The sequence below is a fragment of the Bradyrhizobium sp. genome (genome assembly GCF_035309285.1).
GTDB lineage: Bacteria > Pseudomonadota > Alphaproteobacteria > Rhizobiales > Xanthobacteraceae > Bradyrhizobium.
On sequence record NZ_DATGFH010000098.1, the window covers coordinates 1 to 55,119 of the forward strand.

The following is a 55,119-nucleotide window of genomic DNA, read 5'->3' on the forward strand; positions in this document are numbered from 1 at the left end:
CGCTTCGGTATAGGCCGCGTAAAGCCGTTGCAGCGCGTGCGTGACGCCGGGACAGAGTTCGGCGAGATCGCGCAATTCCTGTTTCGGCAGGTCGATCTGGCGGAACAGCGGATCGGAAAAGATCTCGTTCAGTTCGGCGAAGAAGCGATCTTCGTCGGCGGTGGCAAGGTCGCGCAAATCGAGGTCGTAGGTCTCGGCCAGCCGCAACAGGATCTGCGCGGTCACCGGGCGCTGGTTGCGCTCGATCAGGTTGATGTAGCTCGGCGAGATGCCAAGCCCCTCGGCGATCTGGGTCTGCGACAGCCCGAGCTGCTGGCGAATGCGCCGGAAGCGCGGGCCGACGAAGAGCTTTTTTCCGGAATCGGCGGGCATGAGTTGTTCCCCTATGACCGCGGGCCTTCTTCACCTCTCCCAACAAGAGAAGGGGCGAATGGAGCCCTTTTCGGATCGCTAATCACGGCAGTCATGCTGACCCATTTGTGACAAAATTTACAAAACGACATCTATTACAAGTTCATATGTTACATGACATCACCAATCAATTGCAAGCAATCTGTACTCGTTCGGAAGATTCGCGTTTAGCTCTGAGCACGCATCTCGCAATGCACTGTCAAAACTGTTGAGAGACAAAGAGTGGCGAACCCAAGCGCTGCAGATTTGTCGTCACCGAAAGGATCACGCAAATGAACTACCAGCCACGTGGCATCAGTGACCGGGCTATCCAGGGACCGGCTTCCTACCTGAGCGAGATTGGAGCTGCCGAGGCGCTCCTCAAGACCAAGCCGACCTGGAACGGCGTCACCGCCGAAGCCGTGGCGCGCATGCGTCTGCAGAACCGCTTCAAGACCGGGCTGGACGTTGCTCGCTACACCGCAGCGCTGATGCGGAGCGATATGGCCGCCTATGACGCCGATCCCACCAAGTACACCCAGTCGCTCGGTTGCTGGCATGGCTTCATCGCGCAGCAGAAGCTGATTTCGGTCAAGAAGCATTTCGGCCGGACCGATCGCCGCTACCTGTATCTATCCGGCTGGATGATCGCCGCGCTTCGCTCCGAGTTCGGACCGCTTCCTGATCAGTCGATGCACGAGAAGACCTCGGTGCCGGCGCTGATCGAAGAGCTCTACACCTTCCTCCGTCAGGCGGACTCCCGTGAGCTCAACGATATCTTCCGCGCCCTCGACGCCGCTCGCAAGGCAGGCGACCAGGCAAAGGAAAAGGCGTTGATCGAAAAGATCGACAATTTCCAGACGCATGTCGTGCCCGTCATCGCCGACATCGACGCCGGTTTTGGTAATGCGGAGGCGACCTATCTGCTCGCAAAGAAGATGATCGAAGCAGGTGCGTGCGCTCTGCAGATCGAAAATCAGGTCTCCGACGAAAAGCAGTGCGGCCACCAGGACGGCAAGGTGACTGTGCCGCACGAGGTGTTCCTGGCGAAGATCCGGGCGTGTCGCCATGCCTTCCTCGAACTGGGCGTCGAAGACGGCATCGTCGTGACCCGCACCGACTCGCTGGGTGCCGGCCTGACGCAGCAAATCGCTGTGAGCCACAAGCCCGGCGACATCGGCGATCAGTACAACAGCTTCCTGGATTGCGAGGAAGTGACAGCCGCCAACGCCAGGAATGGCGATGTCATCATCAACCGCAACGGAAAGATGATGCGTCCGAAGCGGCTGGCTAGCAACCTCTACCAGTTCCGTGCCGGCACGGGCGAAGATCGCTGCGTGCTCGACTGCATCACCTCGCTGCAGAACGGCGCCGATCTGCTGTGGATCGAGACCGAGAAGCCGCATATCGAGCAGATCGCCAAGATGGTTGACCGCATTCGCGAGGTGGTTCCGAACGCCAAGCTGGCCTACAACAACTCGCCATCGTTCAACTGGACGCTCAACTTCCGTTGGCAGGTTTACGACGCGATGAAGGAAGCCGGCAAGGACGTCAGCAAGTACAATCGAGCCGACCTGATGAAGCCGGAATACGACGATACGCCGCTGGCCATTGAAGCCGACGAGCGCATCCGCACCTTCCAGGCCGATTCAGCAAAGCGTGCTGGCATCTTTCACCATCTGATCACGTTGCCGACCTATCACACGGCAGCTCTGTCGACTGATAATCTCGCGAGGGAGTATTTCGGTGAGCAGGGCATGCTGGGCTATGTGAAGAATGTTCAGCGTCAGGAAATCCGTCAGGGTATCGCCTGCGTCAAGCATCAGAACATGGCCGGCTCCGATATCGGCGACGAGCACAAGGAATATTTCGCCGGTCAAGCCGCTCTGAAGGCGGGCGGCGCCCACAACACCATGAATCAGTTTGGCTAACGGTACAGCAGGAGATTGCCATGACCAAAGGCAGTAATTTCTGGGTGATTGGCGGCGAGTTCGGCTCGATGAACTTCCACAAGCTCGTGGAAGGCTCGGCTCAGGTCAAAGGTCCCTTCAAGACGCGCAAGGAAGCGGAAGATTGCTGGCGCGAGGTATCGGAGGAGAATCGCCACAAGGCCGGCGTTCGTTTCTCCATCGTCGAAGAGCCCAACCGCACCGCGGCCTGAAGACGAGCTGTTGTCGGGTATCCGGGCCATGATCCCGAAGAGGATCAGGCCCGCGAGACAAGTGCCCAAGGACGGAGGCCCCATCCGGTTTTGCCGGGTGGGGTTTCTGTCTTCTGGCTAAGGTATTGGAAATAAAGAGCCTTTGCGCCGGCTTTGGTTGCTGATAGGTTAAACGGGCCGGAATTTGAGGGGTAAGGCCGTTCCGATGTCTGAGGCGCCAGCAACTGGCAGCAATCCCGCGAGCGAGCCGCGTCCGCTTCGCCTGCGCGACGCGCTTCGCAAGGCGCGGATCGAGGCGGCCGATCGCACCGGCGTTGTCGTTGATCTCCGCGATGCGGAGGTCGCCCGCCTGGAAATCCTGAACGACGCACTCGACCCTTTGTTCGCGCAGGTGCCCGAGCAGATCGACTTGTTCGATCGCGGCATCAGCCAGGGCGAGACGCCGCGACTGTGGATCGACGTGGTGGCACATGTGGTGATGGGACGCGACAAGCGCATCTATCGCTTCGTGCAGGACACCCGCTATGGCCGCATCGTGCTTGCGGAATCGCATGATGTGCCCGTGATCGTCGATGCGGTGACCGACTATGTCGCCCGCCGCATGGTTGAGCGCGAGCACGCGCTGGCGCCGATCAAGCCGCCGGAGCCGCAGGTCGCGGAGAAGCCGCGACGGCGCGGCCGCTTGCTGAGCTTTGTGCTCGGCTTCGTGCTCGGTGTGCTGGCGCTGTTCGCGCTTGCGATGATCGCGAGCTTGCAGAACCTGTGATCCCTTCGTCATTGCGAGGAGCCAACGGGTCCGGCCTTTTTGGCCGGCCCGATGATAAACTCCGCGACGAAGCAATCCAGACTATTTCCGCGGAGACATTTCTGGATTGCTTCGCTTCGCTCGCAATGACGACGATCAAATCAGCCGCGTGCGGCCGATCTCCGTGATGTGCAGCTCGTTGTCGATGCCGCGTATGGTCTGCTCGCACCGCCACGCATTGCCGTCGCGCTCGATGGCATAAACATTGTACGCTGCCGCCGGATGTCGACCGCGGGCAAGCGCGGACGCCGCCGGTACGCCGATGGAGGGGATCTTGCCATCCGGCCCGTCGAACCATTTGGTGGATTGGACGTGGTCATGACCGTGCAGGATCAGGTCGACCCCGTGCTTCTTGATGAGCGCAAGCAGCCGGCCGGAATCCGTGAGCCGCTTCGGCCGCGAGTCCGAATGCAGGGGATGATGAACCAGCAAGACGCGGAATGCCTCGTCGGTGGAGAGTGAGATCAGGATTTTCTCGATCCTCTCGAGCTGGAGGCGGCCGAGCGTGCCGGTCGCCATGAAGGGCGCGGTCGGCACCGCCGACGAAAGTCCGATCAGCGCCAATGGTCCGCGGCGGCGGACAAAGGGGAAGCCGCCGTCGCGTGACGCCTCGTCGCCCGCGACATAATCGGCAATGGCCTGCGCGAAGCGATGGCGCGTAGAGCGCACATAGGCGTCGTGATTGCCGGGGATTGCGGTCACGCGCTCTGGCGTGCCGACACTCGCGAGCCATTCCCGCGCCGGCTGAAACTCCGCCTCGAGGGCAAGGTTGACGAGATCGCCGGTGACGGCGATGTGGTCGGGCGCCTGCGCCTGCATGTCCTTGACCACCGCGTCCAGCACCTCGCGACGATAATACCGGCGGCGGTTTCGGGTCCAGTTCAGGTAGCCCAGCGCACGCTTGCCAAAAAGCTCGGCCAGGCGCGCTTTCGGGAGCGGCGGCAGATGCGGGTCCGACAGATGCGCGAGCTTGAAAGCGGCCATAGCGCCATCTATTGGCAAGCGGACCTTCTCGGCGCAAGATCAAACACGATGTCTGACGGTTTGGCGACACTGCGAAGGAGACTTGAGCCGCTGCTGCGGCGTATCTTCCATCTTTATTGGTGGCTTGTCCGTGGCATGACGCTCGGCGTCCGCGGTGTGGTGCTTGACGAGAGCAACCGGGTGTTTCTGGTCAAGCACGGATACGTGACCGGCTGGCACCTGCCGGGAGGCGGCGTGGAGATCGGCGAGAGTTTTGTCGAGGCACTTCGGCGCGAGCTTCTGGAGGAGGGCCGCATCGAGGTTGCAGGGGAGCCTGTGCTGCATGGCCTGTTCTTCAACAGCCATGTGTCCCGCCGCGATCATGTCGCCGTCTATATCGTGAGGCAGTTCCGTCAGGACCGGCTGCCTGCGCCCAACCACGAGATTGTCGCCTGCGGCTTCTTTGAGCTTGCCGCGCTGCCGGAGGGCACGACGCCGGGGACGCGGCTCCGGATCTCGGAAGTCGTCGAAGCCAGGGCGCCCATTGAGACGTGGCGTTAGGTCGAGCCTGTGCTAGTGGTGGCATGTAGAACGCGCGCGGCTCGCGACACGGACCCCATGAAACCACTTAAAATCCTCTGCGGCCTGATCTGCCTCATCCTGCTCGCGAGCCAGGTCTGGTCGATGTCGCACTGGAACGAGCAGCGCGGCGTCTATGACGACGTCTGCTATTTGCGGCAGGCGCATCTGTTCCAGCGCTTCGGACTCAGGGGATTCGACACCGATATCTTGCACGACGATGATGGCTATCTTGCCGCGAAGCTGAAGGAGATCGGGTTTTCCTCCGCCGCGCCGCCGCCGTGCCACACGCCGATGCAGGCCTCAGGCAAGCTCGTAATCCAGTATCCGCCCGGCACCGGGCTTCTGCTTGCGCTGTTCCCGCAAGGCCATCAGGTGATCCCGCTCTTCGTCGGCGCAACCGTCATAATCTTCAGCTTCGCGCTGCTTGGGATTGTGCTGGCGAGCTCAACGCCGGCGATTCTTTCGGCCGCCGTGCTGGGTTTGCTCGCCATCTACCTCATGATCAATCCGGCGAAAGCGAGCTATTCGATGGCGCCGACCATGGCCGCGTGCGCGCTGGCGGGCTTCCTCACCGCGCGGCTGTTTGCGAGCGAGCCGCAGCGCGAACGCATGTGGCTGACGCTCGCGCTCGGCCTCGTCCTCGGGCTGTCGGTCAATTTCAGGCTGCCGAACCTGTTTCTCTCCTCTGGCTATTTCCTGTTCTTCCTGCTCGCGTTCCTGTCGAGCCGGAAGCTCGAAATCGCCTCGCGCGGCTTTGGTTTCGGTGTGGCGTTCGTGATCGGCATGGCGCCGACGTTGATTGCCAACGCCATCAACGCCGGCAGCCCATTTGCGACGACCTATGGCAGCGCGGATGCCGTGCCGCCTCAGTTCTCGTTTACCATCATCAAGCAGTATGTCACCGACATGCAATTCGTGCTGCTTTTGCTCGCCGGCATTTCGATCGCCTATGTCTTCGCGGCGCGGAGCGAGGGTGGCGTCAGGCGCGTGGCGCTGGTGACTGTCGCAAATCTCGCCGTGAATCTTGCATTCTTCCTGAGCCATCCGCTGTTCACGCCGTATTACATGGTTCCGATCGCCATGCTTTCACTGTGGAGTGTCTCGTTTGCGCTGTTGACTGGACCTGCCGAGGCGATGGGCGGAAAGCTGATTGCGCAGGCGGCCGATACACGATCATGATATGCCGCGTGCCGGCCTATCTTTCCGGGCCGCCGATCATTAAAACCTGAGCCATGAACGATCTCTCTTTGACGATTCTGCCGGAAACGGCCGGGGATGCGCAGGCGATCGAACGGCTGCACGAGCGCACGTTCGGGCCCGGCCGCTTCGTGCTGAGCGCCTATCGGCTGCGCGAGCATGTCGACCATCTGCTTGATCTTTCGTTCACCGCGCGCATCGGCACGCTGCTGGTCGGATCGGTGCGGCAGCTGCCGGTCTGCGTCGGCGACACACCGGCCTTGATGCTCGGGCCGCTGACGGTAGAGCCGCCGTTTCGAAGCCGCGGTGTGGGCAGAGCGCTGCTCGACCGCGCGCTGGGCGACGCCAGGGCGAAGGGCCACGCGCTCGTGCTGCTGGTCGGCGACGAAGACTATTACAGCCGCGTCGGCTTCAAGCGCGTGCCGAAGGGCCGGGCAACCATGCCCGGCCCGGTCAATTGCGATCGCCTGCTGGTCGCCGAACTCGCAGTCGGCGCCTTCGAAGGTGTCTCGGGCGCGATCCGGCCCGACTGGAATTTCGCGCGTGGAGCAGAAGCGCGGTGACATCGCTTATCGTGGGTCGAGGCGGTGAGCTCGAATCCCGCGATCGCTTTTGGCTTCGGCAGTCGATGGATCAGGAGGCGGGAGGGGCGCGCGGCTGGAAAGCGACGCCGGCCGATTTCAGGTGAACGAATTCGGCATCGGTGGAGCGGTAGAGAAGCTCGACGGCTTCCGGCAGCAAGAGGATCGGCGGCGAGGCGAAGACCACCGTCCCCGCCATCGCCATGACGGCACAGATCGCGCAGCCATCGGGGCCTCGCCGCTCGTGCTTGCCGGGGGCTTGTTGGGCGCGCTTGCCGATGGCGAGCTTGCCGGCGTCAGCTTGACTGCTGCTCGGCAGGGCGGATTTGATAACCTTGGCAGGCGATGTCGCAGCGAGTGCATGGAAGTGTCCGCACGACAGCGCGAACTGCACGAGCAGCGCAAACAGCGTCAGCCGCACACCGCTTTTGATGTTCGAGCTTTTGATGTTCGAACGGAACCACTTCATGGCGAAACAGGCCTCGCATCGCAGCGGGCGGCTACGCCCTGAGGCGATGTTACATTATGCATCGGAAGGCTCCGACGGAGTCAATCGCAGCCGGTCGCGGCAGATGCTAGATAGAAAGTCGCTGTGATATTCATACCACGCAAGCGATGCGTGCCGTCAGCGGCCCTCGCGCAACCAGGTCGCTGCAAAGGCACCGAGCAGCAGTAAAAGTCCGATCAGGCCGGCGAAGATCGGCAGCACGCCGACGCCCTTGACGACGCTGGCATCGCGCATCTTCACGCCCATCCAGCCGTCGCCATGAAATACGCTGGAGGTGCGCACCGGCACGATGCGCGGCAGCTCGATGGAGGAGCCATCGACCACGCGCCTGGCGTCGCCGCCGGTCGCGTGCGCCAACGGCTGCAGCATGCGGGTCGTCGAGGTCACCTCCGAGAATTCCTTCGGATTGGTCGGGCCGACATTGGTCAGCGCCTTCAGTGTGCCGTCGGTCGCCTGCCACAGGCCCAATTCGTTGGCGGGGATGGTCGCGCGCCATTCTCCGGGGTCGCCGGCTGTGAGCGTCAATGTCTTGGTCGCGCCGGAAGGCGAGGTGACCGTCACGGGCGAGACGCTGTCGGCCATGGTCTGGCGGATCACCTGCAAATTCTTGCCCTGCACCTGCAGCCGCAGCGCCTCCTCGTCGAGGTCGGGCTCCTTCATCAGCCAGTGCGACATTCTCCGCAACAGGTCGAGATGCGGGCCGCCGCCTTCATAGCCGCGCGCCCACAGCCAGATGTGGTCGGTCAGGAGCAGTGCGACGCGCCCCTCGCCGAACCGCGACAGCAGCAGAAGCGGCTCTCCATCGGCGCCGGTCATGACCGGCGCGGTGACGGCGTTGCGCGTGTCGACGGTGCGGAAAAATCGGCTCCAGTGCGGCGGATCGCTCGCCGAACCCTCCAGCCCGCGCGTCACGGGATGACGCTTGCCGGCATCAGAAAGACGTGCGTAGAACGGTTTCTCGGTCACCCCGACCGGCTCGGCAGGCAGCACTGAATCCAGCGGTGTGCGCCAGATTGAGGTGTTGGAGGCGTAGTCCGGGCCGGCCGCCACCAAAACCGCGCCGCCCGTCCGCACGTAGCGCGCGATATTGTCGAAATAAGCGACCGGCAGCACGCCCTGGCGGGCGTAGCGATCGAAAATGATCAACTGGAATTCGTTGATCTTCTGCTGGAACAATTCGCGGGTCGGAAATGCGATCAGCGACAATTCGTTGATCGGCGTCCCGTCCTGCTTCTCCGGCGGCCGCAGGATGGTGAAGTGGACGAGATCGACGCTGGCGTCGGACTTGAGCAGGTTGCGCCAGGTGCGCTCGCCGGAATGCGGCTCGCCCGAGACGAGCAGCACGCGCAGCTTGTCGCGCACGCCGTCGATGGCGACCACCGCACGGTTGTTGACCAGCGTCAGCTCGTTGTCGAGCGGGGACGCCTCGATCTCGACGATGTTCGGACCTTCATGCTTGATATCGACGTCGACGCTGGAGGTCTGGCCGCTTTGCAGAGTCCGCTCGCCGATCTCCTCGCCGTCGCGGCGGATCACGACCTTGGCGCTCTGGCCGGTGACGCCCTGGTCGTCCAGCCGGTAGGTGATGGTCTGGGTCTGGCCGACGATGCCGAACCGGGGCGCGGCGGTGATCGCGATGCGGCGGTCGCGTTCGCCCTTGCGGCCGGTGATCAGCGCGTGCACCGGCGCCTGGAAGCCAAGCGCCGCCGTATTGGCGGGAATGTCGTGCACGCGGCCGTCGGTGATCAGGAAGGCGCCGGCGACGCGGTCGACCGGCACGTCCGACAGCGCCGATGACAGCGCGCCGAACAGATGTGTGCCGTCGGTCTCGCCGTCGGCCTGGCCGGCATCGACGACGCGGACTTCCAGTCCCTTGATTTTCTTCAGTCTGTCGACGAGCTCTTCCTGCGCTTTCGCCGTCTCCTGCGTGCGGGTGCCGAAGCTCTGGCTCGGGCTCTTGTCGACGACGACGACGGCGACCGACGATAGCGGCTCGCGGTCCTCGCGGGTGAAGGAGGGATTGGAGAGCGCGAGCACGATGAGCGCCAGTGCCGCCACGCGCACCGCCGCGCCGCGCGAGCGGGTGAGCGCCAACAGGGCCGCAATAACCACGATCGCCGCGATCGCAGTCCATAGCACGAACGAGGGAACCAGCGGCGTGAACGCGATACCGTAATTCATACGACGATCCTCTCGGCCTCGTCATGGCCGGGCTCGTCCCGGCCATTCACGTCTTGCCGCGCCAAAAGAAAGACGGGGATGCCCGGCACAAGGCCGGGCATGACGACGTGGATCTGGCAAGCCCTTGAGTTCATGACTCTCAATCTCTACTGGCCGAGCCGCTCGATCAGCGCAGGCGCATGCACCTGGTCGGCCTTGTAATTGCCGGTCAGCGTGTACATCACGATGTTGACGCCGGCGCGGAAAGCGTACTCGCGCTGCTTGGGTTCGCCCGGCGTGAGCGGCAGCATCGGCTGGCCGTCGGGGCGGATCGCCCAAGCGCCGGCCAGATCGTTCGAGGTGATGATGATCGGCGACACACCGTCGCCGCCGCGCGCCGGGCGCTTGTCGTTCTCTTCCTCGTCGCGCGGCAGGGCTTCGACCCAGGTCTGGCCGGTGGTGTAGCGACCGGGAAAATCGCGCAACAGATAGAATGTCTTGGTCAGCACGTGCTCGCGCGGCACCGGCTCGAGCTCGGGCACGTCGAGTGACGAGAGCAGGTCGCGCAGCGTCTGCATGCCCGGCGTTTGTGCAGCGCCGTTGTCGCCCGGGCCGGCCTCGATGGCATCGCGGGTGTCGAACACCACGGTGCCGCCCTGCTTCATATAGGCGTCGATCTTGTTGAGCGCGTCCTGCGGCGGCTTGGGCGTGCCCGGAACGATCGGCCAGTAGATCAGCGGGAAGAAGGCAAGCTCATCATGCGAGAGATCGACGCCGATGGGATCGCCGGCCTCGAGCGCCGTGCGTTGCGCAAGGAACAGCGTCAGTCCGGCGAGACCGGCCTTGACGATGGAGTCTACGTCCGAATTGCCGGTCACGACATAAGCGAGATGGGTTTGCGACGTGGCCCGCATCGCGAACTCGTCGCTGGCTTCATCGGCGCGTGCGAGCGAGGGCATGAATGCAACGCCGCCCGCAAGAATGGCGAAGGCGATCACGGCCGGCGCCGCGCGCCGGCGCAACAGGCTCGCGATGCCGCCGCCGAGGAAAGCGACCACGATCGCATCGATCAGGAACAGCGCGAGCGAGGCCGAGAGCAGGATGCCGCGCAGGTCGCGCGGCTCGGTATTGGTATAGCTCGCGCGTTGTGCTTTCAGCGGCGAGGTGTCGAGCGCAGCGATGCGATCGGCGGGCGCGAGCGTGTTGACCGCGAGCGGTCCGTCGGCCGGACCATAGAGGCCCGGCGGATGATCGAGCGTGGCGTGATCGCGGTAGTCCGCCGACAGCGGCTTCGCTGTAGACGGCGGCGAGGTGAACGCGCCAAAGCCGTCGAGCGTGTGCAGCGGTGCCAGCGTCTCCTTGCCGGCATTGGCCGCGACCCCGGGGCCGGGGGTGGAGGTGTAACCGGAAATATCGACAATCCTTCTCAGCATCTCGACAAAGGTGCCCGACATCGGCAGGTCGGACCAGCGCATATCGGCGCTGACATGAAACAGGCTTACGAGCCCCTTGCCGCGTCGCTCGCCGGTGACGAGCGGCGTGCCGTCCTTGAGCGAAGCCCAGGTCCTGGTGGCCAACGTCGCATCCGGCTCGGCGAGCACCTGCCGGCTGACGGTAACATCTTTCGGAACGACGAGGCCGTTGAACGGTCCATCCGCGCTGAAGGAGGCGAGATGCTGTGGCTTCTCCCAGGTCAGGCTGCCGCCGAGCGTGCGGCCGCCGCGGCGTAGCTTGACCGGCACAAGATCGTCGTCGCCTTGCGCCAGGCGCGGTCCGGCAAAGCGCACCAGCACGCCGCCCTGGTCGATCCACGCGTTGAGGCGGTCGCGGATTTCCGGCGACAGCGTGCCGATATCGGCCATGATGATCATCGGCAGCTTCTGATCGAGGAATTGCGTGATCACCTGCTGCGGCGCGCCCTTGTCGCCGCGCCGCACGTCGGCAAAGGGCGCGAGCGCGCGGCTGAGATAGAAAGTCGGCGCGAGCAGCGGCTGTGCGGTGTCGCTGGTCGATCCGGAGACAATGCCGACCGCGCGCCGGCGCCAGCGCTTGTCGAGGAGCTGCACCGCGCCGGCCGACCGCTCACCCGCAATTTCCAGCCGCGCGATGTCGTTGCGCAGCTCGACCGGAAGATCGAACGCGGCTTCGGTCTCATGCTCCTGCGGTCCGAAGCCGAAGCGCGCCTCGCCGATCGGCGAGCCCTTGGCGTCGAGCGCGCGCACCACACCGGTCGCAACGCCGCTATCGGCGCGCAGCACCTTCACCGTCATTTTCGCGGCGGCGTTTTCCGCCGCGGCGAGCGCCATCGCCGACGGCGTGCCGCCTTCGAAGATCGTCAGCGCTCGATCGCCGATGGTCTTGCCGAGGCCCTGGACGAACTTCGCGCCGCGACCGGTGTCGACGCCGTCGGAGAGCCAGGCGATGTCGGCGTCGCCGGTTGCCTTCAGGAACCGGTCGAGCGCAGTCAGCGTCTCGGCTCGATCGATCGAATAAGGCTTTGGCGCGAGCTGCCGCAGCGCGACGCGCGCCGCACCTGCCGTCAGGACGGTGATGTCGCGCGCCGGCTCCGACAGCGGCACCAGCGCGACGCCGCGGCGGTCGGTATCGGCATTGGCGATCAGCTCGTCGGCTGCGCGGATGCGCGTCTCCCAGTTCGATGCCGCGCTCCAGCCGTCGTCGAGCAGGATCACCAGCGGTGAGGAACGGCTGGCGACGCCGGTGTGCGGATTCCAGATCGGGCCCGCAGCCGCGAGGATCACGAGGGCCGCGGCGGCGAGCCGCAAGGCCGTGAGCCACCACGGCGTGCGCGACGGCGTCTGTTCCCTCGGCGCGATGTCGAACAGCAAGCGTGTCGGCGGGAACTCGATGCGCCGCGGCCGCGGCGGCATCACCCTGAGCAGCCACCATAGCAGCGGCAGGCTCAACAGACCGATGAGCAGCAGAGGTTCGGCGAAAGAGAGCGGGAGACCTGCGATCATGTGGCACGCCCCGCTTTGACATTCACGCGCGTGCCGTTCTTGCTCACCATCATGCCGCCATGCAGGAACAACAGCAGCTCCGCCGCCGAGCGGCTGGTGGTGTGAGTGGTGAACAACCAGTCGAGCTTGCCGGTCTCGCTCCGTATCTGGTCGCGGTGGAGCGCCACGCGCGCGACATAGTCGGTCATCCAGCTCTCGGCGCGGCCCGCGGTGATCATGCCAAAGCCTTCCGGCTCGACGAATTCGATGCGGCCCGAATAGGGGAAGGTCTCTTCCGCGGGATCGACGATCTGGACCAGCGCGCCGTGCGCGCCGGACGCCGACAATCCCGCCAGCATGCCTCTGATCTCGGTGATCGGCGACCAAAAGTCCGACAGCACCACGATTTCGGCGAGCGCCGACGGCACGAAGGACGGCGGCAGGCTCGGCCGCACCGCATCGTCATGCAGGATCGCCTGCGCCATCTTGTCGATCACGCTGCGGCTTGCGGTCGGATTCATCAGCCCAGGAATACCGACCCGCTCGCCACCGGTGACCAGGAGCTCGGCGAGCGCAAAGGTCACGATCAGCGTGCGCTCCAGCTTGCTGTCGCGCGCGCCGCGCGAGGCGAACGCCATCGACGGCGAGCGGTCGGGCCACAGCCACACGGTGTGCGCCGCCTCCCATTCCTGCTCGCGGACATAGAGATGATCGTCGCGCGCCGAGCGGCGCCAGTCGACGCGCTGGGCCGGCTCGCCCGAGACGAAGCGGCGATATTGCCAGAAGCTTTCGCCGGAGCCGGCACGGCGCCGCCCATGCAGGCCGTGGATCACGTTGGCGGCAATGCGGCGGGCTTCAAGCACGAGGCGCGGCAGCGAGGCGGCGAGCGATCGGCTTTCGCCATCGGCACGTCGGACTGCTGCGATCTCCTTCTCGTGCTTGACCGGCTCAGCCATCAACCGATCCGCGTCTTCAATTGCCGGATCACGTCCGGAATGGTGTGTCCCTCGGCGCGAGCGGAGAAGGTCAGCGCCATGCGGTGCTTGAGGATCGGCTCGGCGAGATCGAGCACGTCGTCGATCGAGGGCGCGAGCCGCCCGTCGAGCAGGGCGCGGGCGCGAACCGCGAGCATCAGCGATTGGCTGGCGCGCGGGCCCGGCCCCCAGGCGATCAGCTTGCCGGCCTCGCCGCCCTCGGGGCCGGGACGGGCGGCGCGGACCAGGGACAGGATCGCCTCGACGACGGAATCGCCGACCGGCAGGCGCCGCACCAGCCGCTGCGCCGTGATAAGCGCATCGGCCTGCATCGCGCCCTTGGCCAAAGTCTCTTCCGCGCCGGTGGTCTCGAACAGGATGCGGCGTTCGGCGTCGCGATCGGGATAGTCGACGTCGATCTCCATCAGGAAGCGGTCGAGTTGCGCTTCGGGCAGCGGATAGGTGCCTTCCTGCTCCAGCGGGTTCTGGGTTGCGAGCACGTGAAACGGCTTAGGCAGGTCGTGGCGCGCGCCCGCAACCGTGATGTGCTGCTCCTGCATGGCTTGCAGCAGCGCCGACTGCGTGCGCGGGCTGGCGCGGTTGATTTCATCCGCCATCAGGAGTTGCGCGAAGACGGGACCGGCGATGAAGCGGAACGAACGCTTTCCCGTGTTGCTCTCGTCGAGGACCTCGGCGCCGAGAATGTCCGACGGCATCAGGTCCGGCGTGAACTGGATCCGCTTGGCGTCGAGGCCGAGCGTGATGCCCAAGGTTTCCACCAGCTTGGTCTTGGCGAGGCCGGGCACGCCGATCAGGAGCGCGTGGCCGCCGGAGAGGATGGTGACAAGCGTGTTCTCAACCACCTTCTCCTGGCCGAAGATGACGGTCGAGACCGCTTCCCTTGCCGCGCGGATCTGCCCCGAGACCTGTTCCGCCGAGCGGACGATCACGTCCTCGAGCTTTTCCACACTATCAGCCATTCCAGTCTCCCTGACCTTCAAGAGGTAACCGAAGCAGTCGCCATAAACCCATGCTAAAACAGCGCAAAGGCCATGTATTCGCTGAATTTATCTATCCCCACTTTATCGGCATTTCGGGGTATTGACGGCATCACGATGTGGCGACCTGATCCCGGTATTTTCCCGGGGAACTTGCGCCATTATCTAACGTATGTCCTGCACCAATCGTGCCAATCGAGATGATTAAAACGTTAAGGCAAACCATGGCGAAGCAAGGGCAGAGCACAACCAACCTTGAAGGCCTGACGGTGGCGGCACGGGAGGCGACCAACGCCGCCCCGGGCGGAAAAGGCCTGCCACCGGTGCACCTGTGGAATCCGCCGTTTTGCGGCGATCTCGACATGCGAATCGCTTCCGATGGTACTTGGTTCTACATGGGGACGCCAATCGGCAGGGCCGCGCTGGTGCGGTTATTCTCAACCATCCTCAAACGCGAGGGCGACAAGCATTTTCTTGTAACGCCGGTGGAGAAGGTCGGCATCCGCGTCGACGATGCGCCGTTCCTTGCGGTGGAGATGCAGAAGAAGTGCGACAGCCGCGGCTCCCTGTTGCGCTTCCGTACCAATGTCGACGACTGGGTCGATTGCGACGCAGCCCACCGGCTGCGCTTTGAGGCCGCCGCCGACGGCGGGCTCACGCCCTATCTCCACGTTCGCGCCGAGCTGTGGGCCAAGGTCACGCGCGCGCTCTACTACGATCTGGTTGACATGGGCGAGGAGCGGATGGTCGATGGGCAGGAGAAGTTCGGGGTTGAGTCTGCCGGCGAGTTCTTCCCGATGGCGGATGCCGAGCAGGTGAGGGCTGCGCTTTGAACGAGCCGATGGTGAGAGCTGCGCCCGCCGAGATAACCGCGGCGGATTTCTATGACCGCGCCCGCGCGCGGCTGCTTTTCGACGTGCCGCCCGGTCTCGTCGATCCCAATATCATTCCGGAAACCGGGGATCCCGGCACCAGTCGCATGCTCGAGATCATCGCGCGCGAGCAGCCGGTGCGGCCCGCTGCAGTGCTGATCGGGGTGGTCGCTCACAAGGAGCCGACGGTGCTGCTCACGCAGCGCTCGGCGCATCTCAACGAACATGCCGGCCAGATTGCCTTTCCCGGCGGCAAGATCGACGCGACAGACGGCTCGCCGCTCGAGGCCGCGCTCCGCGAAGCGCAGGAGGAGATCGGGCTTGACCGATCCTTCATTGATCCGATCGGTTATCTCGATGTCTACGGCACGGGCTTCGGCTTCCGCATCCTGCCGACGGTGGCGCGGATCAAGCCCGGCTTCAAGCTCGCCATCAACCATTCCGAGGTCGACGACGCCTTCGAGGTGCCGCTCACGTTCCTGATGAATCCGGCGAACCACCAGGTTCACAGCAAGGATTTTCGCGGCATGGAGCGTTCCTACTACGCCATGCCGTTTGCGGAGCGCTACATCTGGGGGGCGACAGCCGGAATCCTGCGGGTACTATACGAGCGGATCTATCTGACATGATCCGTCCGGCACTCACCGAGATCGGAATTTTCCTGATTCCCTTTGGGGTGTATGTGCTGTTCCTTCTTGCGACCCGTTCCGGCATTCTCGCGCCGGCGTCCTGGCCGATCCAGATGGTGGCAAGGCTTGCGCTCGGCTCGCTGCTTCTCGTGATGCTGAGCCTGGTCCTGCTCGCGCAATTTTCGGGCAGTGCGCCGAATTCGACCTATATTCCCGCCCATATCGAGAACGGCAAGCTCGTTCCCGGAGTTGAGAAATGAACGATCATTGGGCGCTTTCGAATGCGCCCTGGCTCGATTCCGGCCCGACCTCCCGCGTGCTGACGCTGTTGAGCGGCGGCGGCGAGGAAGCGCGCGTGGTCGGCGGCGCGGTACGCAATGCGCTTTTGAACCTTCCGATCGGCGATATCGATATCGCGACCACGGCGCTGCCGGAGGAAGTGGTCAGGCGCGCGAAGGAAGCCGGTATCAAGAGCGTGCCGACCGGCATCGAGCACGGCACCGTGACGCTGGTGGTCGAAGGCAAGCCGTTCGAGGTGACGACGCTGCGCGAGGACACCGAGACCTTCGGCCGCAAGGCAAAGGTCTCGTTCGGCCGCGACTGGGTGGGCGATGCGCACCGCCGCGACTTCACCATCAACGCGTTGTCGGTGGGCGCCGATGGCGTCGTGCACGACTATGTCGGCGGGTTATCGGATATCGCGGCGCGACGGGTGCGTTTCATCGGCGTGCCGAAGGAGCGCATCGAAGAGGATTTTCTGCGCATCCTCCGCTTCTTCCGCATCCACGCCGCCTTTGGCGCGGGCGAGGTCGATCGCGACGGCTATCTCGCCTGCATCGCCGCGCGCTCGGGGCTGGCGACGCTCTCGGCCGAGCGCGTGCGCATGGAGATGCTGAAATTGCTCGTTGCCGACGGTGCCGCCGCCGCCTGCGTCGCGATGGCCGATAGCGGCCTGCAGCAGACGATCGTCGGGGGCGTCGTCTACACCGGAACGCTCGCCGCCATGATCGCGGCCGAGCGCGCGCTTGATCTCGAGCCCGACGCGATGCGGCGGCTTGCGGCGCTTGCCGTTGCCGTCACCGAGGACGCGAGGCGGATTGCGGCTCGACTGCGGTTGTCGAACAGCGAGGCAAGGGCGCTCGATTCCATGGGCCATCGCTGGTGGCGGCTGGAAGGCATGGACGAGGCGCGCGCAAGGCGCCGGCTCTACCGGCTCGGCGAAGGTCCGTACCGCGACAGGCTGATGCTCGCCTGGGCGCGCGCAGGGACCGGTGCCGATGCCGCGCACTGGATCGAGCTGGCCCGACTGCCGCAGCGCTGGACAGCGCCGAAATTTCCGCTTCGCGCCGCCGATTTCATCGCGCGCGGGGTCGCTGAGGGGCCCCAGTTGGGCCACGTGCTGACGCTTGCGGAAGACGCCTGGCTCGCTGCGGATTTTCCGTTAGAGCCGGGCCTGCTGGCTTCCCTCGCTGATCAGGCCGTGACCCGCCTTACCCGCGATCCAAAACCCTGAACCTTGCTTTCCGCCTTCGCCAAGGCCTGCGAGCCGCGAGCCTTGTCGACGGCGGCTCGCCCCAGGCGACATCCGATCATCCGACCTGACCGCCTTCGTTGCGCCGAATGATCTTCAACACCAGCAGGATTGCTCCGGCGATCACGAACAAGACGCCGATGGCGATCGTTACCGGTGACGCTACGTTGGCGCCAATCGCAGCGATCAAGCCGCCCAGAATCATGGCGAAGACACCGCCGAGTTTTTTCGCGAAAAGGATAGATCCGTCGACTGCACGTGTAGCCATGGCGACCTCTCTTTCGGTTCGATTTCCTAATCGGAGGCCGGCAAGAAACCGGGTGCCGGACGGCATTCAACCATCTGGAACGCCTGAAGTTCCCTTCAATCCTTGGCAGTTGCGAAATCGAGCCACAACCGGGCGCCGGAGAGGCTCTCTCGCTAGCATTGCTCTTGCGGTGCCGAGGCAGGTCACGCTTGATATACGATGGTGGTGGAGGCGCCCGGCGCGGCGCGTCACTCGGTTTGAATAAACTTGAACCTGTCGCGCGGGAAAGCCGATGGAGTCCAGAGAAGGCATAGGCTTCGGACGCAGTGTCGCAACGCTGGTCGTCGCCGCGGTGCTGGTATGCGCGGCTGCGTCACTGGCGCGCAGCGTATTCGAGCCGCTGGCCGCGGCTCTGTTCATCATGGGCATCGTCTGGCCGGCCCAGAAATGGCTGCAGTCGCGACTGCCAAAGCTCGCCGCACTCGCGATCACCATTCTCTTCACGACATTGATCTGTCTCGCTTTCGCCTCTGTCGCGGCCTGGGCCTTTGGCCGTGTCGGACATTTCCTCGTTGCCGACGCTGCGCGCTACCAGGCCTTCTATGAACGCGCCGTGATGTGGCTCGACGGCCATGGCGTCGAGATTGCCGGTCTCTGGGCCGAGCATTTCAACGTGAGCTGGCTGTTGGGCGCCATGCAATATGTGACGGGACGCGCCAACTCGTTGCTGAGCTTCTGGTTGATCGCGATCGTCTATGTCGTGCTGGGCCTGATCGAGATCGATGACTTCCGGCGACGGATCGACAGGCTCGAGAACCGCACGGCCGCGCGCGTGCTGCTGGAGGGCAGTGCGGCGACCGCAGCCAAGTTCCGGAAGTATTTGCTGGTGCGGACTCAAATGAGCATCGTCACCGGCGTGCTGGTTGGCCTGTTTGCGGGCATCACCGGCCTGCCATTCGCATTCGAGTGGGGCGTGATCGCATTCGTGCTCAACTATATCCCGTTCATCGGCCCGTTCATTGCAACCCTGTTTCCCACACTGCTCGCCATGACGCAGTTCGAGAGCTGGCCGGCCGTGTTCGGCATTTTTGCCTGTCTCAATATCATTCAGTTTGTGGTCGGCAGCTATATCGAGCCCCGTGTGGCCGGCGCCAGCGTCTCGATCTCGCCCCTGGTCGTGCTGTTTGCGATCTTTCTCTGGACCTTTTTGTGGGGCCTGTTCGGCACCTTCATCGGCGTGCCGATCATGCTTGCGATCCTGACCTTTTGCGGAGAGCACCCGTCGACGCGATGGATCGCAGAGCTCCTGGGCGGACCGGTCGAGGCCAAGTCGGCGCAGCCCTAGCTGCCGGCAATCTCGACCCGTTCAGGTCGCGCCAGGCAAAGACCTCCATTTGGGCCACGCATGAGCCTGTGAATATAGAAATGGCTGCCGGCATTTTCGCCGATACTCATCACCGGCGAGGGGGCCGACACAATCTTCAGGGCGCCGCATGCTCCGATCCAGTCGACATGGCGGTGACCGTGCATCACGATCGCATGGTCCGCAAGGTTCTGAATCCTGCGCACGAACCAGCTGCCGTTGACCAATGCCGTTCCCACGCGTTCGGAGAATGTCTTGACCGGCATCGGATATTCCACGAGGTGGTGGTGCAGCGCGATGATCCAGGCAGCTCCTGGAAAATGGCCGATGGCCGCCTCGAGCCGGCGCGCCTGCTCGAACGAGATAAGCCCGAGCGCATTGGTGAAGGAGAAGTGAGTCGCGGCATTGGAATCGAGGACGGCTATGCCGAGACCGTCCTCGCGGTCGGGTGGCAGAATCATCGGGAATTGGGCAGCGAAAATTCGCCGCAGCTCCGCCGCGCGGCGCACGCCACCGTGCTCGGCAAATGCGGCGATTTGCGCCTGATGCGGTGCCAGCGCCTGGTGCAGGGTGGCAGCGATGGTCCCTGAAGCATCGACGGGGCGCGCGCGTCCGCCCTGCACGGCGGCGATCGCCGACAAGGTGCGCATCTGCCGCATCCGCTTGCCGGGACTGAGAGGCAGGTCGAGCCGGGCAGGATTGGCGCGGTCGACGATGTTCACGTCGTGATTGCCCGGCAGCATGATCGTGCGGGCAACAAGCTCGGGATGCTCAAACAGCGCATCGAGAAATTCCGCCCATTCGCTGGCCCGCCCCGCGTCGGTCATGTCGCCGGTGATCAGCACGTGATCGAACGGTTCGGCGGCATGCATGGCGGCGAGCTGCGCGAACACGCTGCGAAGACGTTCGTTGCCGCGCGGGCCGGCGCGTCCGCTTTCGATCCGGAATCCATATCGCTCGCCGACGGCGTGGAGATCGGACAAGTGAGCAACACGCCAGATGCGAGAGCCGGATGCAGGAGCATCGAACGCGGCAAGGTTGACCGGCTGGTTCATCCTCGCATCGGCAAGACCCCACGCCAACGAGGCGACGGCCAGGTAGCAACACACCACGAAGGCTGAATTGGCAAGCGTTGCCTTCACGAGAAGATGCATCAAGGCGAGCTCGTGCAAGGCCGCAGTCCATTGCGTGAAAGGCCATACAAGGATCGCGACCGATACCGCAACTACGGCAAGCAGGATGCCCGCGCCCAGCGAAGACGCGCGACGCAGCCTCGTCCGCAAGGCGGGGGTAACGTCTTTTCGCCATGCTCGCTCTGCCAGGTGCTGCAGCGCCTCGCGGCCGAACGCGTAGCTCGGCTGGACCGCGAGCGCGTTGAGCGACCAGAAATTGATCTCCACGAGCTGCAGCAATGGTCGCCATCCGATCCATCCCAACGCGGCAATCGCGATCAGCGTCAGCGCTGCGCCTATCTCAGTCAGCGTGAGAAGATGCTCGGACAGAATGGAGAACCACGTGGAGACCACCAGGGGGGCGAGGCCGAGCGATACCGCCGGCAGGAGCAGCAAGACCGTCCAGGCGAACAGGAGCTTCAGCAGGCTGATCTCGACGAGCAAGCTGCCGGCGATGGCGAGCACCGAACGTTGCTTGGGACTGGCGGCATCGTCCTCGATATCGCCGCGGCGAGGATCGAGCCATATGCGCTCTTGCGCCTTTCCAGCATCGTCCGCTGATGTCGACCGCGTCATGGCCGGAAGTCCGCTGCATCATGCCTGATCCGACGCAGGATAGTGCAGCGGACGGCAAGTGTCCCGGTCTTGCAATCGAAATAGATCTGCAGAAGGAGCGGCGTCGCCGAAGGCCCTGCATTGTGGACATGTGCTGACCCCCGCCGAAGATGCTTGGCTCGCTGTGGATTTTCCGTTAGAGCCGGGCTGCGTAGCTCCCTCGCTGATCAGACCGTCGCCCGGCTCACCCCGCGATCCCAAACCGTGAATATTGCTTCAGGCTTCGCCGACATCTCGCTCCTGCAGCTTCTGCTGGTGGCGTTCGTGGCGTTGTTTGCCTCGATCATCGGCGGCCTTGCCGGCTATGGCACCGGCGCGCTGATGCCGCTGGTGCTGGTGCCCATGGTCGGCTCCGAGCCCGTGGTGCCGATCATCGCGATCTCGGCGATCTTCGCCAATGTGAGCCGCAGCACCGCCTATTTCCGCTATGTCGATCGCCGCCGCGCGCTGATCGTCAGCCTGTGTGCGGCGTTCACCACGGCGCTCGGCGCCTACGGCTACACCCGGCTCGGCAACGCGGGCGCGGCGCTCGTGATCGGCAGCATGCTGATCCTGTCCGTGCCGCTGCGGCGCGTGCTGCGCCGCCGCGCGGTCAAGATCGGCGACAGCACGCTCGCGGCCGGCGCGGTGGGCTATGGCGTCGTGGTCGGCGGCACCTCGGGCTCGGGCGTGATGCTGCTGTCGCTGTTGATGGCCGCGGGCCTGGAAGGGGCCGCAGTGATCGCAACCGACTCGGTGATTTCGGTCATCACCAGCGTCATCAAGATTTCCGTGTTCGGGCTCGCCGGCGTCGTCACCGCGCAGGTGCTGGCTCTCGCTCTCCTGATCGGCGCCATCGGTTTTCCCGGCGCGTTCCTGGCCAGGGCCTTCGTCGAGCGCATGCCGGTGCACATCCACACCGCGATCCTCGATGCCGCCGTCGTCGCCGGCGGACTCATGATGATCTCGGCCGCGTCGCGGCATTTGCTCGCGTGAGCGCTACTTGCTCTTGGCGATCTTGACCGGCGTGCAGCGGTCGCTGATCGCGTAATTCACCAAGGGCAGATTGCAGTAGAAGCTCGACGGTCGATACTTGACGCGGATTCTTTCGAGCTGCGACATCGCGAGGCTCAGGAAGGCGTCCAGCCGGACGACCTCGTGGTCGAGGCTGTTTTGATAGATGTCCTTGTTCTTGAGGAAATCGCTCCTCTTTTGCTCGCTGACCGCGCTGTTCGAGGCCCAAATTCGTGCAGTCGAAATCTGGCCGTGCGCGAGCTCGTAGCAATAGTGCATCACGATGAGATGGTGCTTGGCACTGTGCCAGTTGATCTCGCGGGAGGGGCGCGAATGATCGATCCTGCCGTTGTCGTCGACTGCGCAGATGACGGTCTTGGATCCGATCGCGATCTGCTTTTGCGTCTCGTTCGGCACGAGGCAAAGGTCATCCGTGCCCTTGTCCGGCTGATTGGTTGCTCCTGGCGCTTCGTAATGCGGGAAATTCTCTTTCGCGTCGCAGTCGAAATTGTAGTCGCCAAGCAAGGATTCGGTCAGTGGATCGCCGTCATTGGCCGTGGTGCCGGCCGGATCACGATCCAGGTTGCTCGGCCAGTCGATGTAAAGCTCCGCCTTGCGGACATAGATGCTGCTGTTCTTCCGCAAGCCGTTGCGTGCCCTGACGTAGTCCGGATAGGCGTCCCGCCCGGCCTTGGTCACCATCGCCTTGTTTCCGGTGTCGCCTGCGTCGTTGGCCGAAGCGACATAGTTGTAATAGATCAACTGCTGCAGGAGCTGCGCTTCCGCATAGGCGTCTGAAATCTCGACAAAGGCGTCGGTTGCGGCCTTCATATCCGCCTGGGCGGTTTCGCTCACCTTCTGCTCATAGGCGTTGAGGTACTGGATATAGGTCCCGAACCAGCCGGCGAGCAACGTCACGACGGACAGGCTCGCAGCGGAATGAAGCCAGGAGTCGAAACCCAACAGCCGCTTCCAAAAACCCGGCCGCGGGCCGGCTTTGCCCTTCTCTGGCTGCGGATCGCCTGCTTCTGACATGGTCATGCCCCGGTCACGCGCGGCCATCATAACCTGCCAGTTTGACCGGGCGTCGAAAATTCGGTCGCGGCGCCAGCGCGGGAACTAACCCGGCAACAGCTCCGTCAGCGAGCGGATGATGCGGTCCGGCTTGACGGTCGAGCCTTCGGGGAGGCCGTCGCCGTGGACGTCCATCCAGATCGCATAGATGCCAAGCCGCTGCGGCACCACGACCTCCCATTCCAGATTGTCGCCGATCATCCAGGTGTCGGACGCAGCGACGCCAAGGGCTGCCATCGCATGCCGATAGGCGCGCTCCTCGGGCTTGCCGAAACCGTGCTCGCCCTCGATCTGGATATGATCGAAGCGGTGGGCGAGCTCGAAACGCTCGACCTTGGCGCGCTGGGTATCGGCGGCGCCATTGGTGACCAGCGCGAGCTTGACGCCGAGCGCCTTCAATTTGTCGATCGCCTCGTGCGCGCCGGGAAAGACGAACATCTCCTCTTCGCGATAGGCGGTGAAACGGTCGGCGATCCGGATCGCGAGATCATCGGATAGCGTGGCGTGGCCGCCTGCGGCGAGCGCGGCAAAGCCACCCTTGGCGGAGAGACGCCTCGCCTCGCCGAGCTTGAGCCGCCACGCGGGCTCCGCCGTCGCCCAGAAGTTTCGCGCAAAGGCGAGAACTGCGGTTGCGACCTCTCCCGGCGAGAACGGTGCGAGCTCGCGGGCAAATTCGCCCGCGACCGTGTGCCAGGCGATCTCGGGCCGGCCATAGGCCGACAGGATGGTGTCATCCAGGTCGATCAGCATCGCGCGCGGCAGTTGGGTCGTCGCGTTCACGGCCATTTCACCTCAGGCGGCATCGAGGAGAGGATTGAATCGATATTGCCGCCGGTTTTTAGCCCGAACAGCGTGCCGCGGTCATGCAGCAGGTTGAACTCGACATAGCGCCCACGCCGGATCAGTTGCTCCTCGCGATCGGCCGCCGTCCAGGGGAGCGCAAAATTGCGACGCACCAGCTCAGGGTAGATATCCAGGAAAGCGCTTCCGACGTCCTGCGTGAACGCAAAGTCCGCATTCCAGTTACCGGAATCGTGGTGGTCGTAAAAGATGCCACCGATGCCGCGTGGCTCCTTGCGGTGCGGCAGATAGAAATAGTCGTCGCACCATTTCTTGTACCTGTCGTAAGGCGCGACGGCCGCGTGCGCGTCGCAGGCGCCTTTCATCGCGGCATGGAAGGCGATCGTATCCGGATCGTCCTGGGTGCGGCGGCGATCCAGCACCGGCGTCAGGTCCGAGCCGCCGCCGAACCAGGATTTTGTGGTGACGACGAAGCGGGTGTTCATGTGCACCGCCGGCACATGCGGGCTGCGCATGTGCGCGATCAGGGAGATGCCGGAGGTCCAGAACCGCGCGTCTTCCGCCGCGCCCTCTATCTGCGCGCGGAATTCGGGCGAGAACTCGCCGTGCACCGTGGAGCAGTGCACACCGACCTTCTCGAACAGTCTTCCGCGCATCATCGACATCACGCCACCGCCGCCCGCCGCCCCGCTATGATCGGTGCGCTGCCAGGGCGTGCGCACAAAGCGGCCCGCGCCGCCGGGATAGAGCGAGCCGGGCGCCTCGTCCTCCAGCCGTTCGAAGGTGGCGCAGATGTCATCGCGCAGCCTCTCGAACCAGGCTTTTACGCGTGCCTTCCGATCCTCGATGACGGAAATGTCCATATGCGAGGTCCTACCGTTTATTCTCCGTCATTGCGAGGAGCGGAGCGACGAAGCAATCCATTCTTGCTTTGCGGCAAGATGGATTGCTTCGCTTCGCTCGCAATGACGGCGGCATGTATGTCTAACCCTCAGGTCCGTAATAGGTGCAGCTCTCGTTGCAGCTATCGCGATGGACGCTGACGCGCGTCACCTTTCCCGCATGCTGCAGCCGCTCGAAGATGAAGCGCGACAGGTTTTCCAGCGTCGGCGGCCCCAGTGCTTCGATCCGGTTCAGGAGCTTGTGGTCGAGCGTCTTCTGCACCTCAAGCATGCGGCGTTCGAGCAGGCCGAGGTCGAGCACCATTCCGGTCTTGGGATCGGGCGTGCCGCGCACCGTGACTTCGGTACGGAACGAATGGCCGTGAATCTCCTCGCTGGCCTCGCCCAAGGTGGTGCCCGACAGCGCGTGCGCGGCCTCAAAGCGGAACGATTTCGTCAATTCCCACATCGTCTAAAAGCCAGTCCTATCTGATACCGAGTGTCTTGTGCGTCTGCAGGCTGAGCCGCCATTGCGGATGCCTCAGGCAATAGTCGACCGCGCGCGCGGTGTTCTCGATCACGTCCGGGCCGTCCATCGGCTGCAGCGAAAAGCGCTCGAAGGCGAGGCCGGCAAATTTCTCCGGCGCGGCTTCCGCCTGCGGATAGACGAGCTTCAGTTCGTGTCCCTTGCGCACGATGAGATCGGCGCCGGCCTTGGGGCTGACGCAAATCCAGTCGAGCCCCTCCGGCGGGGTGATCGTGCCGTTGGTCTCGACCCCCACGGAAAAACCGCGCGCATGCAGGGCCTCGACCAGGGCCGTATCGACCTGCAGCATGGGTTCGCCGCCGGTCAGCACGACGTAACGATTGGCGCTGTCACCGGTCCACTGCGCCGCGATGACATCGGCGAGCTCATCCGCAGAGGCATAGCGTGCGCCAAGCGTGCCGTCGGTTCCGACAAAATCCGTGTCGCAGAACTGGCAAACCGCGCTTGCGCGATCCTGCTCGCGGCCGCTCCACAGGTTGCAGCCACTGAAACGGCAAAACACGGCGGCGCGGCCGGCATGGGCGCCTTCGCCCTGCAGGGTCAGAAAGATTTCCTTGACCGCGTAGCTCACCAGAACTCACCTCATCACGTGTCGAAACGGGTCTGCCGCAGTGCCTCGCCAACGGCCATGGCGACGTTGAGCGAGCGCAAACCCGGTTTGATCGGGATTTTCAGCCGCGCGTCGGCGGCGGCCACGACCTCGTCGGTAACCCCGACCGTCTCGCGCCCGAAAAACAGGATGTCCGACGCCCCATAGCGAAAATCAAGATAGGACGTGGCGCCCCTGGTGGTGAAAAGCACGAGCCGATGACCCGCTTCCCGCCGCCACTCCTCGAATCTGGTCCAGGACATGTGGCGCGTCAGCCGCACCTGATCGAGATAATCCATGCCGGCGCGGCGGAAGGCCCGATCCGAGACCGCAAAGCCGGCCGGCTCGATGATGTGGGCCCCGACATCGAGGCAGGCGCAGAGCCTGAGAATCGTCCCGGTGTTCGGGGGAATGTCAGGCTGAAACAGCGCGATTTCCATCTAATGGCTTCCCACGAATGTATGAATAAAACAACGGTCTGGACGGATTTCGTGCATTGCACGCTTGCTGGCGGATAGTGGGCTTGCGCTCTTTGGGCAAGGGTGCCAATAGAACGATTCTGGACCGCTTGGTTGGCCGCTAGGGCCTAAAAGCCGGTCTTTCTGCCGCCGCGGGGGTCGCGGGCGCCGGCAGCCTTACCCGGCTACGTTTTGGGCGTCTTCGGGGGCGGTTCCACCGGCTGCGAGCTTTAGAAAGGGTTTGGAATCGTGACGATCGAGTCTTCGGCGGACCATCCGACACGCCGTGATTTCCTCTTTGTTGCAACGGGAGCGGCCGCGGCCGTCGGGGGACTGGCCTCGCTCTGGCCGTTCGTTTCCCAGATGAATCCCGACGCCGCCACCATCGCAGCCGGCGCCCCGATCGAGGTGGACCTGTCGCCGATCGCCGAGGGGCAGGACATCAAGGTGTTCTGGCGCGGCAAGCCCATCTACATCATGCACCGGACCAAGAAGCAGATTGACGAGGCCCGCGCGGTTCAGGTCGCTGACCTCAGGGACCCCGCAACGGATCAGTCCAGGGTCAAGGAGGGCCATGACCAATGGCTGATCGTGATCGGCATCTGCACCCATCTCGGCTGCATTCCGATCGCGCATGAGGGCAACTACGACGGCTTCTTCTGCCCCTGCCACGGTTCGCAGTACGACTCCTCCGGCCGTATTCGCCAGGGACCCGCGCCGCTCAATCTGGCCGTGCCGCCCTACACCTTCGCCTCCGATACCAAAATCCAGATCGGCTAAAGCCCGGCAGCCAGCCTCCGGGACTTTCAAGCCGTCGCGTCGCATTACTTCCTCAGGATCGCATCATGAGCGGACCCTCCGATTACAAGCCGAGTCACCCAGCCTTGCAGTGGTTCGAACGGCGACTGCCGATTTTGAGCCTCATGCATTCTTCGTTCGTGGCCTATCCGACGCCGCGCAACCTGAATTACTGGTGGACCTTCGGCGCCATCCTCTCCTTCATGCTGGGTTTGCAAATCCTGACCGGCGTGATTTTGGCGATGCACTTCACCCCGGAGGCGGGGATGGCGTTTCGCTCGGTCGAGCTGATCATGCGCGACGTCAATTACGGCTGGCTGTTGCGCTACATGCACGCCAGCGGCGCGTCGATGTTCTTCTTCGCTGTCTATGTCCACATGTTCCGCGGCCTCTATTATGGATCGTACAAGGAGCCGCGCGAGGTGCTCTGGATCCTCGGCGTCATCATCTACCTGTTGATGATGGCGACGGGTTTCCTGGGCTATGCGTTGCCCTGGGGCCAGATGAGCTTCTGGGGCGCGACCGTCATCACCAACCTGTTCTCGGCCATTCCCTATGTCGGCGACAGCATCGTGACGCTGCTCTGGGGCGGCTATTCGGTCGGCAATCCGACGCTGAACCGCTTCTTCTCGCTGCACTATCTCTTGCCGTTCCTGATCGCGGGCGTGGTGGTGTTGCACGTCTGGGCGCTGCATGTCGCCGGCCAGAACAACCCCGACGGCCTCGACATGAAGACCGACAAGGACTCGGTGCCGTTCACGCCGCACGCGACCATCAAGGACATGTTCGGCCTCTCGGTGTTCCTCCTGCTCTTCGCCTGGATCGTCTTCTACACGCCGAACTATCTGATGGCGTCTGACAACTACATTCCGGCCAACCCGGCGCAGACGCCGGCGCACATCGTGCCGGAATGGTACTACCTGCCGTTCTACGCGATGCTTCGCTCGATTCCGAACAAGCTCGCCGGCGTGCTGGTGATGTTCTCTTCGATCCTGATCCTGGTGTTTCTGCCGTGGCTCGACACCGCCAGGACGCGGTCCTGCAAGTACCGTCCGCTGGCAAAGCAGTTCTTCTGGATTTTCGTCGTGGTCTGCATCCTGCTCGGCTATCTCGGCTCGCAGCCGCCGGAAGGCATCTATGTCTACGCCGGGCGCATTCTCACGATCTGCTACTTCTCCTACCTCCTGATCGTGCTGCCGCTCTTGAGCCGCATCGAGACGCCGCGGGCCATGCCGAACTCCATCGCCGACGCCGTGCTGCAGAGGGGCGGCAAGGTTGCGGCTGCGATCGCAGTGCTCGTGCTTGCCGGCGGGCTCGTGATCGGCAGCGCGCAGAGCGCCCGCGCCGAGGATGATACGCCGCCGTCACAGACCTGGTCGTTTGCCGGCCCGTTCGGCAAGTACGATCGCGGCGCGCTGCAGCGCGGCCTGAAGATCTACAAGGAGGTTTGCTCTGCCTGCCACTCGCTGAACTATATCGCGTTCCGCAACCTCGCCGACCCGGGCGGGCCCGGCTATTCCGAGGCGCAAGTCGAGGCACTCGCCTCGGAGTACAAGATCAAGGACGGTCCGAACGATCAGGGCGAGATGTTCGACCGGCCCGGCCGGCCGGCCGACTACTTCCCTGCGCCGTTCCCGAACGAGCAGGCGGCGCGCGCCGCCAATAACGGCGGCCTGCCGCCGGACCTGTCGCTGATCGCGAAGGCGCGTTCTTATGAGCGCGGCTTCCCGTACTTCATCTTCGACTTCTTCACCCAGTTCCAGGAGCAGGGCCCGAACTACATCTCCGCGATCCTGCAGGGGTTTGAAGACAAGCCGCCGCCGGGCGTCACCATTCCGGACGGTACCTATTACAACAAGTATTTCCCCGGCCACGCCATCAAGATGCCGAAGCCGCTGTCGGACGGGCAGGTGCAGTTCGACGACGGCTCGCCGGCGACGGTGCCGCAATACGCCCACGATGTGGCGACGTTCCTGATGTGGGCGGCGGAGCCGAAGATGGAAGCGCGCAAGCAGCTCGGCTTCCAGGTCTTCGTGTTTCTGATCATCTTCGCCTTCCTGATGTACTTCACCAAGAAGAAGGTCTGGGCCGAAGCGCACTGAGCCGGGCCGAGCCGATGTGAATTGAAAAAGCCCCCGGAATTGGGGGCTTTTTTTATTGTCATTCCGGGGCGACGCGCAGCATCGAACTATGGTGCGCAATTGCGCACCTGAGAATCTCGAGATTCCGGGTCTGATGCTGGCGCACCAGCCCGGAATGACGGCAGTGGATTGCGCCTCGCGCGCTCTGTGGTCAAAATAGCATCGATTTCAGGAAACCATCGCCGGAGGAAACCATGGGCACCATCATCACCTTCAAGCGTCCGGACGGCAGGGAGGCCTCGGGCTATGTCGCCAATGCGGCGCGCGGCAATGCGCCCGGCGTGGTGGTGATCCAGGAATGGTGGGGTCTGCAGGACCAGATCAAGGGGATGTGCGACCGCTTTGCGCGCGCCGGGTTCGATGCGCTGGCGCCCGATCTCTACAAGGGCACGGTGGTGCCGTATCACGACATGGATGCGGCGGCGAAAGAGATGAACTCGCTGGATTTCATGGACGCCACTACGCAGACCGTGCGCGGCGCCGCGCAATATCTCGCCAAGAACGGCGCCAAGGTCGGCCTCACCGGCTTCTGCCTCGGTGGCGCGGTGACCATCATTGGCGCGACGAAGATTCCCGAGCTTACCGCGGGCGTGGTGTTCTACGGCATCCCGCCGGAGGCGGCGGCCAAACCCGCCGACGTCAGAATTCCGCTGCAGGCGCATTTCGCCAGCAAGGACGACTGGTGCACGCCGCAAGCCGTCGACGCCTTCGAGAAGGCCATGAAAGCAGCCGGCAAATCGCTCGACATCCATCGCTACGACGCCGAGCACGGCTTTGCCAACGAGCAGCGCATGGCCGTGCACGATCGCCAATGCGCCGAGCTCGCCTGGGGCCGGGCGACGGAATATTTTGCGAAACATTTGGGGTAGCTCGTCATTGCGAGGAGCGAAGCGACGAAGCAATCCAGGCTGTCTCCGCGGAGGCAGTATGGATTGCTTCGCTTCGCTCGCAATGACGATGGCGGACTGCGCAGGATACCTAATTCCCTTTCACCCCGTCCCACCAGGCACACGTGCCCGCCATCAGCTTGTAGTTACCTTCCATTACCTGCACCGGCGCGCGCAGGCCTTCGCGGGCGGCGTTCATGCGCATCTCGCGCGCGACGGCCCGGTCCTTCTCCGATAGCCAGATGCGGTCATGCCCCCACAGGCTCGGGCCGTGATGCATCTCGACCGGCTGCCAGGTCGCGGGCTCGATCTCGCGTCCGCCCCAGCCGCATTCGACCATGAAGGACGACGGCGTCCTGGCGTAGAACGAGGTCATGAGGTCGTTGGTGTGGCGGCCGAGCGTGACGTTGACGCGGTCCCCGGCAAGCGCGACGTCATAGGACTGTCCGACATCGTCGAGCGAGAACAACTCCACCATCAGATGATGCATGCCGGCTTTGCCGGTCTCGATCAGCGCCAGCGAATGATGGCGCGGATTGACGTGGAAGAAATAGGCTCGGAACGGCTTTTCGATGTAGTCGGAAAGGCCGAAGCCAAGCACCTTGGTGTAGAACGCCATGATCGGCTCGATGTTCTCGACCGTGAGCACGACATGGCCGAGGCCGAGCGGCCCGGTGCGGAAGCCCGAGATCGAGCGGCCCGGCGAGAACGGCGTGTCGTCGATCTCGGCGCCATGAAACGCCTCGAGCCGGTTGCCGTCGGGATCGTGAAACGAGATCAGGCTGCGAACGTGTCGCGTGTCCGCCAGCGCCTGCGGCTCGGCCGTGACCGCAACGCCGACGGCTTCCAGCCGCGCCGCCAGCGCATCGAGCGCGGCACCATCCTCGACCTCCCAGCCGAAGAAGCGCGCGCCTTCTCCCATGGCGCGGTCGATCACGACGCGCTGCTTGCGGTCGTCCATGCGGAAGGCGAGCAGCGAATTGCCGCGCTCGATCGCCTGAAATCCCACCATGTTGGTGCCGAAGTGCCGCCAGTCCTCGATCGCGGAAGACCCGAACCCGGCATATCCCAATCCCCTGATCATGGCGCGCCTCCTTTTCAGGGCCGGCGTTAACCTCCGGCGGCTTTAGAGGGGCATGCTACGCTGTTTTTTGGGGCCGTCCATGGCACGAGCTCCCTTGACGGCCCAGCCCGCGGTAGTGTTTACGTGAGCCATGAGTATCGTCGTCCGCTCCTCTCGTCGTTGGTGGCCCACCTTCTAAAAAGGTGGCCGGTGCGATTTTCCTTAAATCTCAATCGTTCTGAGGCCGCCATCGCAGGCGGTCTTCGTGTGTCCTGTGTGGCGTTCCCTCAGCAAGTTTCGTAAGAGGATCACATGAACAGGACAGTCTTCTCGCTTCCCGCGAAAAGCGAATATCTGACCCGCGGCGGGCTCGCCGTGCAGCGGGTGGTGGAGCACTTTTCCGGCGGCGCCAACCGGCTCGACGCGCTGATCAACCTGCTCGACCGCCGTCGCGGCGTGGTGCTGTCATCCGGGACCACCGTGCCCGGCCGCTACGAGAGCTTTGACCTCGGCTTCTCCGATCCGCCGCTGGCGCTGGAAACGACGGGCGTCAATTTCTCGCTTCATGCGCTGAACCCGCGCGGTGAAGTCCTGATCGCTTTTCTCGCCGATACCCTCCGCGAGCCCTGCGTCGTCGTGACCGAGAAGAGCACGAGCCGTCTTGCCGGGCACATCCTGTGCGGAGCGGCACCTGTAGAAGAGGACCAGCGCACCCGCCGCGCCAGCGTGATGAGCCTGGTGCGCGACATGATCGCGGCATTCTCCGCTCCCGACGATGCGCTGCTCGGCCTGTTCGGCGCCTTCGCCTACGACCTCGTGTTCCAGATCGAGGACCTCGTGCAGAAGCGCAAGCGCGAGGCCGACCAGCGCGACATCGTGCTTTATGTGCCGGATCGGCTTCTGGCTTATGATCGCGCCACTTCGCGCGGCGCGCTGTTGAGCTACGATTTCGCCTGGAAGGGCAAGTCCACCGCGGGCCTTCCGCACGACACGGCCGAAAGCGTCTACGCCAGGACGCCGCGCCAGGGTTTTGCCGATCACGCCCCCGGGGAATATCAGGCCACCGTCGAGACCGCGCGCGCGGCCTTTGCCCGCGGCGATCTCTTCGAAGCCGTGCCGGGTCAGCTCTTCGGCGAGCCCTGCGAGCGCTCACCGGCGGAAGTGTTTCAAAGGCTGTGCCGCATCAACCCATCGCCCTATGGCGCGTTGATGAATCTCGGCGACGGCGAATTCCTGGTGTCCGCGTCGCCGGAGATGTTCGTGCGCTCCGACGGACGCCGCGTCGAAACCTGCCCGATCTCCGGCACGATCGCGCGAGGCACCGATGCGATCGGCGATGCCGAGCAGATTCGTCAGCTCCTGAATTCGGAGAAGGACGAATACGAATTGAACATGTGCACAGACGTCGACCGCAACGACAAGGCGCGCGTCTGTGTGCCCGGCACCATCAAGGTGCTGGCGCGGCGGCAGATCGAGACCTACTCGAAGCTGTTTCACACCGTCGACCATGTCGAGGGCATGCTGCGGCCGGGCTTCGACGCGCTCGATGCATTCCTCACCCATGCCTGGGCGGTGACGGTGACCGGCGCGCCAAAGCTGTGGGCGATGCAGTTCGTCGAGGACCATGAGCGTACGCCGCGGCGCTGGTATGCCGGGGCGATCGGCTGCGTCAATTTCGACGGCAGCATCAATACCGGGCTCACCATCCGCACCATCCGCATGAAGGACGGGCTTGCGGAAGTGCGCGTCGGCGCAACCTGTCTGTTTGATTCCGATCCTGCGGCCGAAGACCGCGAGTGCCACGTCAAGGCGGCGGCGCTATTCCAGGCGCTGCGCGGCGATCCACCGAAGCCATTGTCGGACGTTGCACCGGACGCGACCGGCTCGGGCAAGCAGGTGCTGTTGATCGACCATGACGATAGCTTTGTGCATATGCTTGCGGATTATTTCCGCCAGGTCGGCGCCAGCGTCACGGTGGTGCGTCACGTGCACGCGCAAGCTATGCTGACCCAGAAGAAGTGGGATTTGCTCGTGCTGTCGCCGGGACCCGGCCGGCCGGAGGATTTCAAGATCGCCTCCACCATCGACACCGCGATCGCAAAGAAGCTGCCGATCTTCGGCGTCTGTCTCGGCGTGCAGGCGATCGGCGAATATTTCGGCGGCAGGCTCGGCCAGCTCGGCCAGCCCGCGCATGGAAGGCCGTCGCGGGTGCAGGTGAGGGGCGGGCGCTTGATGCGAAGCCTGCCGAACGAGATCGTGATCGGCCGCTATCATTCGCTCTATGTCGAGCGCGACTCGATGCCCGAGGTGCTCGACGTCACCGCGTCGACCGAGGACGGGGTTGCGATGGCGCTCGAGCACAAGACCCTGCCGGTCGGCGGCGTGCAGTTTCATCCGGAATCCCTGATGTCGCTTGGCGGCGAGGTGGGCTTGCGTATTGTCGAGAATGCATTCCGGCTGGATGCCAATTGAATGACCTCGTCATTGCGAGCGAAGCGAAGCAATCCATTTCGCCGCATCGGGAAACATGGATTGCTTCGTCGCTTCGCTCCTCGCAATGACGAGAGGCAGACAACAGGGCTGTAACCACATGACCTTCGACCTCGATTTGAAATCCAGCATTCGCACCATCCCGGATTACCCGAAGAAGGGCATCCTGTTTCGCGACATCACGACGCTGCTCGCCGACGCGCGCGCGTTCCGCCGCGCGGTCGACGAGTTGGTGCATCCCTGGGCGGGCTCGAAGATCGACAAGGTCGCGGGCATCGAGGCGCGCGGCTTCATCCTCGGCGGCGCGGTGGCGCACCAGGTATCCGCGGGGTTCGTGCCGATCCGCAAGAAAGGCAAGCTGCCGCACACCACCGTGCGCATCGCCTACTCATTGGAATATGGCCTCGACGAGATGGAGATGCATGCCGATGCCGTGCATCCCGGCGAGCGCGTGGTCTTGGTCGACGATCTCATCGCGACCGGCGGCACCGCCGAAGGCGCGGTCAAGCTCCTGCGCCAGATAGGAGCCAATGTCATCGCCGCCTGCTTCATCATCGACCTCCCGGATCTCGGCGGCGCAGCAAAGCTGCGCGCGATGGACGTGCCGGTGCGCACGCTGATCAGCTTCGAGGGGCATTGACGAGGCGGCTATCAACGCTACCAGCGATCGCTGTAACGATAGTGATCGTCGTAGTGATCGTTGTAGTGCTCGTTATAGTGATTGTTGTAGCGATCGCTGTTTGTCGATGCGGATTGCGCGGGCTTTCCGAAAACGCTCCGGCATCCCGGGCTCAGACTGGCCCGCTGCCTCGTCATGCAGGCGATGATTCGCTCGCGGTTGGGAATTTCCGAGGAGCAGAGCCGGAAGACGTCCGGTGTGCAAAGCCGTTGCTGATCTTCCTCGGTAAAGGCCCGGCTGGCGGAAGGCCACAGCGCCAGGCACGCCACGACACAGGCGGCAAGTTGCACGCCGCGAAGGCAAGATAGATTGGTTGGCATCGTCCCCTCTCGAGTTGGGCCGGCGTTGCGGCCGCTGACCAGGCGGTTCGCCGGCTCGGAATCGATGCATGATCGTAATCTGGAATTCTTCTTTCGGAGCGCGACGAGTCGGACGTGCACCAATATTTGCAACGTGTGGTGTATCTGCATCTGTTCCGGTAAGGGAACTGCTGCGGCGCTGCAGCGAGATCGACCTGTCGAATGCGACGCATCAAGAAACGTCAGGACAGCACAGTCTCGAGATCGGAATAGATGACGTCGGCCGTGCGCTGGTAGTGCTGCTGCAGCAGACGCACGGCTTCCTCGGTGCTTCGTTCGAGAACCGACTTCAGAATCTCGGTATGCTCGGCGCCGACCTTGCGGACCGGATAGGCCTTCGCAATCGACATCATGCGATAGCGATAGAGCCTGTCGGCAAGCTGCTCGCAGAAAGAGAGCAGCGGCCTTGAGCCGCACAGGCCGATCAGCGTCGCATGAAAGGCGCGATGCGCTCGCTCCCAATCCGGGTTGTCTTCAAATTTTTCGGCGTTGAGCGAACGCGGCGTGCGATCGAGTCGGTGATGCGTCACCAGCAAGGTTTCTTCCCAGGCCTGGGTTGCATTCTTGATCGACTCCCTGAGCGCGAGACCCTCGACCCAGCATCGCGTCTTGGTCAGCTCCTGGAGTTCCTCCTTGCTGACCTGCTTCACGTAAAAGCCGCGCTGCTCCATGCCGACAACGAATTCCTCTGATGTCAGTCGATTGAGCGCCTCGCGGAGCGGGGTTTGCCCGACATTGTATTGCTCCATCAGGAAGCGCGACTGCAGCTTGCGCCCGGGCTCCAAACGCGTCGTCAGGATGTCGGCCTTCAGCCGCGCGTAGATGGTCGACGCCAGCGTTGCCGGCGAGTCCGTCTTCGGGCTCGACAGGTCAGAGCTCATCGGCGTCCCACGGAATCATCGACTTTTTTGTACATCAGGCGACGCCGGCATCGTAATTTATAAATTTGTGTCTTTACGAGAATTTTTATATAGATTATGCCTTCGCCAACAGCAACAGGTTCTATGGCGATACGTGACAAGCTCGTCCGGCGCGCCTCGCCCTCGCCAACACGAGGAAGCCCGATGTCAGATTTTCCGGTGGCGGCGCTGCGCAGCGTCGAGATCGCGACGCCCCAACCGGGTGGCTCGGCCGATTTCTACACGAAGGTCTGGGGGCTCGACTTCGCCGCCGAAGTGGGTGGCACCATCTACCTCGCCGCGACCGGCAGCGACTTTCATGTTCTGGAACTGACGCCTTCCGACCGGACGTCGCTACGCAAGGTCAGCTTCCGCGTCCGCTCGCGGGAGGATCTGCACCAACTCTTTGCGCGCGTGCGGGAAGCCGGCTGCGAGGTCGTCAGCCCGCCCGAGCGATCGCTGGCGCCGTCAGGCGGCGAGAGTTTTCTGGTCCGTGAGCCGCAGGGATGCGGCCTGGAGTTCGTCTACGGCGACCGCACCAGGACGGCGCGGGTCGTCGCAAACCGGCCGGAACGGCTGGCGCATGTGAACATCAACAGCGCCGATATCGAAAAGCTGTCGACATTCTACCAGGAAGCGCTCGGCTTTCGACTGTCGGACCGCTCGAAGCCGATGGCGTTCCTGTGCTGCAACAGCGATCACCATGCCGTCGTGCTCGCGGATGCGCCGGTTCACGGACTGAACCATGTCGCCTACCTCATGCCTGACCTCGAGTCGGTGATGCGCGGTTCCGGCCGTATGGTCGATCATGGCTATCCGATCGGCTGGGGCGTCGGCCGGCACGGGCCGGGCGACAACGTGTTTGCCTATTTCGTCGATCCGACCGGCGTCGTCGTCGAATACACCGCCGAAGTGCTGCAGATTGACGAGAGCTACCGGGCGAAGGGCCCCGGCGAATGGGTCTGGCCGCCGGGACGAACCGACCAATGGGGCGTCGCCCCGCCCAAGACCGAAGCCTGCAAGAAAGCCCAACTTTCCGTTCCCTTTGCCCCGCAGATCGTCACGGCTGGGCGCGCATGACGACGTCCCCTGCTGCCAGCGACTATGACGTGCTTGTCATCGGCTTCGGGCCGACCGGCGCCGCTGCCGCTGGCATGCTCGGCCGGTTCGGTCATCGCACGCTCGTGATCGACCGGCTGACCGGCATCTATGACAAGCCGCGCGCCATCGCGCTCGATCACGAGATCTTCCGTCATTTCGACAATATGGGCTTGGCAGAGGCGATCTCGCCGCACGTCGAGCCCTTCACCGCGTCCGAGCATTTCGGTGTCGATGGCCAGTTGATCCGGCACGTCGACATGGTCGCGAAGCCTTACCCTCTCGGCTATACGCCGAGCATGGTGTTCAGCCAGCCTCCGGTCGAAGCTGAGCTGCGCCGTCACGCCACGAGCTTCCCTTCCGTGCGGTCCGAGCTTGGGGTCGAACTGGTCGATCTGGTCGAGACGTCCGATCGCGTCGAGGCGCGGCTCAAGGATTCGGCTGGACGGCTGCGGTCCGTGACGGCGCGCTACGTGCTCGGCTGTGATGGGGCCTCGAGCATCGTGCGGCAGCTTGCCGGAATAACGCTGGAGGATCTGATCTTCGACGAACCCTGGCTTGTGGTCGATGTACGGGTCAATGACGACGCGCTCGCCAGGCTGCCGCAAAACTCCGCGCAGTTCTGCAATCCGGCGCGGCCGGTAAGCTTCATCATCGGCCCCAGGAATCACCGCCGCTGGGAGATCATGCTGCTGCCGGGCGAAGAGCCCAGTGAGCTGGAGCGCCCGGACAATGTCTGGACGCTGCTGGCTCCCTGGCTCGCGCCGCCGGATGGGGAGTTGTGGCGGGCGGCCGCCTATCGCTTCCACGCGCTCGTCGCCAGCAACTGGCGCAAGGGCCGGATCATGATTGCCGGCGACGCCGCTCATCAGCAGCCGCCTTTCATCGGCCAGGGCATGTGCCAGGGCCTGCGCGACGCCGCGAACATCGTCTGGAAGCTGGACCGGGTTCTCAAGGGGACGTCTTCCGAAACCCTGCTCGACACTTACACCGCGGAGCGCAAGCAGCACGTCATCGAACTGACCGAGAAAATCAAGGCGATCGGCCAATCGATCTGCGAGCGGGATCCGGCCGCAGCGCGACGGCGCGATGCACAGATCCTGGCGGAGGGCGGCGGCAAGCCACTCTTCATCACGCGGCAGGAAATCATTCCGCCGCTGCGCGCGGGTTTCCTCTCCCATGACGACGGAGCTGCCCGCGGAACCCTGTTTCCGCAGCCGCAGGTCGCGAGCGCGGGTATGGTGCGCCTGCTGGACAAGGTGACCGGACCTGGCTGGCGAGTTTTCGTCGACGGTCGCCGCAGCGACGCACGATCCCTCATGTCGCTTTGCGCCGTCTGTCCAGACCTGCGAACAGCGACGATCGCGCCCGCCGGTACCGGCGTTCCGGGCGCAATCGAAGAGACCGACGGGGTTCTCGCGGGCTGGTTCGACCGCCACGGCGTCGTCGCCGCGATTGTCCGGCCCGATCACTACGTTTTCGGCACCGCGCGCAATGCCTCGGAGCTTAGCAACCTCTTGAATGAGATTGGCTCGCGCCTTCGCGCGGTGTCGGCTGAAGCAGAAGGCACTGTTGCCGCCGCCGTGTGACGGAAGCGGCGATCCACGATCCGCCTTTAGAATGGAGATGACGTATGAAGTTGGCCACCGTTGCGATCGACGGACGGAAGACCTGGGGGGTCGTCGAAGGTGACACCTTCCTGGACGTTGGCGTTGCGCTCGCCTCGCGCTATGCCGACCTCAAGGCGGCCTTGGCTGCGGCTCTCGCCGGCGTTGCCGATGCCAGGTCGAAAGCTGCCGCCATCCCGCTTGCCAGGGTCGCGTGGTTGCCGGTCATTCCGAACCCGGACAAGATCCTGTGCGTCGGCCTGAACTACGAGACGCACCGGCAGGAGACCGGCCGGGCCGAGGTCGGCCACCCCACCATCTTCTCGCGCTACGCCAACAGCCAGACCGGACACATGCAGCCGATCGTGCGGCCGCGCGTCTCGACCGACCTCGACTTCGAAGGCGAGCTCGCGGTCATCATCGGCAAGGCGGGACGCTACATTTCCCGCGCGGAGGCCATGGGCCATGTCGCCGGCTACGCCTGCTACAACGACGGCAGCATCCGCGATTTCCAGCGTCACACGCATCAGTTCACGCCGGGCAAGAATTTTCCGGACACCGGCGCGTTCGGACCGTGGATGATGACGCCCGACGAACTGGGCGAGCTTGGCGAGCTCAGGCTGCAGACCCGCCTGAACGGGCAGGTTGTGCAGGATGCGAAGATCAAGCAGATGATCTTCAATATCCCGAGGCAGATCGAATACTGCTCGACATTCACACGGCTCGAGGTAGGCGACGTCATCGTTAGCGGAACGCCGGGAGGTGTCGGCTCCCGCCGCACGCCGCCACTCTGGATGAAGCCCGGCGACATTGTCGAAGTCGAGGTCGAAAGGCTCGCTGTGCTGCGAAATCCGATCGTCGATGAGGCGCGCTGACGTCGCGCCTGCAGATCGGCGCGAGCGGAGGAGCTGATACGGCCCCAATCAAGCCTTCGTATCGCGAGCTCGTCGCAAAACGGCACGGGAACCAAGAGCTCGCGGCTCAGTTTTGCTTCGGCGGAGTTCCGTCCGGTCCGGAGAGTGGAGATGTTCTTTCGCGGCTTTATCCTGGGAATCATTGTCGCCGTGGTCGTAGGCTGCGGCGTCATTTACTTCGGTCTGACAAACGGCGCGATTCCGCCCAATGCAGATGCCAAGCCGAGCCCGCTTGAGCGATGGGCGGCAGGAACCTCGCTGCAGGCCACGCTGGAGCGGGATGCTCCGAAGGGCGCGAATCCGGTCGCTGCGACCGATGACAACCTGAAAGCCGGCGTTCAGCTCTATGCAAGGCATTGCACTGGTTGCCACGGCACCGCCGCGGGCGACAGCTCGGCCACGCCCATCGCCAAAGGCGAAAATCCAAAGCCGCCGCAGCTTGCCTCTGAAGGCGTTGAAGATGATCCGGAAGGCTGGACATTCTGGAAGATCAAGCACGGCATCCGCTGGACCGGCATGCCCGCATGGGAGCAAGTTCTCAATGATCAGCAAATCTGGACGCTCACGCTGTTCTTGAAGCGCATGGACAATTTGCCGCCGGCGGCAAAGGCCGCATGGCAAGCGGTCCAGATCGGGCAGACAACAAGCGGACCGAGCCAGGGCGCGGACCAAGGCACGCAGGAGCCACGAAAGGACTAGCACAGGTTCTTTTTTGCGCGGCGGTCAGCTCGCTCGGCCGGGACGGCTGAAAGTCACGACCGTTGCATAGTCAAATTCAGCTCAAGCTCGCGGAACATGTAATAGTTCCGGCGGATCCACTGGTGCAGCTCCGTGGACGAGTCCTTCTCCTGGCGCAAATAATTGGTGAAGGAGAAGGTGAGGCGGTCGATATAGGTCCTGAGGAACGTCGGCAGCGCGGTGAGGGGCAGGACGCGTCCGCGCGCCATCGACGCCGGCAGCTCACCGCGCACCACATGCTCGTTGTCGATCACAATCAGATGGCGCGGCGGGATCTGCTCCCGCAGCATTTCGTGCGAACGCCACGAGACGCGGTCGGTGTCGCCCACGAACAGGATGATCGGCGCGACGTTGCGCCGCTCCGCTTCCTTCAGGAATCCGATCTCATCGCTCATCTTGAAGAACTCGTCGAAGGCGTGGAAGCCGAGATCGATCACCTTGGACAAGCCGTCGTCAACGATGATGCGGTCCATGAGCTGCATCTTGCCGTAGGTATCGATGACGTCGGCAGTCTCGGTGCTGGTGGGCAGATAGTCGAGCAGCGACGGCTCCTTGAGGTTGATGTCGAAGGAGAGCACGCCGCCGTTCTTCAAGAGCAGAAACTCGCTGAGCAGCCGCGCGATCAGCGTCTTGCCGACCTGCGGGCGGGGCGAGCAGATGATGTAGACGGGGGTGGCGGGCATTCCGCCTATATCAGGAGATTTTTTCCGCTAATCCAGCCGAATTGCGCGCCGTCGCGAGAATTATTTTTCGCCGCTCCGCGGCACCGGTTTGCCCTGGCCGACGATGTCGGTCAGCTTGATGCGGTCGAACTCGCTCCAGACATTGGCGAGCCAGTGCCTGACATAGCCGCGCAGCACGAACGAATAGTTCGCCGCGTCGTCATGCGGGCCCTTGTTGGCGACGAATTTCAGGAACGGGACGGACGCAACCTCGACCTGCTCGAAGGCCATTTCGTTGAGCTTCGGGATGGTGAGGTCGGTCGCATCCTTGATGCGGTGGAAGTAGGAGTTGTAGGTCGCCTGGTCCCACTGGAAGAACTGGGTGTCGTTGATGAAGTTCTTCACCAGGAAATATTTTGCCCCCGACATGAAGTTGGCGGTCTCGGCGATCTCGTCCAGCGAGGCGATCGAGGGACCCAGGATGTGGAAGACGGCAAAGGTGATCTGGCCGCCCCTGGCGGCGTCGAGGAAGCCGATATCGCGCAGCGAGGCGAGCGCCGGCGAGAGCAGGCCGGCGCGGACGTCGATCACGGTCACCGACGGCGCCACCGTGTTCAGCGTGTCGAAGATCTTCATCTGATCGGCCGTCGCCGTCATGTCGACGATCTCGGTGATGTCAGGATGAAAGCGCTTGAGCGTGCCGCGCGGGGATTCGGTGTCGAACGCCCGGGTCTGCACGTTGTTTGCGTTGAAATAGTCGAGCAGGGTGCGTGACACCGTGGTCTTGCCGACCCCGCCCTTATCTGCGCCCACTACAATCACTGCCGGCTTCGCCATGTCCGTCCCTTACAACGCCCCCGACCTCTTTGGCCGGCTGATCCCCATCTTGTTTGGGCGCGAACATGGCAGAAACAAGGGAGAATGCAATTCGGGGTGCAGTCTGTAAGCGATTAATCCAGCCCCGTTGGGTGGATCAACCCTGGTGCCGGCCCCACGGACCGGTTTGATTGCCCCAAGGTCCTGATGAAGGGCCGGGCAAGGGCCGCGGCGCCGCTTCGGGAGCACCTTTCGAGGCGCCGGCGGGATCATCCCAGGGACCCGGAGGTCGGGGCAAGGGCGGCGGCGTCCGATCGCTGCCCTGCTGATCCTGGTCGTCTTCGGGATGCATCGGTAGCGCCAGCGGGCCCTCGTAGCGGCCGCCGGCATATTTCACCAGCGCCTGGACGCGGGATTCGACCGACGGGTGGGTGGCAAACAGGTCGGCAAAGCCCTCGCGCGGATTGTCGACACAGAGTTCCATCACCGCCGAGGTGGCGCCGGGCAATTCGCCGCGGCCCTCGATCCTGCGCAGCGCCGAGATCATGGCGTCGGGGTCCTTCGTCAGTTCCACCGAGCCTGCATCCGCGAGGTACTCGCGCGATCGCGACAATGCGAGCTTGACGAACTGCGACAGCGCCCAGGCGAGGATGATCAACACCACCGCGACGACGATGATCAGGATCGCCGCCCCGCCGCCACCGCCCTTGCGGTCGCCGCTGTCACTCCCGCCGCCGTCAGACGAGGAAGACGATGAAGAGGAGGATGACGACCATGACGATCCGCCGCCGCTCCAGGGGACATAGCCGAAATTGGAGAAGCCGCGGAACAACAGCTCGGCGAAGAAGCCGACCACACCGGCGATGATGACCGCGATCACCATCATCTGCACGTCGCCGTTCCTGATATGCGTGAGCTCGTGGCCGAGCACGGCCTCGATCTCCTGGTCGTTCAGGTTGTTCAGGAGGCCCGTGGTGACGGTGACCGCATATTGCCGCGGGTTGAGGCCCGTGGCGAAGGCGTTCAGAGCGTCGCTCTCCATCACCTTCAGCTTCGGCATCGTAATGCCGCGCGAGATGCAGAGATTTTCCAGGAGATTGTAGAGCCGCGGCTGCTGTTGGCGGGTGACATCCTCGCCGCCGGTCACGGCGTCGATGATCGACTGGTGGAAGAAATAGGCGATGACGATCCAGAGGATCACCGCGCCCGTCGAATAAGGCAGCGTGCGGACGACATCGGCGAGCGCGGCTTTCAGGTAATAGGGCGCGGTCGCACCGCCGTTGTGCAGGACCTCGATGATCAGCCCGCCGGCATAGACGATCACGTAGACCAGCAGGAACAGGCTCGCGAGCAGGATCATCGACCGCGTCTTGTTCGCGGCGATGTGGGTATAGAGACCGTACGCGGCCAATGGTGCGCTATCCCCAACTGTCGTCATTCCGGGGCGCGCCTGAGGCGCGAGCCCGGAATCCATACTCACGATGGTGGTTATGGATTCCGGGCTCACCGCTTCGCGGTGCCCCGGAATGACGAAGGAGAGTCATCGGCGGTGATACCTCAGAACTTCACGCTCGGCGCGGCCTCGACTTCGGGGCGGCTCGTGCCGAGGTCGAAGAAATCCTTCCTGGTGAAGCCGAACATGCCGGCGAACAGGGCGGCCGGCATCTGCTGGATGCCGGTGTTGTATTCCTGCACGGTGTTGTTGAAGAAGCGGCGGCTCGCGGCGATCTTGTTCTCGAGATCGGAGAGCTCGGCCGCGAGCTGCTGGAAGTTCGCATTGGCCTTGAGGTCCGGATAGGATTCCGACAGCGCGATCAGCCGGCCGAGCGCGCCGGAGAGCTGGTTTTCCGCCGCCGACACCTGCGCCGGTCCCTGCGCCGACATCGCAGCTCCCCGCGCCTTGATGACGTCGTCCAGCGTGCCGCGCTCGTGTGCCGCATAACCCTTCACCGTCTCGACCAGGTTCGGAACGAGGTCGTGGCGCTGCTTGAGCTGCACGTCGATGTCGGCAAAGGCCTGGTTGACGCGCTGGCCGAGCGCGACGAGGCGGTTATAGGCCCCGAAGGCAAACAGGACGAGAACGACGATGACGCCGAGAACGATCCAGCCGGACGACATGGAGAAACTCCTGATGGGACGGATAAGCGGATAATCCAGATGAGAATGAACGAGAGCGTTATCCGCCACGAGGTGGGGTTCCTCTTGGTCTGATGCAAGAAGCTCCGGGTTCAACGGCAAGTCTTGGAAACCGTTAACTTTTCTCCATTGTGGCATCGCCCCAGCGCCAACGCCGCGCTGCCGCATAGGCCTGCTTGTCGCGGCGCGGAGCCTTGGCGATGGCAACACCATCGACAGTGCAGAGCTTGGCGGAAATACCGGCCTTGCCGACGACAGGTTGTGCCAGCACGCGGGAAAAGTGTCGCGCGGCGGGCTCGCGTGTCAGCACGACATAGGAGAACCGCTCGTCCTCGAACGGCACCTCAGCGCCCTTGATCTGCTTGTGTGCGCGTGAGCGGGCCAGCCGCTGGGAGAAGTGGCACCAGTCCGGCGGCGAGAGCGGGCAGTCTCGGTCGTGCGGGCAGGGCGCGGCCACATGCGCGCCGGCGGCAATCAGTTGGGAGCGTAGCGCGAGAATCCGGCCATAGCCGGCGGGCGTGCCCGGCTCGACCACGAGGAGCGTATCGCTGGTTTTCGCCCACATCGCCTCCGCCAACGATTGGCGTTCGGCCTCGCCGAGCTCGCCGATCAGGTAGCTTGCGATGACGAGGTCGGCCGAGTCAGCCTTGGCGAGCGCGGCGCGGGCTTCGCCGGGCCGGTAGCTCAGATTGCCGAAGCGCGGGCTGCCGCTGACTAGATCGAGCGCCAGTGTGCGCAAGGCGTGGTTGGCGTCAACGAGGGTGAAGGATTTCAGCGAGGCAAAAGCTTCCCCTACCGCCCAGCTCGCAGTCCCCGGGCCGGCGCCGACGTCGAGCAGCGTCCGCGGTGCGAACTCCGGCCGCGCTTCGCAGAGCGCATTCAGGCACGCAGTGACCGCGGCATAAGTCGCCGGCATCCGCGCCAGCGCATAGGCCAGCGCATCGGTTTCGGATCGGATCGCGCCCGAGCCGCCGCCGTCGCGATAGGTCCTGGAGATGGCCGCCGCGCGGGCCGCCACGTCGCTCCGCGGCAGGCCCTCCAATTTCGCGTCCAGCGCGGCCTTGAGTTCGGCGGGGAGATCGGGCGGGATTATGCTCACCGTCACCTCCCTTCGTCATTCCGGGGCGGTCCGCAGGACCGAACCCGGAATCTCGAGGTTCCGGGTTCGCACTTCGTGCGCCCCGGAACGACGGCGTTTGCTACGCCACGTTCTGGTCGAGGATTTTTACCGCCTCATCGAGCGCGACCGAGACGAGTTGCGACACGCCGCGCTCGGCCATGGTGACGCCGAACAGCCGGTTCATCCGCGCCATGGTGATCGGGTTGTGCGTGATGATGATGAAGCGGGTATCCGTCGAGCCGGTCATCTCGTGCAGGAGGTTGCAGAAACGCTCCACATTGTGATCGTCGAGCGGCGCGTCGACCTCGTCCAGCACGCAGATCGGCGAGGGATTGGTGAGAAACACCGCGAAGATCAGGGCCAGCGCGGTGAGCGCCTGCTCGCCGCCCGACAACAGCGAGAGCGTCTGCGGCTTCTTGCCAGGCGGCTTGGCGATGATCTCAAGCCCCGCTTCGAGCGGATCGTCGCTCTCGATCAGGTGCAGCGCGGCCTCGCCGCCGCCGAACAGCTCGGTGAACAGCCGCTTGAAATGGTTGTTGACCGTCTCGAACGAGGTGAGCAGGCGCTCGCGCGCCTCGCGGTTGAGGCTCTGGATGCCCTGGCGCAGGCGCTTGATGGCCTCGACGAGGTCGTCGCGCTCGGTCGCGAGCGTCGTGTGCTGGGCCTCGACCTCGCGCAGCTCTTCCTCGGCGCGCAGGTTCACCGCGCCGAGACGCTCGCGGTCGCGGCGGAGCTTTTCCAGATTCTCCTCGATCTCGGCAAGCGGCGGCAGCTCGGTGCCCGGCTCGATCTCGGCAAGCCCGGCGACCGCCTGCGGCTCGACCTCGAGCATGTCGTGGATTTCGCGCTCGACATCGGCAAGGCGCCGCTTGGCGCTTTCCATGCGCTCCTCGGCTCGGGCAGTGGCTTCGCGGGCGCTGGAGAGCGCCTCCAGCGAAACCTTGGCGGCGCGATCGGTCTCGGCCATCGCGGTCTCGGCGGCTGCGAGCGCGTCGGCAGCGACGCGGCGATCGCTCTCGGCGTGCTCGATTTCAGAGATCAGCGCGCTGCGCTTCTCCGCAAAGATCGCCGGCGCGTTCTCGAGCTCGGTGCGCTCGGCGCGAACCTCGGCAATGCGGGCCTCGATGGTTGCGACCTGCGAGGCGGCGCTGGCCTTGCGGTTGCTCCAGTCGTTGCGCTCGGTGAGGATCGCCTGCACGCGGCGGTCGGCAAGCTCGGCCTCGCGGGCGAGCGCCTGCGCTTCGGCGCGCACTTGTGCGGCCAGACGGCGATGGTTCTCGATCTCGGCGCGAACGGCGGCGAGCTTCGTTTCGGTCTCGAGGCTCGGCGGCAGCGCGGCGAGCGCGGCGGATACATCCTGATGCGCGCCCTCGACCTCGGTGCGGTCGATGGTGAGGCGGCTATAGGCCTCGAACAGCGCCGACTTGCGTGCGGCATGGCGGTTGATCTCGCGCTCGGTCGCGGCATGACGCTCGCGCGCGGCATCGGCCTCGCGCTGGGCGGCACGCGAAGCTTCGTGCGCTGCGCTCTCGGCTTGGGCTGCGACCTTCGCCTCGGTCTCGGCCGTCTCCAGTGCCTGGCGCTTGGCTGACACATCGAGGCGAGCCTGCTCGAGCTCATGCTCGATATCGACCAGCCGCGCGCGCTCGGCCAGGCGCCGGGCTGCGCCGGTCGGAGCGTGAGCGGCAGCTACAAAGCCGTCCCAGCGCCAGACATCGCCTTCGGGCGACACCAGCCGCTGGCCAGTCTTGAGCTGCGAGACAAGCTCCGCGCCGCGCTCCTTCGGCACGACGCCGATCTGCCTCAGCCGTCGCGTCAGCTCCGGCGGGGCCTGGACATGCGCGGCGAGCGGCTCGACGCCGGCGGGCAGTGAAGGATCGTCGCGATCGCTACCTGCGACCGTCCAGCGCATCGGCGCCGAGGGATCGACCGGCGCGTCGAGATCGTCGCCGAGCGCCGCGCCAAGCGCCTTCTCAAAACCCTTGGCGACGGTGACGCCATCGATGATCGGCGGCCACAGATTCTTTGTCGCGCCAGTGACGAGCTTGGCAATGGTGCGCGCCTCGGTCTCGAGCCGCTGCACGCGCTTGTCGGCCTCGGCGAGTGGAGCACGCGAGGCTTCGAGCCTGGCGCGGGCCGCAACATGCGCTGTCTCGGCGTCCTGCGCCGCGGTCTCGGACTCGGCGCGATTCTGTTGCGCGGTCTCCATGGCGGCCGCAAGCGCCGCGAGGTCGCCGAGACCACCGGTCTCCTGCGCGAGCCTCTGCTCGTCCGCCTGGACGTTGGCGATGTCGTGGTCGAGCCGGGCAAGACGGTCGCGATGGCTGCGCACGCTCGCCTCAAGCTGATTGCGCCTGGCGGTGAGGTCGGCAAGCGCGGTGGTGAGCTCGGTGAACAGCCGCTCGGTGTCGGCTAGCGTCGCTTCCGCGGCCGCGACGCGCTCATCGACGCCAGAGCGTTTCTCGACGCGCGTCTTGATCTCTTCCTTCAGCTCCGCGTCCTCGGCGTCGAGCCGGTGCAACGCGATGTCGGCGTCCGCGCTCTGCTGCTGCTCGCGGGCGATGTCGGCGGCAAATTGCGTCAGCCGGCGATCAAGCTCGGCGACGCGCTCTTTGGCGCGCTCCTCCTCGCGGTCGAGCATGTCGCGGGCATTGGTGAGCCGCTGCAGGCCGGCGGCCGCGCGGGCTTCGGCGTCACGGAGCGCCGGCAGCTCGGCGGCGCGGAGCGCCTGGATGCGGGCGGCTTCGGCCTGCTCGCGAGTCCGTTCGGCCATCTCGCGCACGGTGAGATCGTGATTGTGCGCGGATTCCGTGACATCTGCGTTGGCCTCGAGCCAGCGCAGATGGAACAGCATTGCTTCGGCCTTGCGCACCTTGGCCGCGACCTCGCGATAGCGGATCGCCTGGCGCGCCTGCTTCTTCAGGCCTTCCATCTGGCCGGCGAGCTGGCCGATCACGTCCTCGACGCGGGTGAGGTTGGTCTCGGCCGCCTTCAGGCGGAGTTCCGCTTCATGGCGCCGGGCATGCAGGCCGGCGACGCCGGCCGCATCTTCCAGCACGCGGCGGCGCTGCTCGGGCTTGGCCTGGATGATCTCGCCGATCTTGCCCTGGTGTACGAGCGCCGGCGAGCGTGCGCCGGTCGCGGCATCGGCAAACAGGATCTGCACATCGCGTGCGCGCACGTCGCGGCCGTTGATGCGATAGACCGAGCCCGCCTCACGCTCGATGCGGCGGGAGATTTCGAGGAGCTGGCTGTCGTTGATCGCCGCAGGCGCCGAGCGATCGGAATTGTCGATCGTCATCACCACCTCGGCGTGGTTGCGCGCGGGGCGGTTGCCGGAACCGGCGAAGATCACCGCATCCATGTCGGCCGCGCGCAGCGATTTGTGCGAGGTCTCGCCCATCGCCCATCGCAATGCCTCGACCAGGTTCGACTTGCCACACCCGTTCGGACCGACCACACCGGTCAGTCCCGGTTCGATCACGAAGTCAGTGGGTTCAACGAACGACTTGAAACCATGGAGGCGAAGGCGCGTCAGCTTCATAAACAAGAATCTCTCTTGGCAGGGCGCGAATCTCCCTGCCCGGACAATACCATAGAAGGCAATGTCGATGTGGGGTCGAGTCGCTTTGGCGCCTCTATTGGCCTGCGACAATGACTTTGACGTGACCCGAGGGCAACCGGGCCCGCCCTCTTTTCCCAAGCCTTTTGCTGGGGTTATCGGCGAAATTGAATCTTGACCGCAGCCTTGAGTGCTGTCGCGCTCAAGATTCCTGACTGAGCATGATCTTTTCGGAAAACCGGGGTCCACTTTTCCGGATGATGCTCGCGAGACTCAGTTCCAATGCGGCAACTCGATTTTGCCCATTCCTCGAACGGGGCTTCGCCCGCAATCCCAATGCGGGAGAAGCCTTCGAATCATGCGCTGGCAGATCAGCTTCCCTTCAGAAGCGGGTTGATCTTCTTCTCGAATTCCTCAATCGACGTCTCGCCCTTGATCTTCTCGCCGTTGATGAAGAAGGTCGGCGTCGAGTCCACCTTCAATACGTCGCTGGCGTATTTCTGGTCGGCGGAGATCTTGTCGAGCAGCGACTGGTCCTTCAGGCAGTCGTCGACCTCCTGCTTGCTTAACCCCGCTTGCTTGCCGATCCGCTCCAGCGTCTCCGTGGTGTCCTTCATCACCCAGTCGCCCTGCGAGCGAAACAGGAGATCGGTGACCGCGAAATACTTTTGCGCGTCACCCTTGGCGATGCAACGCGACAGCATCGAGCCGGCGGCGGCCTTGATGTCGAGCGGGAACTCGCGGAAGATGTAACGGACCTTGCCGGTATCGATATATTCCGACTTGATCTTCGGAAAGGTTTCAGCGTTGAACGCGGCGCAATGCGGGCAGGTCATCGAGGCGAATTCGGTGATGGTGACCTTGGCATCCGCCGGACCCAGCGCCATGTCCGGCAGCGACACGGGCTTGGCGACATCGGCGGCGGTCTGCGCCTGGGCTTCGAGGATGAACGGCGGCGAAAGGCTTGCGATCGCGGCAAGTCCGATCAAGGACAGGGCGGCAGTGAAGGCGCGGCGGGTAATGATCAAGTTCAACTCCCGGATTGGCGCCCAAAGCGCCCGATTTGTCCCAATAGAGCAGCCGTTCGCTAGCTTGAAACGGCGATTGTGGCAATGGCTGGCCACATCCGGCCGCATTGGCCAAAGCGTCAATTTCGCTTGATTGCAGCACCCAGGCGCGCCAGGGCGGCGCGCAGTTGCTCGTCCTCCACCGAGGACAGGGTCTTTGCGATGTCCGCAACCGCCTCCGGGTCCGGAGCGCGGGGGCGGGAAGGGCGGTCCCGCCGCGACAGCGGCGCCTGCCGCAGCGCTATTCTGCCGACAGCGCTCCAGCCGAAGAAGCGGTTGACCCGCTGCTGGATGACGTCCGAGGAGTGCTGGATTTCGAGCGCCATCGGGCCTTCGACCTTGAGCACCAGCGTGGCCGGCTCCTGTGGCTGGCCCTCGACCGGCCGCGGCCATTGCAGCTTCAACGGCTCGGAATGGGCGGCGATCTCCGCGCCGGCGATCTCCGCCCACCGCGTCACCAATTCCCGCGCCGCAAAACCCTGCTTGGCATAGGCGTCGGAGAACACGTCGCTGAGCAGGACGGAGAGCGGTTTCGCGCTCACCGGACGAGGCTTGGACATGGGCGGTTTATATATCATCGCTGCGCCCTGCAGTCTCGATCACGCCGCGCGCGGGCGGATGGCCTTGAGGTCGCGGTCGATCTGTCGCCTTCGCTGCATCAAGTCGTAGTCCATCTGGAGCCCGAGGAAGAAGCCTTCCGAGACGCCGAAATAGCGCGCGAACCGAAGGTCGGTATCGGCGCTGATGTCGCGTTTGCCCAGCACGATCTCGTTAATCCGGCGAGGCGCGACATGTACCGCACGCGCAAGAGCGTTCTGGCTCAGATCCATTGGCTTGAGGAACTCTTCAAGAAGGATTTCGCCGGGATGCGGGTTGCGCAACAGTCCGCTTTTAGCGGTGGTAGTCGACGATTTCGACATGCATCGGTCCTCCCTCATGCCAAACGAAACATATGCGCCATTGATTGTTGATCCGAATCGAATGCTGTCCCTGCCGATCGGCTTTCAGGACTTCGAGCCGGTTGCCCGGCGGAACGCGTTGAGCACCCGGGCCTGATTGAGGAGGCGAAGCTTTCGTAGTGCGACGTTTTGAATGTCCGGCGGCAACTTCCGGCTCTGCCGTCCCGACCAGATTAATTCCGTCTCGGAATCGGCAAAGCTCTGAATCATGATCAACTATAACGCGCCGCGTTATAGTCCGCAATGCTGGTCAGGTAACGATTCTCATCTTATGGTGTGCTGTGTCCCAGCCGAGAACAGCTTCGCGTAAAAGGCAGGTCGCAGCTCCGGAGAGCTGCGACCGCCCCACGCTGTTGCTCGCCTGGTACGACCGGCATCGCCGGAAATTGCCGTGGCGGGCGGCGGCCGGCGAGCGCGCTGATCCGTACCGGGTCTGGCTGTCGGAGATCATGCTGCAGCAGACGACGGTCAAGGCTGTCGGTCCTTATTTCCTGAAGTTCCTCTCGCGCTGGCCCGATGTGGCTGCGCTCGCTAGTGCCTCGCTCGACGATGTCCTGCGGCTATGGGCCGGGCTCGGCTATTATTCGCGCGCGCGCAATCTGCACGCCTGCGCCGTCGCGGTGGTGCGCGGGCATGGTGGCGCTTTTCCCGATACCGAAGAAGGACTGCGCGGCCTGCCGGGGATCGGGCGCTATACCGCGGCGGCGATTGCCGCGATCGCCTTCGACCGCCGCACCATGCCGGTCGACGGCAACATCGAGCGGGTGGTGTCGCGGCTGTTCGCGGTGGAGGAGCCGCTGCCGCAGGCGAAGCCAAAGATCCAGGAACTGGCGGCGACCATGCTCGGCCCCGCCAGCGCCGGCGACGAGAAGTCTCGCGCCGGCGACAGCGCGCAGGCGCTGATGGACCTCGGCGCCTCCATCTGCACGCCGAAGAAGCCGGCCTGTGCGTTGTGTCCGCTGAACGAGGATTGCGCGGCGCGTGCACAAGGCACGCAGGAAACCTTCCCGCGCAAGCTCGCGAAGAAGACCGGCGAGCTGCGCCGCGGCGCGGCCTTCGTCGTCACGCGCGGCGACGAGCTGCTGGTCCGCACGCGTCCTGAAAAAGGCTTGCTCGGCAGCATGACCGAAGTGCCGGGCTCGGAGTGGCGTGCCGGCTTGGACGACAAGGCGGCGCTGCAGCAGGCGCCCGCACTGAAAGGCGTCACGCGCTGGCATCGCAAGGCCGGCGTGGTCACCCATGTCTTCACGCATTTTCCGCTGGAGCTTGTGGTCTATACCGCAGACGTTTTGGCCGGCACACGCGCACCGAAGGGCATGCGCTGGGTGCCGATCGCGACACTCGCCGACGAGGCGCTGCCGAATGTCATGCGCAAGGTCGTGACGCACGGACTCGATCTATAGCTGCTGACAGCAAGCTGTCAGCAGGCCTGCGTTAGGAGGGGCGAAACGGAGGCTTCGATGATCAAGACCGCGCTCGACGACCTGAACCTGCCACCCATCGCAAAACTCCTGGGATGGCGCGTTCTGGACGCGCGGCCTGCGGAAGGCTGGCTCAAGCTCGGCTTCGAGGGCAAGGCTGATTTCTGCAACCCGGCCGGCTTCATCCAGGGCGGCATTTTGTCGTCGATGCTCGACGACACCATGGGCCCTGCGGTGTTCGTGATGACCGGGGGCAAGAGCTACACGACGACGGTGAGCCTGACTGTGAACTTCCTGGCGCCCGCCAGGCCTGGACCGATCATCGGGGAAGCGAAAGTCACCCAGCTCGGCAAGACGATTGCGTTCGTCGAGGGGAAACTGACAGCCGAGGACGGCACATTGCTGGCGAACGCAACAGCCGTCGAGCGATTGCTGGATGCCGCTAAAGCGATCGGCTAGCTCGCTCTTGCCTTCGGCGCCTGCACGATCGGCGGCTTGGCGTTCAGCGCTTCGACCTGGAAGCCCGCGACACGCTTGTAATTGGCGGCGATGTCTTCCAGCTCCTGTTGCGACAGCACGTCGGTGACGACCTTGTAGCCATCGGGCGCGCGCTCCTCGACGAGCTGCATCACCTGCTCCGGGCCGTTGCGGCGGTTGAGCATCACGAGATCGCTGGTGGCAGGACGGCGCTCGGCCTCGTAAGCAACCAGCGCGGCGTTGGTCGGGCCGTGTGCCAGAATTTCGCGCGTCAGCACGCGCGCATCGAGGATCGCCTGCGAGGCGCCGTTCGAGCCGATCGGATACATCGGATGGGCGGCATCGCCGAGCAGCGTCACCCGGCCAAACGTCCAGCGTCCAAGCGGATCGCGATCGACCAGCGGATATTCATAAGCGTGCGGGCAGTTGCGGATCAGGCTGGGGACGTCGAGCCAATCGAATGTCCAGTTTTCGAACCACGGCAGGAACTCTTCGAGCCTTGCGGTGCGGTTATAGTCCTCGCGGCGCCATTGATAGGTCGGCGGCATGTGGCGCTCGGCGACCCAGTTGATCTGATGTTTGCCCGCCGCATCCGGCTCCTTCGAGATCGGGTAACAGACGAATTTCAGGGTCTCGTGGCCGGCCATGATCATGGTGCGGCCGGACAAGAATGCGTCGCCTGCGGTGATGCCGCGCCAGAGGATGCGGCCGTTCCAGATCGGCGGGCCTTCCTGCGGAAAGAGCTTCTCGCGCACGGCGGAATGAATGCCGTCGCAGGCGATCAGGAGCGGGCCTTCGTAAGCGCCCGCCAGCTTGCCGGTCGCCTTGTCGATGAACTCGGCGCGGACGCCGTTTGCAGTCTCGGTCCAGTCGGAGAGATGATGGCTGGTGAGGATGTTCTCTGGTCCGAGCCGCAGCTGCGCGGCATCGAGCAGGATCTTGAGCAGCGTGCCGCGATGGATCGAGAATTGCGGCCACTTGTAGCCGGCCTCCAGCCCGCGCGGCTCGCTCCAGATCGGCTGGCCGTGCTTGGAGAAATAGGCAAGCTCCTTGGTGCGTACGGCCGCGGCGCTGAGTTGCTCGAGCAGGCCGAGCTCGATCAGCTCGCGCACCGCATGCGGCAGCACGTTGATGCCGACGCCGAGGGGCTTTAGCTCTTGCACGCTCTCGAACACGCGGACGGGAACGCCGACCTGGTGCAGGCTGAGCGCCAGCGTCAGCCCGCCAATTCCGCCACCCGCGATCAATACCGTCATGACCCGCCCTCGCTTCCTGTCATGGTCATGACACGGCATCGCGGGCGGGGGCAACCCTCGAAAAGTAGCCGCGTCGCAATGGGATGGACGGGTGGGGGCTCTGGCGCTAAGTTGCCGCCGTCTTCGGGAGGAACCAAAAATGTATAAACTCTATTATGCCCCCGGCACCTGCGCGCTCGCCTCGCACATCGCGCTGGAAGAAGCCGGCGCCGACTACCGCGCCGAGCGGCTCGACTTCAAGGCCAACCAGCAGCAGAGCCCGGACTATCTCAAGATCAATCCCAAGGGACGCGTGCCGGCGCTCGTGACCGACAGGGGGATACTCACCGAAAATCCGGCGATCCTCGCCTATATTGCCCAGACTTTTCCGAAAGCGAAGCTCGCGCCGCTCGACGATCCCTTTGCTTTCGCACAGGTGCAGTCGTTCAACAGCTATCTCTGCGCCACCGTGCATGTCGCGCATGCGCACAAGGGCCGCGGCGCACGCTGGGCGACGGAGGAGTCCTCGTTCGCCGACATGAGGCGCATGGTGCCGAAAAGCGTGGGCGCCTGCTTCGCGCTGATCGAAAACGGCATGCTGAAGGGGCCGTGGGTCATGGGCGAGCAGTACACCATCTGCGATCCCTACCTCTACACGGTTTCGCTCTGGCTCGAGGGTGACAGCATCGACGTCAAGACCCTGCCCAGGGTCGCCGATCACATGAAGCGCATGTCGGGGCGCCCCGCGGTGCAGAAGGTGATGGGCGAGCAGCAGGCCAAGGCGGCGTAGCTCTGGGCGATTTTGTAGGGTGGGCAAAGCCAACGGGTCCGCGCGAGCGCGCGGCCCGATGGCGGGCTCCGCGTGCCCACCATTCCTGTTTCGCTCGCTGCGGTGGGCACGGCGCAGGCGCGCCTTTGCCCACCCTACGATTTCTTCTTCTACAGTCGATCCACATCAATAAGAGCGTAGCGCGCAGCGTCACATCGCTGGGCTCACGTGCCGCGTTGCCAAGCAGGAGCACACCATGAGCGCAGACATCTTCAACCCATCGAGCCTGATGAAGCCGGTGGGCTACTCGCATATTGCAAAGGTCACCGGCGGATCGCTGGTCTATATCGCCGGCCAGGTCTCGGCCGACGTCTCCGGCCAGTTGGTCGGCGAGGGCAATTTCGAGGCGCAGGCCGAGCAGGTGTTCAAGAATCTGAAGGCCGCGGTGGAAGCTGCCGGCGGCACCATGGCGGATCTCATCAAGATGAATGTCTATCTTGTCGCCGAGGTCGATGCGAGCGAGGTGCCGAAATTCCGCAGCGTTCGCGACCGCTACGTCAACGTCGAGAAGCCGCCGGCCTCGACGCTTGTCGTGGTGACGCGGCTGGCGCGGCCCGGCTGGCTGCTCGAGGTCGAGGCGGTCGCCGCGATCGGCTAACCATTCTCGGAGTCATTCCGGGGCGCTCGCGAACAGCGAGCGAACCCGGAATCCGGAGTTTGTTGTGCGAGGTTCCGGGTTCGCGCTCACGCGCGCCCCGGAACGACGGGAGAAGCATCAGGCCGCCTTGGTCTTGAGGTGGCCGAACATGAAGTTGCGAGCCTCGTCGTCCATCTCGGCCTTGAAGGTGAACTTGTCCTTCAGCGCGATCGCGCGCGCTGCCGCTGGCCTTGCGCTGATCTCATCGACCAGCCGCTTCACGTTCTTGTACCTCGCAAAGCCCTCTTCGCCGAGCACGAAGCTGCCAAGCCGCGCCCAGCCCCAGAACGCCATGTCGACGATGGTGTAGGTGTCGCCAACCATGTACTTGCTCCTGGCGAGGTGCTCGTCGAGGATTTTGTAGTGGCGCTGGGCCTCGTAAGCGTAGCGGTTGAGCGCATAGTCGAGGTTCTTCGGTGCCGCGGTCTTGAAATGCACGGCCTGTCCGGAATAGGGGCCGAGGCCGGAGGCGATGAA

The 55,119-nt window shown here is 64.1% G+C and carries 55 protein-coding genes and 2 pseudogenes (1 of these 57 only partly in view); 26 read left to right on the forward strand and 31 right to left on the reverse strand.

Annotated elements, in window-relative coordinates; translation table 11 throughout:
- A partial coding sequence (locus VKR55_RS19430; RefSeq protein WP_324405758.1) for a helix-turn-helix domain-containing protein occupies positions 1-372 on the reverse strand: 372 nt, incomplete at its 3' end.
- A gap of 311 nt (positions 373-683) precedes the next feature.
- On the opposite strand from VKR55_RS19430, the gene VKR55_RS19435 reads away from it, so the two are divergent.
- From VKR55_RS19435 to VKR55_RS19445, 3 genes are all read left to right on the forward strand, one after another.
- The gene (locus tag VKR55_RS19435) at positions 684-2,321 is read left to right on the forward strand and encodes an isocitrate lyase (RefSeq protein WP_324405761.1); all 1,638 of its coding nucleotides are present in this window, start codon (positions 684-686) and stop codon (positions 2,319-2,321) included.
- A gap of 20 nt (positions 2,322-2,341) precedes the next feature.
- Entirely contained in the window at positions 2,342-2,551 is a 210-nt protein-coding gene (locus VKR55_RS19440; RefSeq protein ID WP_324405763.1) for a DUF4170 domain-containing protein, read from the forward strand.
- Between the two features lie 205 nt (positions 2,552-2,756).
- Positions 2,757-3,317, forward strand: coding sequence for a hypothetical protein (locus VKR55_RS19445; protein WP_324405764.1), 561 nt, complete (start codon positions 2,757-2,759; stop codon positions 3,315-3,317).
- 135 nt (positions 3,318-3,452) lie between these two features.
- On the opposite strand, the gene VKR55_RS19450 is transcribed toward VKR55_RS19445, so the two are convergent.
- The gene (locus VKR55_RS19450) at positions 3,453-4,340 is read right to left on the reverse strand and encodes a metallophosphoesterase family protein (protein ID WP_324405765.1); all 888 of its coding nucleotides are present in this window, start codon (positions 4,338-4,340) and stop codon (positions 3,453-3,455) included.
- A gap of 48 nt (positions 4,341-4,388) precedes the next feature.
- Here VKR55_RS19450 and VKR55_RS19455 point away from each other — a divergent pair, with 48 nt between their 5' ends.
- Genes VKR55_RS19455 through VKR55_RS19465 form a run of 3 tightly spaced genes read left to right on the forward strand, consistent with a single transcriptional unit; the run spans position 4,389 to position 6,661 of the window.
- Positions 4,389-4,880: an NUDIX domain-containing protein gene (locus tag VKR55_RS19455; protein ID WP_324405766.1), complete on the forward strand. Its 492-nt coding sequence runs from the start codon at positions 4,389-4,391 to the stop codon at positions 4,878-4,880.
- A gap of 57 nt (positions 4,881-4,937) precedes the next feature.
- Positions 4,938-6,080, forward strand: coding sequence for a hypothetical protein (locus VKR55_RS19460; protein ID WP_324405768.1), 1,143 nt, complete (start codon positions 4,938-4,940; stop codon positions 6,078-6,080).
- Positions 6,081-6,133: 53 nt separating this feature from the next.
- The gene (locus VKR55_RS19465) at positions 6,134-6,661 is read left to right on the forward strand and encodes a GNAT family N-acetyltransferase (protein WP_324405770.1); all 528 of its coding nucleotides are present in this window, start codon (positions 6,134-6,136) and stop codon (positions 6,659-6,661) included.
- A gap of 70 nt (positions 6,662-6,731) precedes the next feature.
- Here VKR55_RS19465 and VKR55_RS19470 read toward each other — a convergent pair whose 3' ends face one another.
- From VKR55_RS19470 to VKR55_RS19495, 6 genes are all read right to left on the reverse strand, one after another.
- Entirely contained in the window at positions 6,732-7,148 is a 417-nt protein-coding gene (locus VKR55_RS19470) for a DUF2946 domain-containing protein (protein ID WP_324405771.1), read from the reverse strand.
- 156 nt (positions 7,149-7,304) lie between these two features.
- Positions 7,305-9,368 carry a hypothetical protein gene (locus tag VKR55_RS19475; protein ID WP_324405772.1) on the reverse strand — a complete coding sequence of 688 codons (2,064 nt, stop codon included), beginning with the start codon at positions 9,366-9,368 and terminating at the stop codon, positions 7,305-7,307.
- A complete protein-coding gene (locus tag VKR55_RS19480; protein ID WP_324405773.1) occupies positions 9,365-9,502 on the reverse strand; it encodes a hypothetical protein in 138 nt (45 codons plus the stop codon). The genes VKR55_RS19475 and VKR55_RS19480 overlap by 4 nt, the downstream gene beginning before the upstream one ends.
- Before the next feature lie 12 nt (positions 9,503-9,514).
- Positions 9,515-12,322 (reverse strand): DUF4159 domain-containing protein, encoded by a 2,808-nt coding sequence (locus VKR55_RS19485; protein ID WP_324405876.1) that lies wholly within the window; start codon positions 12,320-12,322, stop codon positions 9,515-9,517.
- Positions 12,322-13,260, reverse strand: coding sequence for a DUF58 domain-containing protein (locus tag VKR55_RS19490; RefSeq protein WP_324405775.1), 939 nt, complete (start codon positions 13,258-13,260; stop codon positions 12,322-12,324). Before VKR55_RS19490 ends, VKR55_RS19485 begins: the two co-directional genes overlap by 1 nt.
- Positions 13,260-14,258 carry an AAA family ATPase gene (locus VKR55_RS19495; RefSeq protein WP_324405776.1) on the reverse strand — a complete coding sequence of 333 codons (999 nt, stop codon included), beginning with the start codon at positions 14,256-14,258 and terminating at the stop codon, positions 13,260-13,262. Before VKR55_RS19495 ends, VKR55_RS19490 begins: the two co-directional genes overlap by 1 nt.
- 242 nt (positions 14,259-14,500) lie before the next feature.
- Between VKR55_RS19495 and VKR55_RS19500 the strand changes: the two genes are divergently transcribed.
- Genes VKR55_RS19500 through VKR55_RS19515 form a run of 4 tightly spaced genes read left to right on the forward strand, consistent with a single transcriptional unit; the run spans position 14,501 to position 17,290 of the window.
- The gene (locus tag VKR55_RS19500; RefSeq protein ID WP_324405878.1) at positions 14,501-15,109 is read left to right on the forward strand and encodes a DUF1285 domain-containing protein; all 609 of its coding nucleotides are present in this window, start codon (positions 14,501-14,503) and stop codon (positions 15,107-15,109) included.
- An 8-nt stretch (positions 15,110-15,117) separates the two neighbouring features.
- Complete coding sequence (locus tag VKR55_RS19505; protein ID WP_414642398.1) at positions 15,118-15,777, forward strand: CoA pyrophosphatase; 660 nt, start codon at positions 15,118-15,120, stop codon at positions 15,775-15,777.
- Positions 15,774-16,037 carry a DUF6111 family protein gene (locus VKR55_RS19510; RefSeq protein ID WP_324405780.1) on the forward strand — a complete coding sequence of 88 codons (264 nt, stop codon included), beginning with the start codon at positions 15,774-15,776 and terminating at the stop codon, positions 16,035-16,037. Before VKR55_RS19505 ends, VKR55_RS19510 begins: the two co-directional genes overlap by 4 nt.
- On the forward strand, positions 16,034-17,290 hold the full coding sequence (locus VKR55_RS19515; RefSeq protein WP_324405781.1) for a CCA tRNA nucleotidyltransferase: 1,257 nt from the start codon (positions 16,034-16,036) through the stop codon (positions 17,288-17,290). The genes VKR55_RS19510 and VKR55_RS19515 overlap by 4 nt, the downstream gene beginning before the upstream one ends.
- Before the next feature lie 76 nt (positions 17,291-17,366).
- Here the strand turns inward: VKR55_RS19515 and VKR55_RS19520 are convergent, their stop codons facing one another.
- Positions 17,367-17,642, reverse strand: coding sequence for a hypothetical protein (locus VKR55_RS19520; protein ID WP_324405782.1), 276 nt, complete (start codon positions 17,640-17,642; stop codon positions 17,367-17,369).
- Between the two features lie 205 nt (positions 17,643-17,847).
- On the opposite strand from VKR55_RS19520, the gene VKR55_RS19525 reads away from it, so the two are divergent.
- Positions 17,848-18,900, forward strand: a complete 1,053-nt coding sequence (locus VKR55_RS19525; protein ID WP_324405783.1) for an AI-2E family transporter — start codon at positions 17,848-17,850, stop codon at positions 18,898-18,900.
- On the opposite strand, the gene VKR55_RS19530 is transcribed toward VKR55_RS19525, so the two are convergent.
- Positions 18,897-20,666: a metallophosphoesterase family protein gene (locus VKR55_RS19530; RefSeq protein WP_324405785.1), complete on the reverse strand. Its 1,770-nt coding sequence runs from the start codon at positions 20,664-20,666 to the stop codon at positions 18,897-18,899. The genes VKR55_RS19525 and VKR55_RS19530 overlap by 4 nt on opposite strands.
- A 99-nt stretch (positions 20,667-20,765) precedes the next feature.
- Here VKR55_RS19530 and VKR55_RS33095 point away from each other — a divergent pair.
- Both VKR55_RS33095 and VKR55_RS19535 read left to right on the forward strand, forming a co-directional pair.
- Positions 20,766-20,894, forward strand: a pseudogene (locus VKR55_RS33095) (CCA tRNA nucleotidyltransferase); the annotation flags it as partial.
- A gap of 15 nt (positions 20,895-20,909) precedes the next feature.
- Positions 20,910-21,680, forward strand: a complete 771-nt coding sequence (locus VKR55_RS19535; RefSeq protein WP_324405786.1) for a sulfite exporter TauE/SafE family protein — start codon at positions 20,910-20,912, stop codon at positions 21,678-21,680.
- 3 nt (positions 21,681-21,683) lie between these two features.
- On the opposite strand, the gene VKR55_RS19540 is transcribed toward VKR55_RS19535, so the two are convergent.
- From VKR55_RS19540 to VKR55_RS19565, 6 genes are all read right to left on the reverse strand, one after another.
- The gene (locus VKR55_RS19540) at positions 21,684-22,739 is read right to left on the reverse strand and encodes a hypothetical protein (RefSeq protein ID WP_324405788.1); all 1,056 of its coding nucleotides are present in this window, start codon (positions 22,737-22,739) and stop codon (positions 21,684-21,686) included.
- 78 nt (positions 22,740-22,817) lie between these two features.
- Positions 22,818-23,522 (reverse strand): HAD family hydrolase, encoded by a 705-nt coding sequence (locus VKR55_RS19545; RefSeq protein WP_414642399.1) that lies wholly within the window; start codon positions 23,520-23,522, stop codon positions 22,818-22,820.
- 26 nt (positions 23,523-23,548) lie between these two features.
- On the reverse strand, positions 23,549-24,436 hold the full coding sequence (gene hemF, locus VKR55_RS19550; protein WP_324405791.1) for an oxygen-dependent coproporphyrinogen oxidase: 888 nt from the start codon (positions 24,434-24,436) through the stop codon (positions 23,549-23,551).
- A 121-nt stretch (positions 24,437-24,557) separates the two neighbouring features.
- Positions 24,558-24,923, reverse strand: coding sequence for a 6-pyruvoyl trahydropterin synthase family protein (locus tag VKR55_RS19555; RefSeq protein ID WP_324405792.1), 366 nt, complete (start codon positions 24,921-24,923; stop codon positions 24,558-24,560).
- 16 nt (positions 24,924-24,939) lie between these two features.
- Positions 24,940-25,572 carry a 7-carboxy-7-deazaguanine synthase gene (queE, locus tag VKR55_RS19560; RefSeq protein ID WP_324405794.1) on the reverse strand — a complete coding sequence of 211 codons (633 nt, stop codon included), beginning with the start codon at positions 25,570-25,572 and terminating at the stop codon, positions 24,940-24,942.
- A gap of 14 nt (positions 25,573-25,586) precedes the next feature.
- Positions 25,587-26,030 (reverse strand): tRNA (cytidine(34)-2'-O)-methyltransferase, encoded by a 444-nt coding sequence (locus VKR55_RS19565; protein ID WP_324405796.1) that lies wholly within the window; start codon positions 26,028-26,030, stop codon positions 25,587-25,589.
- A gap of 267 nt (positions 26,031-26,297) precedes the next feature.
- Here VKR55_RS19565 and petA point away from each other — a divergent pair, with 267 nt between their 5' ends.
- The 3 genes from petA (at position 26,298) to VKR55_RS19580 (ending at position 29,856) form a co-directional block, all read left to right on the forward strand.
- Positions 26,298-26,828, forward strand: a complete 531-nt coding sequence (gene petA / locus VKR55_RS19570) for a ubiquinol-cytochrome c reductase iron-sulfur subunit (RefSeq protein WP_324405798.1) — start codon at positions 26,298-26,300, stop codon at positions 26,826-26,828.
- Positions 26,829-26,893: 65 nt separating this feature from the next.
- Positions 26,894-28,948: a cytochrome c1 gene (locus tag VKR55_RS19575; protein ID WP_324405799.1), complete on the forward strand. Its 2,055-nt coding sequence runs from the start codon at positions 26,894-26,896 to the stop codon at positions 28,946-28,948.
- Positions 28,949-29,181: 233 nt separating this feature from the next.
- Positions 29,182-29,856 (forward strand): dienelactone hydrolase family protein, encoded by a 675-nt coding sequence (locus tag VKR55_RS19580; protein WP_324405801.1) that lies wholly within the window; start codon positions 29,182-29,184, stop codon positions 29,854-29,856.
- A 109-nt stretch (positions 29,857-29,965) separates the two neighbouring features.
- Here VKR55_RS19580 and VKR55_RS19585 read toward each other — a convergent pair whose 3' ends face one another.
- A complete protein-coding gene (locus tag VKR55_RS19585) occupies positions 29,966-30,958 on the reverse strand; it encodes a VOC family protein (protein ID WP_324405803.1) in 993 nt (330 codons plus the stop codon).
- Between the two features lie 291 nt (positions 30,959-31,249).
- Between VKR55_RS19585 and VKR55_RS19590 the strand changes: the two genes are divergently transcribed.
- Positions 31,250-33,409 carry an anthranilate synthase component I gene (locus tag VKR55_RS19590; protein ID WP_324405804.1) on the forward strand — a complete coding sequence of 720 codons (2,160 nt, stop codon included), beginning with the start codon at positions 31,250-31,252 and terminating at the stop codon, positions 33,407-33,409.
- A gap of 118 nt (positions 33,410-33,527) precedes the next feature.
- Positions 33,528-34,067: an adenine phosphoribosyltransferase gene (locus VKR55_RS19595; RefSeq protein WP_324405807.1), complete on the forward strand. Its 540-nt coding sequence runs from the start codon at positions 33,528-33,530 to the stop codon at positions 34,065-34,067.
- A gap of 17 nt (positions 34,068-34,084) precedes the next feature.
- Here VKR55_RS19595 and VKR55_RS19600 read toward each other — a convergent pair whose 3' ends face one another.
- Both VKR55_RS19600 and VKR55_RS19605 read right to left on the reverse strand, forming a co-directional pair.
- Positions 34,085-34,576, reverse strand: coding sequence for a hypothetical protein (locus tag VKR55_RS19600; RefSeq protein WP_324405808.1), 492 nt, complete (start codon positions 34,574-34,576; stop codon positions 34,085-34,087).
- Positions 34,577-34,647: 71 nt separating this feature from the next.
- The gene (locus VKR55_RS19605; RefSeq protein ID WP_324405809.1) at positions 34,648-35,346 is read right to left on the reverse strand and encodes a GntR family transcriptional regulator; all 699 of its coding nucleotides are present in this window, start codon (positions 35,344-35,346) and stop codon (positions 34,648-34,650) included.
- A gap of 183 nt (positions 35,347-35,529) precedes the next feature.
- Between VKR55_RS19605 and VKR55_RS19610 the strand changes: the two genes are divergently transcribed.
- The 4 genes from VKR55_RS19610 to VKR55_RS19625 all read left to right on the forward strand — a co-directional run bounded on the left by VKR55_RS19610 (position 35,530) and on the right by VKR55_RS19625 (position 39,682).
- Positions 35,530-36,444, forward strand: coding sequence for a VOC family protein (locus VKR55_RS19610; RefSeq protein WP_324405811.1), 915 nt, complete (start codon positions 35,530-35,532; stop codon positions 36,442-36,444).
- Complete coding sequence (mhpA, locus tag VKR55_RS19615) at positions 36,441-38,051, forward strand: bifunctional 3-(3-hydroxy-phenyl)propionate/3-hydroxycinnamic acid hydroxylase MhpA (RefSeq protein ID WP_324405880.1); 1,611 nt, start codon at positions 36,441-36,443, stop codon at positions 38,049-38,051. The genes VKR55_RS19610 and mhpA overlap by 4 nt, the downstream gene beginning before the upstream one ends.
- A 44-nt stretch (positions 38,052-38,095) precedes the next feature.
- A complete protein-coding gene (locus tag VKR55_RS19620; RefSeq protein ID WP_324405813.1) occupies positions 38,096-38,944 on the forward strand; it encodes a fumarylacetoacetate hydrolase family protein in 849 nt (282 codons plus the stop codon).
- A gap of 150 nt (positions 38,945-39,094) precedes the next feature.
- Positions 39,095-39,682: a c-type cytochrome gene (locus VKR55_RS19625; RefSeq protein WP_324405815.1), complete on the forward strand. Its 588-nt coding sequence runs from the start codon at positions 39,095-39,097 to the stop codon at positions 39,680-39,682.
- A 53-nt stretch (positions 39,683-39,735) separates the two neighbouring features.
- Here the strand turns inward: VKR55_RS19625 and VKR55_RS19630 are convergent, their stop codons facing one another.
- From VKR55_RS19630 to VKR55_RS19675, 10 genes and pseudogenes are all read right to left on the reverse strand, one after another.
- Complete coding sequence (locus VKR55_RS19630) at positions 39,736-40,404, reverse strand: P-loop NTPase family protein (protein ID WP_324405817.1); 669 nt, start codon at positions 40,402-40,404, stop codon at positions 39,736-39,738.
- A gap of 60 nt (positions 40,405-40,464) precedes the next feature.
- Complete coding sequence (locus tag VKR55_RS19635) at positions 40,465-41,220, reverse strand: P-loop NTPase family protein (protein WP_324405818.1); 756 nt, start codon at positions 41,218-41,220, stop codon at positions 40,465-40,467.
- 136 nt (positions 41,221-41,356) lie between these two features.
- A complete protein-coding gene (locus VKR55_RS19640; protein ID WP_324405821.1) occupies positions 41,357-42,610 on the reverse strand; it encodes a M48 family metallopeptidase in 1,254 nt (417 codons plus the stop codon).
- Positions 42,611-42,756: 146 nt separating this feature from the next.
- Complete coding sequence (locus tag VKR55_RS19645; RefSeq protein ID WP_324405822.1) at positions 42,757-43,317, reverse strand: LemA family protein; 561 nt, start codon at positions 43,315-43,317, stop codon at positions 42,757-42,759.
- Between the two features lie 133 nt (positions 43,318-43,450).
- Positions 43,451-44,428: a small ribosomal subunit Rsm22 family protein gene (locus VKR55_RS19650; RefSeq protein WP_324405881.1), complete on the reverse strand. Its 978-nt coding sequence runs from the start codon at positions 44,426-44,428 to the stop codon at positions 43,451-43,453.
- A gap of 106 nt (positions 44,429-44,534) precedes the next feature.
- Positions 44,535-47,999, reverse strand: coding sequence for a chromosome segregation protein SMC (gene smc / locus VKR55_RS19655; RefSeq protein WP_324405823.1), 3,465 nt, complete (start codon positions 47,997-47,999; stop codon positions 44,535-44,537).
- 389 nt (positions 48,000-48,388) lie between these two features.
- Positions 48,389-49,045, reverse strand: a complete 657-nt coding sequence (locus VKR55_RS19660) for a DsbA family protein (protein ID WP_324405825.1) — start codon at positions 49,043-49,045, stop codon at positions 48,389-48,391.
- 119 nt (positions 49,046-49,164) lie between these two features.
- Positions 49,165-49,644, reverse strand: coding sequence for a DUF721 domain-containing protein (locus VKR55_RS19665; RefSeq protein ID WP_324405826.1), 480 nt, complete (start codon positions 49,642-49,644; stop codon positions 49,165-49,167).
- A gap of 39 nt (positions 49,645-49,683) precedes the next feature.
- Entirely contained in the window at positions 49,684-50,004 is a 321-nt protein-coding gene (locus VKR55_RS19670; RefSeq protein WP_324405828.1) for a HigA family addiction module antitoxin, read from the reverse strand.
- Positions 49,976-50,253 (reverse strand): annotated as a pseudogene (locus VKR55_RS19675) (type II toxin-antitoxin system RelE/ParE family toxin). The gene VKR55_RS19670 and the pseudogene VKR55_RS19675 overlap by 29 nt, the downstream one beginning before the upstream one ends.
- 71 nt (positions 50,254-50,324) lie before the next feature.
- On the opposite strand from VKR55_RS19675, the gene mutY reads away from it, so the two are divergent.
- Positions 50,325-51,446 (forward strand): A/G-specific adenine glycosylase, encoded by a 1,122-nt coding sequence (mutY, locus tag VKR55_RS19680; RefSeq protein WP_324405830.1) that lies wholly within the window; start codon positions 50,325-50,327, stop codon positions 51,444-51,446.
- 57 nt (positions 51,447-51,503) lie between these two features.
- A complete protein-coding gene (locus tag VKR55_RS19685) occupies positions 51,504-51,923 on the forward strand; it encodes a PaaI family thioesterase (protein WP_324405832.1) in 420 nt (139 codons plus the stop codon).
- Here VKR55_RS19685 and VKR55_RS19690 read toward each other — a convergent pair.
- Positions 51,920-53,197 (reverse strand): flavin-dependent oxidoreductase, encoded by a 1,278-nt coding sequence (locus tag VKR55_RS19690; protein ID WP_324405834.1) that lies wholly within the window; start codon positions 53,195-53,197, stop codon positions 51,920-51,922. The two genes, VKR55_RS19685 and VKR55_RS19690, sit on opposite strands and share 4 nt — an antisense overlap.
- Positions 53,198-53,336: 139 nt before the next feature.
- Between VKR55_RS19690 and VKR55_RS19695 the strand changes: the two genes are divergently transcribed.
- A complete protein-coding gene (locus VKR55_RS19695; RefSeq protein ID WP_324405836.1) occupies positions 53,337-53,966 on the forward strand; it encodes a glutathione S-transferase family protein in 630 nt (209 codons plus the stop codon).
- Positions 53,967-54,201: 235 nt separating this feature from the next.
- Positions 54,202-54,603, forward strand: coding sequence for a RidA family protein (locus tag VKR55_RS19700; protein WP_324405838.1), 402 nt, complete (start codon positions 54,202-54,204; stop codon positions 54,601-54,603).
- A gap of 117 nt (positions 54,604-54,720) precedes the next feature.
- Here the strand turns inward: VKR55_RS19700 and VKR55_RS19705 are convergent, their stop codons facing one another.
- A protein-coding gene (locus tag VKR55_RS19705; RefSeq protein ID WP_324405839.1) for a glutathione S-transferase family protein crosses the window boundary here: on the reverse strand, positions 54,721-55,119 show its 3' portion. 288 nt of this gene lie beyond the right edge of the window; 399 of the gene's 687 nt are visible here — the last part of the coding sequence; its start codon lies off the right edge, out of view; its stop codon occupies positions 54,721-54,723.

What these genes read in the sequence shown, in the direction of transcription:
- VKR55_RS19555 (WP_324405792.1), bottom strand. Translation starts at nt 24,923, where the DNA reads ATGTGGGAATTGACGAAATCGTTCCGCTTTGAGGCCGCGCACGCGCTG.
- VKR55_RS19435 (WP_324405761.1), top strand. Translation starts at nt 684, where the DNA reads ATGAACTACCAGCCACGTGGCATCAGTGACCGGGCTATCCAGGGACCG.
- VKR55_RS19580 (WP_324405801.1), top strand. Translation starts at nt 29,182, where the DNA reads ATGGGCACCATCATCACCTTCAAGCGTCCGGACGGCAGGGAGGCCTCG.
- VKR55_RS19460 (WP_324405768.1), top strand. Translation starts at nt 4,938, where the DNA reads ATGAAACCACTTAAAATCCTCTGCGGCCTGATCTGCCTCATCCTGCTC.
- VKR55_RS19665 (WP_324405826.1), bottom strand. Translation starts at nt 49,644, where the DNA reads ATGTCCAAGCCTCGTCCGGTGAGCGCGAAACCGCTCTCCGTCCTGCTC.
- VKR55_RS19475 (WP_324405772.1), bottom strand. Translation starts at nt 9,368, where the DNA reads ATGAATTACGGTATCGCGTTCACGCCGCTGGTTCCCTCGTTCGTGCTA.
- VKR55_RS19495 (WP_324405776.1), bottom strand. Translation starts at nt 14,258, where the DNA reads ATGGCTGATAGTGTGGAAAAGCTCGAGGACGTGATCGTCCGCTCGGCG.
- VKR55_RS19470 (WP_324405771.1), bottom strand. Translation starts at nt 7,148, where the DNA reads ATGAAGTGGTTCCGTTCGAACATCAAAAGCTCGAACATCAAAAGCGGT.
- VKR55_RS19450 (WP_324405765.1), bottom strand. Translation starts at nt 4,340, where the DNA reads ATGGCCGCTTTCAAGCTCGCGCATCTGTCGGACCCGCATCTGCCGCCG.
- VKR55_RS19465 (WP_324405770.1), top strand. Translation starts at nt 6,134, where the DNA reads ATGAACGATCTCTCTTTGACGATTCTGCCGGAAACGGCCGGGGATGCG.
- VKR55_RS19645 (WP_324405822.1), bottom strand. Translation starts at nt 43,317, where the DNA reads ATGTCGTCCGGCTGGATCGTTCTCGGCGTCATCGTCGTTCTCGTCCTG.
- VKR55_RS19480 (WP_324405773.1), bottom strand. Translation starts at nt 9,502, where the DNA reads ATGAACTCAAGGGCTTGCCAGATCCACGTCGTCATGCCCGGCCTTGTG.
- VKR55_RS19605 (WP_324405809.1), bottom strand. Translation starts at nt 35,346, where the DNA reads ATGAGCTCTGACCTGTCGAGCCCGAAGACGGACTCGCCGGCAACGCTG.
- VKR55_RS19625 (WP_324405815.1), top strand. Translation starts at nt 39,095, where the DNA reads ATGTTCTTTCGCGGCTTTATCCTGGGAATCATTGTCGCCGTGGTCGTA.
- VKR55_RS19610 (WP_324405811.1), top strand. Translation starts at nt 35,530, where the DNA reads ATGTCAGATTTTCCGGTGGCGGCGCTGCGCAGCGTCGAGATCGCGACG.
- VKR55_RS19600 (WP_324405808.1), bottom strand. Translation starts at nt 34,576, where the DNA reads ATGCAGATACACCACACGTTGCAAATATTGGTGCACGTCCGACTCGTC.
- VKR55_RS19545 (WP_414642399.1), bottom strand. Translation starts at nt 23,522, where the DNA reads ATGCTGATCGACCTGGATGACACCATCCTGTCGGCCTATGGCCGGCCC.
- VKR55_RS19490 (WP_324405775.1), bottom strand. Translation starts at nt 13,260, where the DNA reads ATGGCTGAGCCGGTCAAGCACGAGAAGGAGATCGCAGCAGTCCGACGT.
- VKR55_RS19515 (WP_324405781.1), top strand. Translation starts at nt 16,034, where the DNA reads ATGAACGATCATTGGGCGCTTTCGAATGCGCCCTGGCTCGATTCCGGC.
- VKR55_RS19455 (WP_324405766.1), top strand. Translation starts at nt 4,389, where the DNA reads ATGTCTGACGGTTTGGCGACACTGCGAAGGAGACTTGAGCCGCTGCTG.
- VKR55_RS19585 (WP_324405803.1), bottom strand. Translation starts at nt 30,958, where the DNA reads ATGATCAGGGGATTGGGATATGCCGGGTTCGGGTCTTCCGCGATCGAG.
- mhpA (WP_324405880.1), top strand. Translation starts at nt 36,441, where the DNA reads ATGACGACGTCCCCTGCTGCCAGCGACTATGACGTGCTTGTCATCGGC.
- VKR55_RS19500 (WP_324405878.1), top strand. Translation starts at nt 14,501, where the DNA reads ATGGCGAAGCAAGGGCAGAGCACAACCAACCTTGAAGGCCTGACGGTG.
- VKR55_RS19440 (WP_324405763.1), top strand. Translation starts at nt 2,342, where the DNA reads ATGACCAAAGGCAGTAATTTCTGGGTGATTGGCGGCGAGTTCGGCTCG.
- VKR55_RS19620 (WP_324405813.1), top strand. Translation starts at nt 38,096, where the DNA reads ATGAAGTTGGCCACCGTTGCGATCGACGGACGGAAGACCTGGGGGGTC.
- hemF (WP_324405791.1), bottom strand. Translation starts at nt 24,436, where the DNA reads ATGGACATTTCCGTCATCGAGGATCGGAAGGCACGCGTAAAAGCCTGG.
- VKR55_RS19590 (WP_324405804.1), top strand. Translation starts at nt 31,250, where the DNA reads ATGAACAGGACAGTCTTCTCGCTTCCCGCGAAAAGCGAATATCTGACC.
- VKR55_RS19510 (WP_324405780.1), top strand. Translation starts at nt 15,774, where the DNA reads ATGATCCGTCCGGCACTCACCGAGATCGGAATTTTCCTGATTCCCTTT.
- smc (WP_324405823.1), bottom strand. Translation starts at nt 47,999, where the DNA reads ATGAAGCTGACGCGCCTTCGCCTCCATGGTTTCAAGTCGTTCGTTGAA.
- VKR55_RS19595 (WP_324405807.1), top strand. Translation starts at nt 33,528, where the DNA reads ATGACCTTCGACCTCGATTTGAAATCCAGCATTCGCACCATCCCGGAT.
- VKR55_RS19690 (WP_324405834.1), bottom strand. Translation starts at nt 53,197, where the DNA reads ATGACGGTATTGATCGCGGGTGGCGGAATTGGCGGGCTGACGCTGGCG.
- VKR55_RS19530 (WP_324405785.1), bottom strand. Translation starts at nt 20,666, where the DNA reads ATGACGCGGTCGACATCAGCGGACGATGCTGGAAAGGCGCAAGAGCGC.
- VKR55_RS19670 (WP_324405828.1), bottom strand. Translation starts at nt 50,004, where the DNA reads ATGTCGAAATCGTCGACTACCACCGCTAAAAGCGGACTGTTGCGCAAC.
- VKR55_RS19520 (WP_324405782.1), bottom strand. Translation starts at nt 17,642, where the DNA reads ATGCCGTCCGGCACCCGGTTTCTTGCCGGCCTCCGATTAGGAAATCGA.
- VKR55_RS19505 (WP_414642398.1), top strand. Translation starts at nt 15,118, where the DNA reads ATGGTGAGAGCTGCGCCCGCCGAGATAACCGCGGCGGATTTCTATGAC.
- VKR55_RS19445 (WP_324405764.1), top strand. Translation starts at nt 2,757, where the DNA reads ATGTCTGAGGCGCCAGCAACTGGCAGCAATCCCGCGAGCGAGCCGCGT.
- VKR55_RS19565 (WP_324405796.1), bottom strand. Translation starts at nt 26,030, where the DNA reads ATGGAAATCGCGCTGTTTCAGCCTGACATTCCCCCGAACACCGGGACG.
- VKR55_RS19700 (WP_324405838.1), top strand. Translation starts at nt 54,202, where the DNA reads ATGAGCGCAGACATCTTCAACCCATCGAGCCTGATGAAGCCGGTGGGC.
- VKR55_RS19540 (WP_324405788.1), bottom strand. Translation starts at nt 22,739, where the DNA reads ATGACCATGTCAGAAGCAGGCGATCCGCAGCCAGAGAAGGGCAAAGCC.
- VKR55_RS19695 (WP_324405836.1), top strand. Translation starts at nt 53,337, where the DNA reads ATGTATAAACTCTATTATGCCCCCGGCACCTGCGCGCTCGCCTCGCAC.
- VKR55_RS19635 (WP_324405818.1), bottom strand. Translation starts at nt 41,220, where the DNA reads ATGGCGAAGCCGGCAGTGATTGTAGTGGGCGCAGATAAGGGCGGGGTC.
- VKR55_RS19630 (WP_324405817.1), bottom strand. Translation starts at nt 40,404, where the DNA reads ATGCCCGCCACCCCCGTCTACATCATCTGCTCGCCCCGCCCGCAGGTC.
- VKR55_RS19525 (WP_324405783.1), top strand. Translation starts at nt 17,848, where the DNA reads ATGGAGTCCAGAGAAGGCATAGGCTTCGGACGCAGTGTCGCAACGCTG.
- VKR55_RS19685 (WP_324405832.1), top strand. Translation starts at nt 51,504, where the DNA reads ATGATCAAGACCGCGCTCGACGACCTGAACCTGCCACCCATCGCAAAA.
- VKR55_RS19575 (WP_324405799.1), top strand. Translation starts at nt 26,894, where the DNA reads ATGAGCGGACCCTCCGATTACAAGCCGAGTCACCCAGCCTTGCAGTGG.